Raw genomic sequence first — 57671 nt, 5'->3', positions numbered from 1 at the left:
GGAGTCGCTGCGGAGAGCGGCCTCCCCAGTCTGAGGTCAGCCGCCCGCTCGCACACGGATCAGGGCACCCCCCGTTCAGCACCGCGGAGATGCCGATCAGCCGACATCCCGGCATCCCCTCACCGACGGCCTGCCCGCGCCTCGACGACGTGCCGGCACCCGACCCCGCCGCGCTCCAGCTCCTCGCGCTCGCGGCGGAGCCCGACGCGGACCCGCCGCGCCTCGGCCAGCGGCAGCACCGCCTCCGGATCGACGGTCGCCAGCAGGAGCGCCGCCCGCGACCTCGCCGCCACCCGCACGTCCAGGCACGGCGTCTCCTCGGCGAGCCCGAGCAGCGCGGCCACCAGCAGCTCCAGCTCGACCGCGGTCGCGTGGAGCACCAGCACCCGCGAGGCCGGGCTCGACGGGCGGCGGACGAGGAGCGTCGCTCCGGTCATCGTCGCCGCCCTCCCCCGCTCGGGACCGGTCCGGGACGTCCGCCCCGCCTCGGCCCTCGGCGACCGCCCGCGCGACGTCGGCGTGCACGCATGGGGTTCCTTCTCTCGTCCTGCTGCGGCGCGATCTGCATCGCACCTCCATCCCACGACGCGGGCACCCGGGCCGGGGAGAGGGTTGCCACGCGCGCGTCGGCGGGTCAGGAGGCGCCGGGGCCGCCGGGGATGAGAGGGTTGCGCGATGTCCACTGCGAGCGTGCCGTCGCCGCGCGCCGGGGTCCGGACCCGGCGCTTCCGGCGCCTCGCCCGCACGGGCTTCGCCGTCAACGGACTGATCCACCTCCTGATCGGCGGCCTCGCCCTGCGCGTCGCGGTCAGCGACGAGACCTCGCGGGAGGCGGACGCGTCCGGAGCGATCGGGCGCATGGCCGACTCCCCCGTCGGGCTCGTGGTGGTCTGGGCCGCGCTGGTCGGGCTCGTCGCGCTCGGCCTCTGGCAGCTCTCCCTCGGCGGGCGCTCCTCCGCACCCGGCCTCGCCGCCCGCCTGGGCCGCCGGATCGTCGAGTCGGGCAAGGGCTTCGCCTCGCTCACGCTCGCGGGCACCACGCTCGTCTTCGCGCTCGGCGGCTCGACGAGCTCCTCGGCCACGATCCGCCGCATCAACACCGAGCTGCTGACGAGCACGGTCGGCGTCGTGATCCTCGTGATCGTCGGCGGGATCGTGCTGGGCAGCGGGATCGGCTTCGTCGCGATCGGGATCCGGCGCGGCTTCCGCAAGCTCGTCCGCATCCCCGAGGGCCCGACGGGGACGGCAGTGCTGATCCTCGGCGCGACCGGCTACATCACGAAGGGGCTCGCTCTGGGCCTGGCCGGCGGGATCTTCGTGGTCGCGGCGCTGACCGGCGACGCCCGCCAGGCGACCGGGCTCGACGGGGCCATCCACTTCCTCGACGTCCCTCCGTACGGCACGATCGCCCTGACCCTCGTCAGCGCGGGACTGGTCATGTACGGGCTGTTCCTCGTCGCCCGGGCGAAGCTCGCGAAGCTCTGAGCCGACGCGGCAGTCGTTCACAGTCGCCACCCATATCGCTGAGTATCGTTCGGAGAAACAGGAGGTCATCATGAACGGATCGTCATCGACCGGCGCGTTCGGCACCGGCACGCCCATCGAGAGCATCTGGCGCGCGATGGAGCAGGCCCGCTCCCGCATGGAGAAGCGCGTCGGCTCCCGGGTCGGCCGCGGGGACGTGCGCACCGCGGTGCTCGCGCTCCTCGCCGAGCAGCCCATGCACGGCTACCAGATCATCCGCGAGATCGAGGAGCGCAGCGGAGGCGACTGGAAGCCGAGCCCCGGCTCCGTCTACCCGACCCTCCAGCTCCTCGCGGACGAGGGCCTCATCACGGCCGACGAGCAGAACGGCCGCAAGACCTACACGCTGACCGACGCCGGCCGCGCGACGGTCGCCGAGCACGGCACCTCGACCCCGTGGAACGACTCCGACCACGTCGACTTCGGCGCCCTGCCCAAGGCGGGCCTCGAGCTCGCCCAGGCCGCGGCCCAGGTCGGACGCTCGGGCACCCCCGAGCAGATCCGCAAGGCCGTCGCCGAACTCGAGGACGTGCGCCGCCGCCTGTACGCGATCCTCGCGCAGGACTGACCCGGGTGGCCTCGGTCAGCCCGGGTCCTGCCGCCCCGGGCCACCGAGAGCGGGAGGACCGGCGGCGCTACCGCCGGATCCTCCGCTTCGCCGCGTGGCATCTCGCGGTCACCTGGTTCTTCGACCTGCTCCTGCCGCGGGTGGGGCTCACGCGCGTCGCGCTCCGCACCCGGCCCGGCCGGATGCGCCGCTTCGCCCGCAGCTTCCACGTGCTCGCGGTCGACCTCGGCGGCCTGATGATCAAGGTCGGCCAGTTCATGTCGTCGCGCCTGGACGTGCTGCCGCCCGAGATCACCCGGGAGCTGGAGGGGCTGCAGGACGAGGTCCCGCCCGTCCCGTTCCCGCGGATCCGGGCGCTGGCCGAGTCCGAGCTCGGGCTGCCGCTCGAGCGCGCGTACGCCGGAGTCGACGAGTCGCCCGTCGCCGCCGCCTCTCTCGGGCAGGCTCACCGCGCCCGGCTCTCCCCCGTCGACGCCGAGGACACCGGCTACTCCGCCGCCATCATGAAGGTGCAGCGGCCGGGGATCGACCAGATCGTCGAGGTCGACCTCGCGGCTCTGCGCCGCGTCGGCGGCTGGCTCAGCCACGTGCGCCTCGTCTCGGACCGCGTCGACGCCCCGGCCCTCGTCGAGGAGTTCGCGGTCACCAGCCTCGAGGAGATCGACTACCTGCAGGAGGCGGCCAACTCCGTCCGCTTCGCCGCCGACTTCGCGGGCGACGCCCGGGTGGCCGTCCCGGACGTGGTCTGGGAGCGCTCGACCCGCAAGGTCCTCACGCTCGAGGACGTCACCGCGATCAAGATCACCGACCACGCCGCGCTGCTGGCCGCCGGGATCGACCCGCGGGAGGTCGCTCCGGTCTTCGCGGCCGTGATGTTCGACCAGCTCTTCACCAACGGCTACTTCCACGCGGATCCGCACCCCGGCAACGTCTTCGTCACGCCGACCCCCGGGGGCGAGCTGCCCTGGCGCCTCACCTTCATCGACTTCGGGATGATGGGCGAGGTGCCGCCGAGCACCCGCGCGGGCCTGCGCCGGATGCTGATCGCCGCCGCCTCCCGCGACGGCAAGGGGCTCGTCGACGCGGCCCGAGCGGTCGGCGTCCTCCTCCCCTCGGCCGACTCCCGCGAGCTGGAGCGGGCGCTCACGCAGCTCTTCGCCCGCTTCGGCGGCATGGGCTTCGCCGAGCTGCGGGAGGTGGATCCGCGCGAGTTCCGCGACTTCGCCGTGCAGTTCGGCGACGTCGTGCGCGCGCTGCCGTTCCAGCTCCCCGAGAACTTCCTGCTCGTCATCCGCGCGATGTCGCTGACCTCGGGCGTCTGCAGCGCGCTCGACCCGGCCTTCAACCTGTGGGACTCGGTCGAGCCCTACGCGCAGCAGCTGATCCGCGAGGAGCGCGGCTCCGTCGTGCAGGACGTCGGCAAGCAGGCCGTCGACACGCTCGGCCTGATCTGGCGCCTGCCGCGCCGGCTCGACGAGCTCGTCACGACCCTCGACGACGGCGAGCTCGCGGTCACCGTCCCCACCATCGAGCGCCGGCTGAACCGGCTCGAGGGCACCGTCCGCCGCGTGATCTCGGCCGTGCTGTTCGCGGGCCTGCTGATCGCGGGCGCCGTCGTGCGCCCGGACGACAGCGGCTTCGGGACCGTGCTGATGACCGCGTCGGCGCTGCCGCTGCTGCACGCCCTGCTGGCCCGCGGCCCGCGCGGCTGAGAGCCGCCGTCAGGCCGCGGCGGCCGCGTCGCATCCGTCACCTCCTCCGCCCACCTCACCGGCGGCGCGGTCGACATCGGCTACACGGACGCGGACAGCTGGCTCGCGCAGCACGGCACCGACTACGGGCTCTGCCAGACCTACGCGAACGAGATCTGGCACTTCGAGCTCGCCACCGAGCCGGGCGGCGACTGCCCGGAGCAGCTGCCCGACGCGAGCGCGACCTGAGCCGCTCTCCCGCGCTCCCGGGATCCGATGCGTCGCGAACGGTCGTCATCGGAGCCGCGTGGGAGCCGTTCGCGACGCATCGATCGCGCAGGCGGCCGGGCGACCGGGCTCAGCGGCTGGTGAGCAGCTCGACGAACTCGTCGGCCATCGCGAGCTGGGCGCTCAGCGCCTCGCGGCGCTCGCGGGCCTGCGCGACGAAGGCGTCGAGCTGCGCGCGGACCTCGGCCGGCGCGTCGTCGCCCTCGGCCTCGAGGGTGTCGATCACGCGGAGCAGCGCGGCCATCTCCTCCAGCGAGAAGCCGAGCGGCTTCATGCGGCGGATGAGGATCAGGCGGTCGTAGTCGGTGGACGTGTAGAGGCGGAAGCCGCCCTCGGTGCGGCCGGACGCCTTCACGAGGCCGATCTCGTCGTAGTGGCGCAGGGTCCGGAGCGAGAGGCCGGTCCGCTCGGCGAGCTCGCCGATGTGCATGGTGCCGATCCTGCTCACCCCTTCAGATCTACCCTTACGTGAGGGTAGGGTTGCACGTGCTGCTGACACGCCTCTGCAAGCTTGGCATCCCCGCCCGCTTCCGCCGACCCGATGCCGCAGCCCTCCGCGCTCCTCGTCGAGCACCCCTCCCACTCCCTGGAGCCGCCGCGATGGCCCTCGCCTCGAAGACCCCTGCCCGCCCGCACGCCGAGCCCACCGTGATGACGGCGCTGCGCACCCCCCGCATCCTGACCCGCGAGGTCCTCGCCGGCCTCGTGGTCGCGCTCGCGCTCATCCCCGAGGCGATCTCGTTCTCGATCATCGCGGGCGTGGATCCGCGGGTCGGCCTCTTCTCGTCGTTCGTGATGGCCGTGTCGATCGCGTTCCTCGGCGGACGCCCCGCGATGATCACCGCCGCCACGGGCGCCGTCGCCCTCGTGATCGCCCCCGTCGCCCGCGACTACGGGATGGACTACTTCATCGCGACGGTGATCCTCGCGGGCGTGTTCCAGATCGTGCTCGGGCTGCTCGGAGTGGCGAAGCTCATGCGCTTCATCCCCCGCAGCGTGATGGTCGGATTCGTGAACGCGCTGGCGATCCTGATCTTCTCGGCGCAGATCCCCAACCTGATCGGCGTGCCCTGGCTGGTCTACCCGCTGGTCGCCGTCGGCATCGTGATCATGGTCGTGATGCCGCGCCTGACGAAGGCCGTTCCGGCGCCTCTCGTCGCCATCGTCCTGATCACCGCGGCGGTCGTCGTCACGGCGGTCGCCGTCCCGACCGTGGGCGATCAGGGCGAGCTGCCCCGCAGCCTCCCCGAGCTGTTCGTGCCGAACGTGCCGCTGACCTGGGAGACCTTCACGACCATCGCACCGTACGCCGTCGCGATGGCGCTCGTCGGGCTCCTCGAGTCGCTGATGACCGCGAAGCTCGTCGACGACATCACCGACACCCCCTCCCGCAAGACCCGCGAGTCGCTCGGGCAGGGCGCCGCGAACGTGCTCTCCGGCCTGTTCGGCGGCATGGGCGGCTGCGCGATGATCGGCCAGACGATGATCAACGTGAAGGCGTCCGGCGCCCGCACCCGCATCTCGACCTTCCTCGCCGGCGTGTTCCTCCTGATCCTCGTCGTCGCGCTCGGCGACCTCGTCGCGATCATCCCGATGGCCGCGCTGGTCGCGGTGATGGTGATGGTCTCGGTGGCGACCTTCGACTGGCACAGCATCCGCCCGTCGACCCTGAAGCGGATGCCCGTGGGCGAGACGGTCGTCATGATCGCCACGGTCGTCGTGGTCGTCCTCACCCACAACCTGGCGATCGGAGTCGTCATCGGCGTCCTGGCCGCCATGGTCGTCTTCGCCCGCCGGGTCGCCCACTTCGCCACCGTCGAGCGCACCCTCTCGGCCGACGGATCGACGGCCCACTACACGGTCACCGGCGAGCTGTTCTTCGCCTCCAGCAACGACCTCACCACGCAGTTCTCCTACGCGGAGGACCCTGCGCACGTCGTGATCGACCTCTCCGGCTCCCACATCTGGGACGCCTCGACCGTCGCCGCGCTGGACGCCGTCACGACCAAGTACGAGCGCCACGGCACCCGCGCCGTGATCGCGGGCATGAACGACGCCTCCACCCGGATGCACGGCCGCCTCGCCGGGAATCTCGGCGCGGGGCACTGAGGGTCGGGGCTGCGGGACCGCACGCGCAGCCCCTCAGAGCGGCGCGAGCACCAGCGACCAGAGCCAGCGCCCGCCGACGACCCGGTGCACGACCACGAACAGGGCGGTGATCGCGAGTCCGACCGGCAGCAGCACGGCGCCGGCCGCGAGGCGGTCGGGGGGCACGGCGAGCAGCAGGCCGAGCGGCACCGACGCGCAGGCTGCGACCAGCGCCGCGACGAGAGCGGCGCGGCGGTCCCGGGTCGGCTGCGGCACGACGCCGATCCGGCGCCGGACCAGCCAGTGGGCGAGGGCCCACGCGGCCGTGGTCCCGAGGGCGGTGCCGCCCGCGATCGCCGGCACGACGAGTTCGGCAGGCAGGAGGAGCCCGCCGACGAGCGCCCCCGCCGCGACGCCGACGGCCGAGACGACCTGGGTCGCCAGCGAGTCGCGGGCCCGACCCAGCGCGAACATCGCCCGGTTGAGGACGTAGGTCTGGCTGAAGCCGACCAGGCTCAGGGCGAGCAGCTGCAGGACTCCGCCGATCACCGGTGTGCCGAAGACGAGCTGCGTGAGCAGTGGCGCCGCCGCGACGAACAGGAGCGTCGCGAGCAGAGTGACGGCGAGCACCGCGTCCTCGGTCCGTCGGAGGTTCACCGCCGCGGCCGCCCGATCGCCGCGGTGCAGGTCCCGGCTGAGCGGCGTGAACATCGCCGTGGCGACGGAGACGACCAGGATGCCGTGCGGCAGCAGGAGCAGCAGCTGCGCGCTCGAGAAGGAGTTGAGGCTCGGCCCGTCGACGCCGGCGCGGTTCATGGCCTGGCCGGCCGCCGTCGCCGCGTTCGAGACGACGATGTACGACACCTCTGCGACGAGGGCGCCGAGGAACACCCAGACCGCGTCCCGCGACACTCCGCCGAGCCCGGCGACGCCGAAGCGCGGCCGCAGGCGGACGCCGACGGACCGCGAGAACGCGACCGCGATCACCCCCTGCACCACGATCGCCGCAGTGGCAGTGCCGCACAGGAGCGCCACCATCTCCGGCGTCCACTCGTCGGCGGGTGTCGACGCCGCCTCGGGGTGGATCAGGAGGAACACCGCGATCCCGAGCACCGAGATCACGTTCGCGCAGGCGGGCGCCCACGCGCCCGGCCCGTACTTCTCGGCGGAGTTGAGCAGCTGCGAGAAGACGGCGAAGACGATGTAGAAGAAGATCTGCGGCAGGCACCAGTAGGCCATCTGGGTGGCGAGCAGAGCCCAGTCGGCCGACCAGCCCCCGGCGTAGAGCCCGACGATCAGCGGCGCCGCGAGCGTGCAGGCGGCCGTGAGGAGCGCCGCTCCGCCGAGGCACACGGTGAGCAGCCGCTCGAGGGTCCGCACGCCCTCCGGTCCGTCGGCCCGCGCCCGGACCATCTGCGGCACGAGCACCGCGCCGAGCACCCCGCCCGCGATGAGCCCGTACAGGTAGGTGGGCGCGGAGTTCGCGACCTCGAACACCTGCCCGCCGACCGACGCGCTCGTGCCGCCGACCGCCACGACCAGGAGCGCCAGCCGGACGAACCCGAGGATCCGCGAGACGAACGACGCGACCACCATCCCCCCGGTCGCGCTGCGCATCCGGGCAGCATAGGCGGTGCGACCCGGGTCGCCACCGACCGCGGCGCCCGCCGGGGTCGATGCGTCACGAACGGTCGTCACGGGCGCGGGAGAGGGGCCGATCGTGACGCATCGATCTCGGGGAGGGCGGGAGGCGGGAGGGCCCGCGGGCGGCGCTAGACGCGCACGGGTGCGACGGAGGCGCGGCGGATCAGCCGCGTCTCCAGCTCCATGCGGGTGGCCGAGGCTCCCGAGGCGAGCGGGGTCGCCGACCGGTGCGCCTGGTGCAGCATCCGGAAGGCGATGGCGCCCATCTCGCCGATGGGCTGCTGGATCGTGGTCATCGGCGGGGTCGCCCAGGCCGACTCCTCGACGTCGTCGAAGCCGATGACGCTGAGGTCGCGGGGGATGCGGAGGCCGGCGTCGTCGGCGGCCTCGTAGACGCCGAGCGCCATCACGTCGGAGCAGGCGAAGAAGGCGGTCGGCGCGTCGGGCTCGGCGAGCATCAGCCCGGCGGCCTCGCGGGCCAGCTCGCGGTCCCAGTCGCAGTAGGCGACGCGCGGATCCTCGACTCCGGCGGCGCGGAGCGCGGTGGTGAAGCCGTCGATCCGGGCGCTGCTGTAGAGCTGGGTGCGGGTGCCGCCGAGGACGCCGAAGCGGGTGTGGCCGGCGTCGAGGAGGTGCTCGGCGGCCATGCGGCCCCCGTCCCAGTTGGTCGCGCCGACGCTCGCGACGTCGGCCGGCGGCCGCGTGCTGGGGTCGACGACGACGACGGGCAGCTCGGCGGTGGTCAGCAGGTGCAGCTGCGCGGCCGAGACGTTGACCAGCACCACGATGGCGCCGAGCGAGGGGCGGCGGAGGAGGCGGCTGATCCAGGCGCCGTCGTCGCGGGCGCGGGTGAGCACCAGGTCGACCCCGGCGGCGGAGGCCTCGGCCTCGATCCCCTCGAGGACCGGTCCGATCCAGGTGCCGCCGATGTGGCCGACGACGACGTCGACGATCTGGGCGGAGTGCGGATCCTCGACCGGCGGGCGCAGGCGCGGGCGGCGGCGGTAGCCGAGCGCGTGCGCCGCCTCCATCACGCGCAGGCGGGTCGCCTCCGAGACGTCGGTGCCGCCGTTGAGCACCTTCGAGACGGTGGGGACGCTCGTCCCGGCGCGCTCGGCGATCAGCGCCATGGTCGGGCGGGTAGTCGCTCCGGAGACGTCGTCGTGGTCGGGCATGTGCTCACCGTAGCGGATACCGACTTTCGCAACTAGCCCTGCGCCAGGACGGCTTGCTCCGCCGGGAACCGCGGTGCATGATGGTCGGACGCCGGGGCTCCCGCACAGAAGTTGCGCAAGTCCTGTTCGATGACGAACCGCGGAGCGATCCGCCCGCACGTGAGGACGACGATGACCGACCACTCCCCGACCACTCCCGGCAAGACGGCCCTCGTCGTCCGAGGGGGCTGGGACGGCCACCAACCGGTCGAGGCGACCGAGCTGTTCCTGCCGTTCCTCCGCGACAACGGCTACGACGTGCGCGTCGAGGAGTCGACCGCCGTGTACGCCGATGAGGCGTACATGCGGACCGTCGACCTGATCGTGCAGTCGAACACGATGACCTCCATCCAGTGGGAGGAGTTCCTGGGCCTCCGCGCGGCGGTCGAGCGCGGCACGGGCCTCGCCGGCTGGCACGGCGGGATCGCCGACTCCTACCGCGACAACTCCGACTACCTGCAGCTGATCGGCGGCCAGTTCGCCTCGCACCCCGGCAAGCACCCGGACGAGCGCACCGGCGAGCAGTCGGACAACTACATGCCGCACACGATCGAGATGACGGCCCTCGCCGCCGACCACCCGATCACGGAGGGCATCACCGACTTCGAGCTGGTCACGGAGCAGTACTGGGTGCTGCACGACGACTACAACGACGTGCTCGCCACGACCACGCAGGCCGTCCGCCCGTGGGACCCGTGGAAGCGCCCCATCACCTCCCCCGCGATCTGGACCCGCCTCTGGGGCGAGGGCCGCATCTTCGTCTCGACGCCGGGCCACCGCGTCGAGATCCTCCAGGACGACAACGTCCGCACGATCATCGAGAGGGGAATGCTGTGGGCGTCCCGCTGAGAGTCGGCATCATCGGCGTCGGGAAGATCAGCGAGCAGTACCTCGCGAACCTCCCGACCTTCCCCGGCCTCCGCCTCGTCGCGGTCGCCGACCTGAACCAGGAGCGGGCGCAGCAGGTCGCCGACGAGCAGGGCGTCCGAGCCCTCACCGTCGACGCGCTGATCGACGACCCGGAGATCGACGCGGTGCTGAACCTCACGATTCCGGCGGCGCACGTCGAGATCGGCACCCGCGCCCTGAAGGCGGGCAAGCACGTCTTCGCCGAGAAGCCGCTCGGGCTGAACCCGGCCGAGGCCGCGCCGATGCTCGACCTCGCGGACGAGCTGGGCCTGCGCTTCGCGAGCGCCCCGGACACGGTGCTCGGGACCGGGGTGCAGACCGCGCGCCTCACCCTCGACTCCGGCGCGATCGGCACCCCGATCGCCGCGCAGGTGCACTGGGCCGCGCCCGGCCACGAGCGCTGGCACCCGGCGCCCGAGTTCTACTACCAGCCCGGCGGCGGCCCGCTGCTGGACATGGGCCCGTACTACCTGACGGCGCTCGTGCACTTCTTCGGGCCGGTCGTCCGCGTCACGGGCCTGGCCACCCGCTCCGACCGCCCGCGCACGATCGAGACCGGGCCGAAGGCGGGCACGCCGATCGAGGTGACGATCGACACGCACATCACCGCGCTGCTCGAGCACGCCAGCGGAGTCGCCACCACCGTCACCGTGAGCTTCGAGGTCTGGCGCAGCCGGGCCCCGAAGTTCGAGGTCTACGGCACCGAGGGCACCATCTCGGTCCCGGATCCGAACATGTTCTCGGACCCGGTCGAGGTCGCCGTCCGCGACGAGGACTGGCGGGTCGTCCCCGACTCCGCCGGCGTGATCGACACCGGTCGCGGAGTGGGACTGGCCGACCTCGCGGAGGCGATCGCGGAGGACCGCCCGCACCGCGCCTCCGGCCGCGTGGCCCTGCACGTGCTCGAGATCATGGACGCCGTGCTCCGCTCGAACGAGGAGAAGGCGGTCGTGACGATCGCGAGCACCGCCGAGAAGCCCGACGTGATGCCGCTGCGCACGGCGGGCTCGATCGGCGCCTGACAGCGCCGGGGGGCGACGACGGGAGGCGGGGGATCGCCGCCAGCGCGTCGCTCCCCGTTCGGGGGTGACGGCGGGGGGCGACGCCGTAGACTCGGCGGATCGACGGTCCTCAGCCGCCGCCGCACGCGGAGGGGGATCGGCCGTGGCAGTCGGCTTCCGGCGGAGCGGTGAGCTCCGTGCCCTCGCGCGCCCCCGGCTCCGGGCGGCCGGCGACCCGCTCTCCCCCGAGGACCACCGCTCCCGGCTGTCCGGTTGGCTCAGCATGCCCGGCGGGCCGGGTCTCGTGCGCCCCTCCGCCCTCGCTCCGGCGTGGGAGGCGCCTCTGCTCCGGCTCGTGCGCGCCGGGGCGCCGGCGGAGGACCTGCACGAGGCGACCACCGGCTCCCCCGAGTGCTCGCGCCTCGCGGCCGTCGTCGAGCTCGTCCGCGACGCCCTGCACTCCGCAGACGACGACCGCGCTCTGCGGCTCACCGGCTGGCTGGTGCGCATCCGCTACGACCCGTCGGCCGACTCCTTCCTCCGCCGCTACGGGATCGCGCTGACCGTCCGCCTGCCGCTGAGCGGCGGCCTCGACGTGGAGGTGCCGCTCGACGCCCCGGCGCTGCGCCTGCTCTACGCCGAGCTCGCAGCACCGATGGATCCGGCTGCAGCGGTCGTGGCGGTCGAGACCCTGGAGCCGTCGACCTCGCGGCGTCGACCCTCGCCTCCCTCTACTCCGCCCGCCGACGCTGGAGCGACGTGGCCGAGTTCTCGGCGCCCGTCGAGAACGTGGACGCCGCCTCCGCCGCGGTGCTCATCCGCCGCGGCGTCGCTCTTCGCGAGCTCGGCCTGATCGAGGGCGCCCTCGAGGCGTTCGACCGGGTGGTGCGCCCGACCGTCACCAGTGCGCGGCCCGTGGAGCTGCGGGCGGAGGCGCTGCTCGAGCGCGCGAGCACGCTCCTCTCGGACGGGCGCACGGCTCCGGCTCGGCGCGATCTGGAGCGCGTGCTCTCCCGCTACCCGGACAGCGCCGCGGCGCACGAGCTGCTGGCGGTCACCGGGCGCTGACGCGACGGAGGGGCGCACCCTCTGCAGGATTCGCCCCTCCGGGGAGTGCGTCGGCTCAGTGCGTCGGCTCAGCCCTCGGCCTTCGAGGGCTTGCCCTCGGCGGGCAGGACCTCGTGCGGGGTGTCGCGCTCGTCCTCGCCCTCGGCCTGCGACGGCTTGTCGGACTGGTCGTCCGGGTCCTCGACGGGGCTCGGGGTCTGGTCGCTCATCGGAGTCCCTCCGGCTCGTCGGACGTGGCGGACGGCTCGGGGTGCGCCTCGAACTCCATCCAGGCGCGGTCCAGATCGGCCTGCGCCGACTCGGGCTCGCTGGCGAAGTAGCCGTCGTAGATCGCGCGGCCGCCGTGCTCGGGCAGGTCGTCGCGACCGCCGAAGGCCTGCGCGAAGCGGCCGACCTCGTCGTCCCTCTTCTGCTGATCCCGCAACCAGGCGGGGAAGGTCTGCGTCATGGTGACACCTCTCTCTCCTGCCCTCCAGCCAATCGCCCGCCGCGGATCCGGGCAAGCCCTTCCGCCGCGGGCCCCGAGGGGCCAGGCTCCGCCCTGGAGGAGCGGCGCTCCGCCCTCTAGAGGACATGTCCGCTACAGGGCGCCCCCGCCCCCGCCGCGGAGGAGAGCCGGCCCCTAGCGTGAGCCCGTGACCGACCCCGCTTCTCCGCGCCCCGCCCGCACCGCCGCGGGCCTGCGTTGCACTCTGCTCGCTCTGACCGCGACCGTCGCGCTGCTCGCCGGCACTGCGGCCCCCCTCGCCTCCGCCGAGCCGGACCCGGTGCCGGTCGGGAACGACCACCTCGCCAACGGCGTCGCCGCCTGGGGGCGCTACCTCAACGGGGAGTGGGACGTGCCGGCGGGCATGTCCGACCTCACGGACGTCGCGAGCAGCTACAGCCACACCCTCGCGCTCCACACCGACGGCACCGTCGAGGCCTGGGGAGCGGATCTGGAGGGCGAGCGGGACGTGCCGGCCGGGCTCCGCGAGGTGACCGCGATCTCGACCGGGTACCTCCACAGCATCGCCCTCACGATGGAGGGGACGGTCGTCGCGTGGGGCGACGACCGTCAGGGCCAGACCGACGTCCCGGCCGGACTCGGCGGCGTGACCGCCGTCGCCGCGGGCAGCTACCACACCCTCGCTCTGCGGGGCGACGGGACCGTGGCGGCCTGGGGCTCGGATCAGTTCGGAGCGACCGACGTGCCGGCGGGTCTCTCCGGAGTGGTCGCGATCGCCGCGGGCGGCTGGAACAGCCTCGCGCTGCGCGCCGACGGGACGGTCGTGGCGTGGGGCGGCGACGACAGGGGCGCGTACACCGCCCCGGCGGGCCTCCGGGACGTCGTCGCCGTCTCGGTCAGCTACTCCCACAGCCTCGCCCTGGAGCGGGACGGCACCGTCGTCACCTGGGGCGACCCCGTCGACTCCGGCTTGCCGCGGGTCCCCGCCGATCTCGGCGGCATCACCGCGATCGCCGCCGGCATCGGCTTCAGCGTCCTGCTGACGTCCGACGGCACCGTCGTCTCCCTGCACCCCGACGGCGACACGGAGCTGGACGTCCCGGCCGGGATCACCGGCGCCACCGGCATCGCGGTCGGCTTCAACCACGCCTTCGCGATCGGCCCGCTGCCGACCCTCACCGCCGACACCGCCGAGACGCTCGTCAAGACCGGGACCCGCTGCTCCGCGACCTTCACGGCGTCCGGCCCGGCTGCGACCTTCGAGGTCTCGTCCGGCGCCCTTCCCGCGGGGGTGGCCCTCTCGCCGGAGGGCGTCGTCTCGGGCAGGCCGACCACCGCAGGCGACTCCACCTTCACGGTGAGCGCGCGGAACGCGTACGGCACCACGGCCGGCGTGCCGCACACGGTCAGCGTGGTCCCCGCGAACACCCCGCCCGTCGTGACGGTCGCCTCCGCCACCGACGGCGCCTCCTACGAGAAGGGCTCGGAGCCGAGGGCCGCCTGCGCGATCACGGATGCGGAGAGCGGAACGTTCAGCGAGGAGGCCGTCGTCACCGGCACGCTCGTGAACGGCCTCGGCACCCGCACGGCGACCTGCACCTGGACCGACCCCGGAGGACTGACCACGACCGCCGCCGCGACCTACCGGATCGTCGACACCGGAGTCCCCACCATCGCCGCGACGACCACGCCGACGGCTCCGAACGCGGCGGGCTGGTTCCGCTCCCCCGTCTCCGTCGGCTTCTCCTGCGCCGACGGCAGCGGCTCCGGGATCCGCAGCTGCACCCCCGCCCGGATCCTGCGCGAGGGCCCCGGCCAGAGCGTCACCGGCACCGCCGTCGACAACGCGGGCAACCGCGCCACGACGACCCGCAGCGGCATCGCCATCGACACCACGAAGCCGCAGCTCTCGTTCACGTCGAGGCCCGAGGGGTCCTACCCCTTCGGCACCGTGCTCCCGGAGGCGCGCTGCCTCGCGGACGACGCACTCTCGGGACTCACCGGCGACTGCGTGATCACGGGCGGCGGCCGCTCCGTCGGACCGCACGTGTACCGGGCGACCGCGACCGACCGGGCGGGCAACGTCTCGACCCTCACCGCGTCCTACACCGTGACCCCGTGGACGATCGGCGGGCTCAGCGCCTCGGTGAAGAGCGTGGCCGCCGGCGCCGCGACCGGCATGACGTTCCAGGTGACCTCGACGTCCTCCGCGGGAACGTTCCGCCACTCCGCCCTCGCCGACGTGCGCAGCGTCACGCAGAAGCAGACCTCCTGCACCGCCGGCGCCGTCCTCACCGGAGCGCCGACGACCACCCTGACCGGACGCCTCCGCTACGACACCGCGACGAACCGCTACGTGAAGGCGTGGACGGTGCCCGCGAAGCGGGGCACCTGCTGGACGCTGACGGTCACGACGGCGGACGGCAGCACGGGGAGCGCCCGGTACTCGGTGAAGTAGCGGCGCCGGACGGCCGCCGCGGTCCGGTCAGGCTCCCACCGCGGCGTACCGCTCCGCGAGCACGCGGAACGCGGCGGCCAGCTCGGGCGGCTCGGCCCCGGCCATCGGAGCGTCGAACCGGCCGAACGACGCGGCGAGCGCCTCCCACGACCAGGCGCCGAGGGCGAGTCGGCAGCCCGCGTCGCCGAGGTCCTCCACCTCCCCGTCGCCCGCGTAGGGCAAGACCTCGGCGGCGGGCGCCTCCAGCACCACCGAGCCTCGGCACGGCCACCCCTCCCCGGGCGCTCCGCCGCGGAACCGCGCCTCCAGGAACTCGGCGGGACTCCGGACCGGCAGCGCCCGGCGGCGGAAGCGGGCACCGCGGGGTGAGCGCGGCTCGAGCCGGTCGACGCGGAACACCCGCCAGTCGTCGCGGTCGAGGTCGAAGCCGATGAGGTACCAGCGGCCCTGACGCGCGACCAGGTGGTGGGGCTCGACGCGGCGCACCGCCTCCGCGTACGCGAAGCGGAGCACCTCCGAGGCCCGGACGGCCGCCGCGACCGCGACCAGCCGCTCCGGAGGGACTGCGGGGGCCGGCGCCGCCGCGACCGTGAAGCGCAGCGCATCAGCTCGGGGCCGGAGCCGGGCGGGCAGGACCTGCCGCACCGTCGCCAGCGCACGGGCCGACGCCTCCTCGAGCCCCGCGATCGGCGCGCGCAGGGCGGCGGTGAGGGCGAGCACCTGCTCGTCGTCGAAGAGCAGCGGCGGGAGCTCGGCGCCGGCCTCGAGCCGGTACCCGCCGCCGGGGCCCTTCGCCGCGTCGATCCGGTAGCCCATCGTGCGGAGTCGGTCGACGTCGCGACGCACCGTACGCGGCGCGATCCCCAGGCGCTCGGCGAGCACTCCGCCCGGCCAGTCGCGGCGGGTCTGCAGGAGGGAGAGGAGCAGGAGGAGCCGCTCGGTCGTCGTGGGCACGTCCCGAGGGTATTCCGAGAAGAGGACCGTCACCGTCCTCTTCTCCTGGGAGCGTCGGGGCACCGGGTGATCGACCCGGCACGACTGCGAGGAGCGCACCATGAGCATCACCACGACGACCCACCTCAACTTCCGCGGACAGGCCCGCGAGGCGCTGGAGTTCTACGCCTCGGTCACGGGAGGCCGGGTCGACGCGATGTCCTACGCGGACGCGAACGCTGTCACCGCGCCCGACGAGGCCGACCAGCTGATGTGGGGCCAGGTCGTCTCCGAGGCCGGCTTCCGCGTCATGGCGTACGACGTCCCCGCGCACACGGCTTACGACCCGGGCACCATCCCGGTGTTCGTGTCGCTGCGCGGCTCCGACGCCGACGAGCTGCACCGCCTCTGGGACGGCCTCTCGGAGGGGGCGGCGGTCGTCGTGCCCCTGGCCCCGGCGGCCTGGTCACCCCTCTACGGGATGCTGCGCGACCGCTTCGGAGTGACGTTCGTCGTCGACCTCGAGGTCGCCTGGGGCTGAGGCCCTCGGGCTCGGCGGCGGGGCGCGTCCCACTGCGGACGCGCCGGCCGCCGACTCGGTACGCTCAGCACCGGATCCGGTCGGAGGGACGCTGCATGCTGGAGACGATCTCCGAGGCCCTCTCGCTTGTCACCCTCCCCCTCGGCGTGCTGTTCCTGCTCGCCGCGTTCGTCGCGGCGCTGATCGACGGACGCTGGCTGACGACGACCGCCTACCTCGAGGAGGGTCCGCCCCTCGCGCTGCACTGGGTGACCCGGGCCGGCGAGGTGCGATCGCGTCCGCTGTCCGCCGGGGACCCGCTGACGCCGACACGATCGGACCAGCGGGAGGTGCACTACCGCGAGGAGGATCCGCACCGCATCCGCCTACACCGGTGGAGCGACGCGGTGCGGGCGCTGCGCCTGACCGGCCTGATCCTGCTCGGGGCGGGCGTCGTCCTCGGGATCCTGTCGACGGCGCTGGCGGTCCTCGCCTAGGCGGCGCCCCGTGCGCGAGGATCGGACCCGTGGATGCGGAACGGGTTCTCGGTGACGGTCGGGCCGACGGGGTGTGGTGCCGGCTCGGGGAGCCGCTGACGGTCGCGCAGATCGCTCGCGGCGGGCCCGCGTGGCTGTGCCTGGACGCGCAGCACGGCGCGTTCGACGACGCCGCGGTCCTCGCCCCCCTTCGCGCGCTCGGCGTCGTGAGCGGGAGGCCGCCCGTCGGCGTCCGGGTCGCCGGGCTCTCCGACGCGCTGATCGGGAGGGCGCTCGACGCCGGAGCGGACGTCGTCGTCGTCCCGATGATCGAGACGGTCGAGGAGGCGCTCGCGGCCGTCCGCGCCGCGCACTACCCGCCGCTCGGTCGCCGCAGCTGGGGGCCGATGTCCGATCTCTGGGGCGCCGCTCCCCCGTCGGCCGCCGAGGCGCGCACCGCGCTCTGGGTCATGATCGAGACGCAGGCCGGTCTCGACGCCGTCGATCGGATCCTCGCGGTGCCGGGCGTGAGCGGAGTCTTCGTCGGCCCGTTCGACCTCGCGATCGGCCTCGGACGGGACCTGTCCGACCTGCTCGCCGCCGACGGTCCGGACGACCCGCTGCCGAGGATCGCCGCGGCGGCCCGGCGCGCGGGCAAGGGCGCCGGGGCCTACGCGGGCGACCGCGAGCGCGCCGGGCTGCTGCGATCGCTCGGCTTCCCGAGGGTCGCGGTCGCGACGGATCAGTCGCTGATCGCGCTCGGCACCGCGGCGGCGCTCGGCACGGACGCCGCCGACTCCGGCTGCTGAGCCCGAGGCCGGGAACGGGGCCGGCCGCCGGTCACCGGCGAGCGCTCCCGCCGGGGGGACGCACGGGCTCCGGCGGCTCGGGGACGAAGCGGAGGCCGCCGGCGGAGTTCGCGAGATCGGTGAGCGCCGAGATCCAGGCGGGGTTGATGCGGGGCATGCGGCCGCCGGCGTAGGTGTAGCGGAGCGTGTGCGAGGGGTGCAGCCAGATCGCGCTGCGGCCGTCGCTCATCCCGTTCTCGTCGCGCCAGGTGAGCAGGCACGACTCCCCCCGGCGCAGCTTCGCGGTGAGGACGATCTGCAGGTGGGCGAGCACCCGGTCCTCGACGTCGATCTCGACCGATCCGTCGTAGTGCAGCTTCCCCATCGGCGTCTCCCGGCCTCGTCCTCGGAGGACGGGCGCGCCTCCGGCCCGCCATCCTCGGGTGTCGTCCAGTGACCAGTTCGGGGCGACGACAACCGGCGGATCAGCTGGTATCGGCGGATCCGCTGGTCTCGACGGGGCCGGGCTCAGGCCGGCGGGTTCGCCGCCATGAAGTCGCGCATCGGCAGCAGGTTCTGGAGGGGCGCGAAGTACCCGAATCGGGGCAGGTCGAAGACCACTCCCGCGACTCCGGAGGATCCCATCGCCGCGATCCACTCGAGCGCGGCCGGCATCGGCACCTTCAGCACGCGCGACGCGTCCTCGTCGGAGAGGCCGGCGTGCAGCGCCCCGGCGCGGGCGCGCTCCCCCGTGGTGAAGGCGAAGACCATCGGCCCCGACTCCAGGCCGCCGACGAAGGGGGTGGGCGCGTCGTCCGGCCCCCGCGCGATGAAGCACCACATCGGCAGGGCGTAGACGCTGCGCCAGAGCGCGTCCATCGCGGCGAAGCTCTCGGGGTCGGCGCGCAGGGCCTCCGCCCGGGCGTCGATCTCCTCGGTCTGGTCCATGGGGCTCCCCTCGGCGCCGGCGATCGGCGCGGACCTCCACGCTAACGAGGCTCCCGCGCGACCGCACCCGCGATGGATCCGTCAGCAGCGGCCCGTCCCCGCGGCGGGCACGGGCCGCAGGCGACGGATGGACGCGGCGGCGGCCCGCTCAGGCCGTCGCGTGCAGCGCGGCGTACGCGCCGCCCGTCGCGAGCAGCTCATCGTGCGTCCCCTGCTCCACGACGCGCCCCTCGCTGAGCACCACGATCCGGTCGGCCGTGCGGACGGTGCTCAGGCGGTGGGCGACGATCAGCGTCGTGCGCCCCTCGCGCAGCCGGTCGAGGGCGAGCCGGACCTCGCGCTCGGTGCGCGGATCGAGTGCGGCGGTCGCCTCGTCGAGCACGAGCAGACGGGGGTCGCGGATCAGGGCCCGCGCGATCGCGAGGCGCTGGCGCTGGCCTCCCGACAGCAGGGCGCCCCGCTCCCCCACGACCGTGTCCCAGCCGTCGGGCAGCTCGAGGACGAACTCCGCGTTCGCCACCCGCAGCGCCGCCTCGAGCCGGTGGTCGTCGGCGTCCGCTGTCCCGTAGAGCACGTTGTCGCGGATGCTGCCGCGGAAGAGCACCGACTCCTGCGGCACGACCGAGACGAAGCGGCGGGCCGTGCGCATGTCGAGGGCGGCGATGTCACGGCCGTCGAGCAGCACGCGGCCCTGCGAGGGGCGGACGAATCCGAGGACCACCCGGGTCAGCGTCGACTTCCCCGAGCCGGAGGGGCCGACGAAGGCCACGGTCTCCCCCGGGGCGATCCGGAGCGACACGTCGTGCAGCACGCGCCGGTCGCCGTAGTCGACGCTCACCCGGTCGAGCTCGACTCCTCCGGCGAGGGCGTCGACGACCGGCTCGCCCTCGTTGTGCTCCACGTCGGGATCTGCCAGGACCTCGGCGATCGAGCGGCGCGACTCGAGGCCGCGGGTGACCAGCGGAGCAGTCTGGAACGCCGCCGTGATCGTCCCGGTGAGCAGCGCGAAGTAGGAGCTCAGCAGCACGACCTCGCCGACCGTCACCGGCAGGACGCCCGTCATCGCGATGACGGCTGCGCCGAAGAGCGAGCCGAGCGTGATGAGCTGGTAGCTGCTCCACGACAGCGCCCCGAAGCGCCCGTTCAGGCGGTCGAGGGCGACGCCCGCCCGCTCGACGCGGCGGGCGGCCTCCACCACCCGCTGGACCGAGACCTTCTCGAGGCCGTGGGCGCGGGTGACCTCGAGGAGCGCGGACATCTCGCCGACGGTGCCGGACATCGTCTCGACGTGGCGCCGGAACGCCTCGTTGCCGGCCGCTGTCCGCCGACGGAGCCAGAGCACGAGTGCGGCCGCGAGCGGGACGGTCAGCGCGAACACCAGCAGGAACTGCGGCACCCTCGTGCCCGTCGCCACTCCGGCTCCGACGAGCACCACCAGCGCTGTCAGCACCGGCCCGAAGGCCTGCTGCAGCATCAGCTCGAGGTTCTCGACGTCGCGCACCACCTTCGTCTGGGCGATGGAGGCGCTGCCTCGCGAGTGGTAGTCGAGCGAGAGGCTCTGCAGCCGCTCGGCGAGCGCCTCCCGCAGCCGCAGGCCCAGCGCGCGGACGGCGGACGAGGAGAGCCGCACGTAGACCGCGTTCGCCCCGATGTTCGCGAGGATCGTCGCCGCGGCGGCCGCGGCCGGCACGACGAGCGCCGATGGCGACCGGCCGTCGACGAGGGCGTCGACCACGGCGGCGGTGACGAGCGGCAGGATCCACAGCGGGCTGTCCTTGACGACGTAGGCGAGCGCCGCCCCGACGACCCGGTGCCGCGACGGGCGCAGGGCCGAGCGGAGCGGATGCTCGGAGGAGATGCCGCTCACGGCACGAGGGCGGGCTCGCGCGCCGCCGCCGTCGATCGGAGGATCAGGGCGGCCGCGCCGATCAGAGGCCCCTCCCCGCCGAGCCCGGACGGGCGGACGTCGAGACCGCGGGCGTAGTCCAGGACAGCGTGCTCTCGGGCGCTCGCCTGCACGAGGTGGAGGTAGTCGCGGGTCACGCCCGCGAAACCGCCGCCGACGGCGAAGTCGTGCACGTCGAGCAGGGTCGCCGCGCCCGCGATCGCCGTGCCGACGGCCTCGGCGGAGCGGCGGACCGCGGACAGGGCCACGGCGTCGCCGTCCGCGGCCGCGCGCCCGAGCTCCTCCCCGGTGCTCCCGGCGAAGCCCCGGCGCCGGGCCCAGGCGACGGTGCTCGGTCCGGAGGCGATGCTCTCGAGCGTCCCGTCGCTCCCCTCCTCGGGGTCGGCGTCGGCGACGTGCACCTGGCCCAGGTGGCCGGCGTTGCCGGAGCGGCCCGCCAGCACCCGGCCGTCGAGGACGATCCCGCCGCCGATCCCGGTCGACACGACGAGGCTCACCGAGGAGACGGCGCCCCGGTTGGCCCCGTACCAGTGCTCGGCGAGGGCGATGCAGGTCCCGTCGAGGCGCAGCTCGACCGGCCGACCGGGCACGAGCCGCTCGAGCGCCTCCCGGAGCGGGACGCCGTGGAGCAGCGGGAGGTTCTTCGGTCGGATCCGGCCGCCGTCGAGGTCGATCGGCCCCGCGGATCCGGCGCCGACGCCGACGACGTCCGCCCCGGCCGTCGAGGCGGCGACGCACTCCGCGAGCGCCCGCTCGAACTCCTCAGGAGTCAGGGCGGGGCCGGTCGCGCGCCGGTGCCGCGTGCCGGGCACGAGCCCGCCCCCGGCGTCGACGAGGGCGGTCTCGATCTTCGTGCCGCCGACGTCGACGGCCAGGGCGGGCTGCGTGCTCACCGCGGATCAGGCCCAGTCGGCGACGAGCTGGTTGGCCGTGCGCAGCACGCTCGGCGACACCAGCGCCTCGGTGTCGAGACCGGAGCCGCGCACCGTGAAGACGACGCTCTCGCCCGGCAGCAGCGTGACCAGCTGGTCGTCGACGACGGCGGACGGGTCCACCTTGTCGACCAGGAGGGTGACGTCGCGCACGAGGTTCTCGGCGGTGACGGTCACCTGCACTCCGCCCTCGACGGGGGCGGCGCTCGTGCGCAGGCGCGCGGCCTCCAGGGCGGAGTCGCGGTACTCGGCGAAGAACCAGAACGCGCGCGTCCCGGCGAAGTCGACGACGAGCAGCTCGGCGGCGGCGTCCTCGGGCGTCGCCACGCCGGACCCGATCGGCAGGGTGCGCACCGAGCGCGCCCCGACCGCGAGCTCCTGCCGCTCCTCCGCCAGCACCGTCCCGTCGAACGCCAGGCGGCGCACGACGCACTCGCCGGCCCACTCCTCGGGGGAGTCGCCCACGGCGACCACGGCGAGCCCCTCCCCGCGCGGCTGCACGGTGAGCAGACGGTCCTCGAAGACGTGCTTGAGCGCGTAGAGGAGCGGCTTGGCGGTGCCGTCGCCGTCCACCGCGGCCCACGAGGTGACCGGCCAGCAGTCGTTGAGCTGCCAGACGATCGAGCCCATGCAGCGCGGGCTCTCGGAGCGCTGGTGCTCGATCGCGAGCGTCACCGCGAGCGCCTGGTTGAGCGACATCGCCCAGTGCCAGTCCTCCGTGTCGTCGGGCAGCGGGAGGTGAGCGACGAGACCGTCGGTCAGCTTGTCGTTGCCGTCGGTCGCCTTCTGGTGGTGGATCATCCCGGGCGACTCGGGAGTCAGCGGCGAGTCCGAGATCGAGCGCTGGATGGTCGACCACGACGCCGGCCCCTGCCAGCCGAACTCGGCGACGAATCGCGCGTGGGCGTCCCGGTAGGCGGGGTAGTCGACGCGGTTCCACAGCTCCCAGAGGTGCACGGAGCCGTGGTCGAGGTCGTTCGCGAAGATCTGCGGGTCGCCCGACCAGGGGCTCCCGGGCGTGTACGAGCGCGCCGGGTCGAGCTCGGCGACCAGGCGCGGGAGCAGATCGAGGTAGTAGCCCAGGCCCCAGGTGCGGCCCTGGAGGCGCTTCTCCCAGCCCCACTCCTCGAAGCCCCAGATGTTCTCGTTGTTGCCGTTCCAAAGCGCGAGGCTCGGGTGCGGCATGATCCGCGTGACGTTGTCGCGGACCTCCGCCTCGACCTCGCTGCGGAGCGGCTCCTCCTCCGCGTAGGCCGCGCAGGCGAAGAGGAAGTCCTGCCAGACGAGGATGCCGCGCTCGTCGCAGAGGTCGTAGAAGTCGTCGGACTCGAAGTAGCCGCCGCCCCAGATGCGGAGGAGGTTGAGGTTCGCGGACTCGGCCTGGTCCATCCTGCGGGCGAGGCGCTCGCGGTCGACCCGGGTGATGAAGGCGTCGTCCGGGATCCAGTTGGCTCCGCGGATCCAGACGGGCTCGCCGTTGACGACGAAGCGGAACGAGGTGCCCTCGTCGTCGCGGTCGAGCTGCACCTCCAGGGTCCGGAAGCCGATCCGCTGGGAGCGCTCGTCGATGACGGCTCCGCCCTGCAGGAGCGCGACCTCGAGGTCGTGGAGCGGCTGCCCGCCGAAGCCCCGCGGCCACCACAGGGCCACCTCGGCCGCCTCGAGGTGGAGGACCGCGGTGCGCTCGCCACCGGGGACGCTCGCCACGGCCTCCGCGCCGGCGACGGAGGCGCGCACCTCCACCTCGGCGTCCGAGGCCCGGTCGAGCCCCACGTGCAGCTCGACGCGGCCGGTCGTCCCGTCGACCGTGACCACGGGGCGCACCGAGGCGAGGCGCGCACCGCTCCAGGCATGGAGGGTCACCGGCTTCCAGATGCCGGCGGAGGCGGCGTCCAGCCCCCAGTCCCAGCCGAAGTTGCAGGCGGCCTTCCGCAGGGCGTTGAAGGGGTGGGAGTAGGTGTGCGGCCGGTAGCCGATCTCGAGGCTCGCTCGGTCGGTCTCGGCGACGGGCGAGGCGAAGGCGACGACCAGCTCGTTCGCGCCCTCCTGCAGAGCCTCGTCGACGCGGATCCGGTAGGTGCGGTGCTGGTTGCGGGTGCGGGCGATCTCGCGCCCGTTCAGCGTGACGACGGCCACCGTGTCCAGGCCCTCGAAGACGAGCTCGTGCACGTCGCGGCCGTCGGGGGCCCAGTCGAACGAGGAGGAGTACTCCCAGTCCGTCTCGCCGATCCAGGTGACCTTCTTCTCGTTCTGGTCGAGATAGGGGTCGGGGATCAGCCCGGCCGCGAGCAGATCGGTGTGGACGAGGCCGGGGACCACCGCGGGGACGACGGCCGAGACCAGCTCGGCGGGGATCGGCCCGCGGGTCGCGCGGACACTCCAGCCGTCGTGCAGCGGACGGCTGGTGGCCGCCGCGGTGCGAGGAGTGGTGTCGAGGGTGTGGGTCACTTCGTAGCTCCTGATGTCAGTCCGTTGTAGATGAAGCGCTGGAGGAAGAGGAACGCGATCAACGTCGGGACGATCACGAGGATCGTGCCGGCGGCGATGACCTCCCACTGCGCCCCGAAGGGCCCCATGAAGCGGAAGAGGGAGGTCGAGATCACGCCGAGGTCGCGCGAGGGCATGTAGAGGAAGGGGATGTAGAACTCGTTGTAGACCGCGATGCCCTTGATGATCACCACGGTCGCGATCGCGGGCTTCAGCAGCGGAAGCACGATCCGCCAGTACACGGTGAAGCGGCTCGCTCCGTCGAGCATCGCGGCCTCGTCCAGCGAGACCGGGATCGACTGCATGAACTGCAGGAAGATGTAGATCGCGACGATGTCGGTGCCCGTGAACAGCAGGATCGCCGACCAGCGGGTGTTGAAGAGGTCGAGGGCGTTGATCACCTGGAACGTCGCCACCTGCGTGGTGACGGACGGGACCAGCGTCGCGAGCAGGAAGAGCCCGGTCACCAGGCTCCGCCCGCGGAAGCGGAACCGGTCGATCGCGTAGGCAGCCATCGTGCCGATCAGCACGGTGCCCACGATCGAGACGACGAGGATGATCCCGGTGTTGAGGAACCCGGTGACCATCCCGCCCTGCGTGAAGGCGATGGCGAAGTTCTCGAGGTTGAACCAGTTCGAGGGCGGCGTGAGCGGTCCGGTGCCCCGGTACTCCGCCGAGGTCTTGAACGCGAGCATCACGATCGTGACGATCGGCACGAGAGCGAAGAGGCAGGCCACGATCAGCGAGCCGTACTTCCCGATCGAGCCGAGGACGGATCCCGCCGACCGGCGGGTGCGCCGCTCCTTCACGGCCGCCTGCCGCGTCACCGGGAGACCGGTGACCGCCGGGGGGCGCTGCTGGGTGCTGGTCATTCCTGGCTCGCCTTCTCGTCGGGGAACACGCGCCGCTGCACGGCCGTGATGATCAGCACGATCGCCAGCAGCACCACGGCCATCGCCGACGCGAGGCCGACCTTGGAGTAGCGGAAGGCGGTGTCGACGGTCTGGATCACGAAGGTCTCGGACCCGTTCGCGCCGCCGGTCATGATGTAGGGCATCTCGAAGGCCGAGAGCGCCCCGGCGATCGCGAGGATGAAGGACAGCCCGAGGATGCGCCGGATGCTCGGCACGATGATGTAGCGGAACTTGTCGAACGCGCTCGCGCCGTCGAGATCCGCCGCCTCGTACTGCTCCTCCGGGACCGACTGGATCGCACCGAGGAACAGCACGAAATTCAGCCCCATGTAGCGCCAGACCGAGGTGGCCGCGAGGGACACGTTGACGACGGAGGGGTCGCCGAGCCACTGCGGGGTGTCCTGCACGCCGAAGACGCCGAGCACCGCGTCGAGCGTGCCGTCCGGACGGAAGAAGTAGAGGAACATCAGCCCGATGGCGACGCCGTTGATCAGGTAGGGGAAGAAGATGACGCCCTTGAAGAAGTTGCGGAACCGGGTGCGGAAGCTCAGCAGCGTCGCGAAGAAGAGGGCGAGGCCGAGCTGCGCGATCGCGCCGGCGAGGTAGAACAGGCTGACGAAGAAGACGCGGAAGATCTCGGGCCGGGTGAAGATCTCGACGTAGTTCTCGAGGCCGACGAAGGTCTTGTCGGGGTCCAGGCCGTCCCAGTCGGTGACGCTGTACCAGAACATGTTCGCGACCGGGATGTACGTCAGCACGACCAGGAACGCCAGCGGGACCGCCAGGAAGAGCCAGGGGGTGATGCGCCTGCCGGTGAGGCGCTGCCGGCGGCGGGGCCGGATCCGCTTGCTCGCTCCGACCTCGATGGGCGGAGCGTCGGTGATCGCCATGGTCGATCCTTCCGTCGTTCGGGGGTGCAGGAGCGGTGGGGCTCCGGAGGGAGGGGGCGGGCGGCCGCGGGAGGCGGCCGCCCGCGGGGACTACTCGGCGACGTCGGCGCGGGCCGCGGCCCAGCGCGAGTTGAGGTCGGCGAACAGCGACTCCTTGTCGCCGGCGCCCGCACCGCGCGCGGCGTCGATCAGCTCCTGGCGGTAGGCGTTGCCGAACAGGTCGATCTCGGCCTCGTTGGCGATGTCGTTGATGACCGCCTCCTTGCCGACCGGGTCCGGGGCGAGTTCGAGGTACTGCACGCCGAGCGCGTCGAAGTCCGCGAGGGTGTCGGGAGCGGGGTCGCTGATCACGGGGCTGATCGCGCCCTGGCTCTCGGCGTAGCCGGACTCGTTCGTGAACCAGTCGATCCACGCGCGGGCGGTGGCCTTGTTGTCCGAGTTCTTGTTGATCGCGAGGAACTTGTCCGAGGCGGTCACCGAGGTGAAGGTCCCGTCCTGCGCCCACGGCATCGGCCAGAAGCCGATGACGTCGCGGGACTTCCCGGCCTTCTCTGCCGCGTCCTGCATCTGCGAGACGGCCCAGGAGCCGAGCACCATCGAGCCGATCTCCCCGCTCGCGAGGAGGTCCTTCGACTCCTCCCAGTTCGTGGTGGTCGGGTCCGCCTCGCTGAGGCCCTGCGCGACCGTGTCGTAGAGCAGGCCGTCGATGTTGTACTGGTCGTTGCCCTCGGTCCAGGGCGCGTCGTCCGCGATCATCTCGGTGCGGACGTCCGCCCCCTGCACCGTGCCGAGGTTGCCCTCGATCGTCGCGAGGGGCCACCCGTCCTTGTAGTTCGTGTAATAGGGGACGACGCCGTCGGCCTTGATCTTCTCGAGGTCGGCGAGGTACTCCTCCTCCGTGGCGGGCGGGTCGGTGATGCCCGCCGCGGTCCAGACGTCGCGGTTGAACACGTAGCCCATGGCCGAGCCGAAGGTCGAGACTCCGTAGGCGGTGCCGTCGAACGAGCCCTCGTTGGTGAAGCGGTAGGTCTTCGACAGCTCCTCCGTCGAGCCCAGCGGCTCGAAGTAGTCGGAGTAGTCGTCCTTGGTGACGTTGGAGCTCGGGATGAGCAGCACGTCGCCGTAGTCCTTCGAGTTCAGGCGGATCTTGGTGTCGCCCTCGTAGTCGGTCAGGGCCTCGAACTTCACTGTCGTCCCGGGGTACTTCCCCTCGAACGTCGTCGCGTAGTCGGCGAAGGTCGTGTCGACCAGGTCGGTGCGGTTGGTCAGCACAGTGATCTCGCCGGCCGGCTCGCCGGAGTCGTTCCCCGCCGATCCGCCGGAGCAGCCGGCGAGCGCGAGGGAGGACGTGACGGCGACGGCGACGATGCCGATCAGCGTGGTCCTGCGGTTTCTGGTGGGTCGTTGCACGGGTGTTCTCCTCGGTAGGGCGTCGCGGTGCGACGGTGAGTGCAGTGGGTGCGGGACGGAGGTCAGTGACGGGCCTGCCACCAGTGCCGGATCGTCGGGAGGTACTGGCGCACCAGCGACTCCAGCCACGACGGCACGTGAGGGTGGGGCGAGGGTCCGGCCGTCGGCGGCGCGGTGGGAGTCGTCGGCGGTGCGGTGGGCGTCGTCGTCGGCGGGGTGGTCGGCGTCGTCGTGGGCGGAGCGGTCGGCGTCGGCGTCGGGGCGGGCCCGGCGGCGACCACCGTCGCCACGTCGTCGACGGTGAGGACTCCGGTCCCCGATCCGTTCACGTAGAGGGCGTACTGGGTCACCGAGGTCAGGTCGAGATCGGCCTCCGGGGCCCACGACGGCGGAGCGAAGGCTGAGAAGGGGACGACGGTCGGCCCCTCCGTTGCCGGGGTGACGGAGGCCTCCCAGTAGGCGCCGTTCGCGACGAACTGCACCGAGAACGGGGCCGCGGCGTCCACGTCGAGGGTCAGCCCGGAGTAGCCCCACCAGTTCTGCGGAGCATCGAACGTCTTCACGACGCCCGCGTAGCCGGCCGTGCCCGTGTCGTAGTCGAAGCGCGCGGCGCTGCCGGCGCCGGAGGGCACCAGCGTCGGCGCGATGGTGCCGCCCCCGCTGTTCCGGACGTAGGCCTCGCGGACCGCCGCGTCGTCGGCGTAGCCCTCGAAGTCGTCGACCACGACGGGCTCCGTCGGCACGGCCGAGGTCTCGAACGAGCGGACCTCGGACACGGTGGAGCCGACGCCGTTCACGGCGGTCACCCGCCAGGAGTAGCGCGTCTCGGGGGCGAGGTCGACGTCCGGGCGGACGGTGGTCGCGGTGAGCCCGGTCGTCTCCACGATCGGGTCGGAGAGGTCCTCCGATGCCGAGAGGGTGAAGCGGTAGAACGCGGCGTCGGCGGCGGGCTCCCACGAGAACGCGGGGGTCGCGGTGATCCCGTCGGCGCCGGCGGCCGGCGCGACGAGCGCGGGGGCGGCCGGGGCGCCGAGCGGAGCGGCGTTCGGCGAGAAGAGGTTCACGGAGCCGATCTGCGGCGTCCACGCCTCGCCCGGGCCCTGCGGCCACGAGACGCGCAGCTGGTTCACGCCGGAGAGGCCGCGCACCGACAGCGTGTACTGCTTCCAGTTCCCGGTGCCGCCGCGGGTGTCGACCGCGATCGGCGCCCACGTCGCACCGTCGGCCGAGCCCTCCACGGTGAGCGGGGCGACCGGCTGGTCGGGCCAGTACCAGGCCGTCACGTCGGCGCCGCTGATGTCGTCGAAGCTCCAGGTGAGGCTCGCCGGATCGGTGCTCTCGCGCTTCACGCGGGAGACGTCTCCGCCGAACTGCGCGGGCGAGCCGGAGTCGATCGCGAGGCTGCCCGTGCGGGCCGACACCTTCGAGAAGTCGTCGAGCGGGTCGGCGAGGGCCACCGCCTCCGCCGCGCTCGTGACGGTGGCGCGCTCGAGGGTGGCGCTGCCGCTCCAGGAGAGGCGGACGGCGTCGCCGTCGAGGCCGTCCGCTCGGAGGGCGCCGCCGTCGACCGTGGTCGCGGCCGGAGTCCAGGTCGTCCCGTCGGTGCTCGTCGAGACGGTCGCGGCCGAGGGGTCCGAGAGGAGGAACTCGGCGGCGGTCACGCCGTCACGCTGCCAGGTGATGCTCGCAGCGCCCGTCGCGGCGACGACTCCGCCGGCCGGCGTCGGCTCGAGCCGCGCGTTCTCGTGTGCCGAGCTGAGGGTCCAGGTCTGCAGCGGATCGACGAGCACCGTGCCGGCCTCGGGCGCGGCCACGGGGTCGGAGGCGGGGCCGGGGCGATCGCCCTCGCCGACCGCGACCACGCGGTAGCGCGCTCCGTCGGGCGAGTCGTAGTCGGTGACCGGGGAGGCGGAGGCGGAGACGGCGCCGTCGGTCACGTCGCTCCAGGCACCGCCGTCGACCGAGCGCTGCACGAGATAGCCCTGCGCTCCCGCGGTCCCGCGCCACGAGACGGTGGTGATGCCGTACACCTGGTCGAGGGCCGTGACGAGCGGGGCGCCGAGCTCGTGCCGGCCGGGCGTGCTGCCGACGGCCGCGCTGTAGCGCTCGACCGCTTCCACGCTCTCCCGCTCCCGCGCCGAATCGCCCGGGTAGTGGAGGGTGAAGCCGTCGTCGTGCGGGACGAAGCCCCCGCGGTCGTTGTTCCCGAACAGCGACCAGAAGAACATGCCCGAGACGTTCCGGTCGGCCGCGGCCGCGTCGAGCAGCGTGGCGGAGGCGGCCGTCGAGGCGTACTCCCCCGCGATGTAGACCTTGCCCGCGTCCGCGACGGTCCGCGCGTCGGCCGAGACCCGCTCGGCGGTCGGCGGGTAGTAGTGGACGTCGACGATGTCGAGGTCCGGCGACGCGAGGGTGTCGGGATCGATGTCGAAGCGGCGGCCGGCGGCGACGAGCTGCTCCGGGGCCTTCTCCTTCAGGTGCGCGACCTGGGCGTCGATCCACTCGCGGGTCATGCCCTCGAGCTCGTTGCCCAGCTCCCACGCCATGATCGTCGGGTCGTCGATGAAGCGCGTCCCGGTGATCGTGTTCGTGTGGTCGAGCACGTGGTCGACGTAGTCCTGGTATGCCGCGATCGCGGCCGGATCGGTGTAGAAGTCGTCCGACTCGAGGCCGAGCGGAGTCGTGAAGTCGCGGTGACCGCCGTGGTAGTACTCCCACTGGTCGGTGAGCGGCAGCACCAGGCGGATGCCGAGAGTGCCCGCGTAGGCGACCGCGAAGTCGATGGTGCGGAACGCCTCCTCGTTGTACTCGCCGAGCCGCGGCATCAGCGCGAGCGGGTCGGCGTCGTCCTGGCTGGTCGACGTCATCATGTGCGAGCGCACGACGGTGACCCCGAGCCCGGCCGCCGTGTCGAGGGCGTCCTTGATGCGGAAGTAGGTCGGGTAGTCGATCCCGCCGACGTTCTCGTCGAGGCCGAGCCAGTAGATGTTCGTCCCGCTGGCACGGAAGCGCTCGCCGTCGAGGGTGAGGGCGCTGCCGTCGCGCTGGACGAACGCGGTGTTGGCGCTGGTCCAGTCGGCCGGCGCGGCCTGGGCGGCCTGGGCGGAGGACGCGGTCGCGACGAGGGTCGAGGCGACGACGGCGGCGATCGCTCCGCCGGCGAGGGCCGAGCGGAGGCGGGAGCGCCTCGAGGCGGGCGGTGCTGCGGCACGGGTCATGTGTGTTCCAGGGCTCCTTCGACCGGGGTGGAGGACCGGCTCGCGTCGTTCCGCTCTCGGGAGCGGGGCTCGTCGCCCCGCCCTCGTCGGCCGGTCCTCGGACAGACTCCCCTGTCCTCCCCGTCGAGGTCAATATCAAAAGTAAATAATTTATGTAACGAATGGAGACGGCAGTGCGAGCACGCGGGGCGTGGCGACGGCCGTCGACCGGCGGTCGGAGATGCTCAGGCCGCCGGCGCGCCCGTGGATCCGCGCGGGACGATCACGACGGCGGGGCTGCTGATCGCACGGCTCTCGCCACCCGCGATGCCGGCCAGGAGCTCCCGGCCGGCGAGCATCCCGATGACCTGCACGTCGTGCGAGACCGCCGAGAGCGGGGGCTCGCTGAGCTGGCACTGCGCGGAGTCGTCCCAGGCGAGGAGCGAGAGCTCGCCCGGGACGGCGAGACCGCGATCGCGGGCCTCGTCGAGTCCGCCGAGCGCCATCAGGTCGCTGTCGAAGACGACCGCCGTCGGCCGCTCGTCGCCGTCGAGCAGGGCCGCCAGAGCTCGGGCCCCGGAGGCCCGCGAGTAGTCGCCCCCGGCCGTCGGTCCGGACACTCCGTGCCGCGCGCACTCCTGCGCGAACGTCTCCTCGCGGATGCGCGTGTGCAGCAACTCCGCGGGTCCGGCGACGCGGCCGAGCCGGGAGTGGCCCTGACCGGCGAGGAAGTCGACGGCCGCGCGCATCGCGTTGTCGTCGTCCGTCCACACCGCGCGGAAGCCGACGGCGGCGCTCGGCGGGCCGATCACGACGGCGGGGAGGCCGAGGCCGCGCACGAACTCCGGCCGCGGATCCCCGTCCTCGAGGTCGACCAGGATCACGCCGCTCACCTCGCCGTCCTCGCTCCACCGCCGATAGGTCGCGAGCTCGGCGTCGGCGTCGGGCAGGACGTTGAGGAGCACCGAGTAGCCCGAGGGGCGGACCGCCCGCTCGACACCGGCGATGAACTCGTGGAAGTACGGCTCCGCGCCCATGATCTCGGTCGCCCGCACCAGGGCCAGGCCGATCGGTCTCGTCCGCGTCATCGCCACCGCCCTTCGTCGCCCGTCCAGAGTAGGGGGCCGATCGGCGCCGGAGCCGTCCCGTACGCTGACGAGCGGAACGGGAGGTGACGGCATGGCACGGCGCGAATCGACACCCGCGGCCCCCGGGAGCCGCGCCCTCGTCGTGGACCTGATCCGCTCCTCCGGGCCGATCAGCCGCGTCGAGCTGACCGCCGCGACCGGCCTCACCCAGCCCGCCATCTCGATGATCGTGCGCAAGCTCCTCACCGACGGCATCGTCCGCCAGACCGGCTCCACCTCGACCGGGGGCAAGCCGCGGCAGCTGCTCGAGATCAACGCGCGGGCGAGGATCGCCATCGGCCTGCAGCTCGGCTTCGAGTCGATCACCCTGGTCGCGACCGACACGGGCGGAGGCGTGATCGCACGCCAGCAGATCGACGGCGCCGCGCTCGCCTCCCCGGAGGAGGTCACCGCGCGCCTGGTCCGGGCCTACGACGACTTCATCCGCGGGACCGGGATCGACCGCGGCTCGATCGCGGGCGTGGCGGTCGTCGCTCCCGGCCCGATCGACCAGGCCGCGGGCCGCGTCCTCGGCCCGCCGACGCTGCACCACTGGCGCGACCACCCGCTCCGCCAGGAGCTCGGCGCCGGTCTGGGCGCGCCGATCCTGCTCGACAACGACGCCGCCGCCGCCGCGATCGGCGAGTTCTGGAGCCGCGGCGTCTCGCGGCACCGCACCTTCGGGAGCATCTACGTCGGCACCGGCATCGGGGCCGGGGTCGTCCTCGACGGCGCACTGCTGCGCGGGGCGAGCTCGAACGCGGTCGAGATCGGCCACGTCACGATCGTGCCGGGCGGGCGCGAGTGCTTCTGCGGCAACGTCGGCTGCCTCGAGCGGTACGCCTCGCCGACGGTGGTCGTGGAGGAGGCGCGCTCCGACCGCGCCGCGTTCGCCGACCTCGACCTCGCCTTCCGCGCCGAGGAGCACGCCCGCGACTTCGACGTGCTCAGCCTGGCGGCGATCAACGGCCATCCGGCGGCCCTCGCCCTGATCGAGCGCGCGGCCGGGCACCTGGCCGACGGCGCTCTGATCCTGGCCAACCTGTTCGACCTCGACGAGCTGGTCCTCACCGGCCCCGGAGTCGCCATCGCCGGATCGATCCACACCCGCGCGATCCGCGCCCGCCTCGACGAGCGCCGCTTCGCCCGCCGGGCCCACCCGATCGAGGTCGAGCTCTCGAGCAACCCGCGCGACGCGGCCGCCGTCGGAGCGTCCTCCCTCGTGCTGCAGAGCACCCTCTCGCCCGGGCACGGGCCGGTGCTCCTGCAGCCCGGAGGGCGCGATGGCTGAGGCCGTCGTCTCCGCCGGCCGGCTGCTCGGGCGGACCGTCGAGACGCCGGACGGAGCGGCGCACGCGTTCCTCGGGGTGCCCTACGCGGGCGACCCCCGGCGCTTCCTCCCGGCTCCGCCGCTCGAGGCCTGGAGCGGACGGCGCGAGGCGCTGGAGCCCGGACCGCGCGCTCCGCAGACGTCGGGTGGAAGCGAGATCGGCTGCCTGACCGTGAACGTCTGGACGCCGGAGGCAGCCGAGGCCTGCCCGGTGATCGTCTGGATCCACGGAGGGCTGCACGTCGCCGGCTCCCCCTCCGAGCCCTTCTGCGACGGAGCACGGCTCGCCGCCCGGACCGGCACCGTCGTCGTGGCGCTCGGCCACCGGCTCGGCGCGCTCGGATTCCTCACCGTGGACCACCTCCTCGGCCACGAGTACCGCGACTCCGCGAACGCGGGCCTGCACGACACCGTCGCCGCGCTCGAGTGGGTCCGCGACGAGATCGCGGAGTTCGGAGGAGACCCCGGTCGGATCACGCTGGCCGGCCAGTCCGCCGGCGCGACGTCGGCCGCGATGCTGCTCGCAGCGCCCCGCGCCGAGGGCCTCTTCGCGCGAGCAGTGCTGCAGAGCGCGAACCCCGAGCGCGTCGGGTCGCGCGAGTACGGCAAGGAGGCCACGGCGGAGCTGCTCGACCTGCTCGGCGCGCCGCCGGAGCGGCTCCTCGACCTGCCCTGGCCTCGCCTGATCGAGGCGCAGGACCGCCTGCTCGCCCGTCGCTCGGCCGCGGGTCCGAACACCGTCGCCGTGTTCCGGGCGGGCCTCGACGGCCGCCTGCTGACCCGCGACCCGGTGTCCGCCGTCGCGGCGGGAGCCTCGAGCGGAGTGGATCTCGTCGTGACGACGAACGTCAACGAGGGCTCGGGCTCCGTCGACCTCCGGGCTCCCGACTCCGTCGAGCTGCGCGCACAGCTCGACCGGCACATCGCCGACCTGCTTCCGGGAGGGGACGCGGGGGCCTATCGAGAGGCTCTGGCGGCCGACCTGGGCCGCACCCCCTCGGACGCCGAGGCCCTGGAGGCGTGCCTCGCCGACGAGATCTACCGGCAGCCGAGTCTGCGGCTGCTCGACGCCCGGGCCGCAGCGACCGGATCGACGCGCGCCGCCCTGTTCGCCTGGCGCGCCGACGACTCCCGCGGCGCGACCCACTCCCTCGAGCTGCCCTTCCTCTTCCGCAGCCTCGACGACGCCCGTGGCACGATCGGGCCCGCCCCGCAGCGCCTCAGCGACGAGGTCTCGTCGCGCTGGGCCGCCTTCGCGGCGACGGGCGACGCCGGCTGGCCCGAGTACGGATCCGAGCGCACGACGCTCGTGCTCGACGACCCCGTCCGGATCGTCGACGCTCCCCGCGAGCACCTGCGCCGCCTGGTCGCGTCCCACCGCCGCTGATCCCGCCGGCCACTGGCCCCGTCCAGGCGGTTAGGTTAGGTTAACCTTCGCAACCCCCACCACCCCCTTCGAAGGATCGCCGTGCCCGCCACTCGCACCCCCCTCCGCCTGACCGCCGTCGCCTCGCTCGGCCTCGCCGCGCTGCTGCTCACCGCCTGCTCGGGAGGAGCCGACGCCGGCTCCGAGGGCACGTCCGAGAGCAGCGCCGCCGAGAGCAGCGAGGGCTTCCCCGTCACCGTCGACCACGCCTTCGGCAGCACCACCGTCGAGTCGGCCGACCGCGTCGTCGCGACGAGCTGGACCAACCAGGACGTGGCGCTCGCGCTGGGCGTGACCCCGGTCGGCTTCACCCGCGCCTCCTACGGCGACGAGGACGGCGACGGCCTGCTGGTGTGGACGAAGGAGGCGCTCGACGCCTCCGGCGCCGAGACCCCGACCCTGTTCGACGAGACCGACGGCGTGCCCTTCGAGGCGATCTCGGACCTCAGCCCGACCGTGATCCTCTCGGCCTACTCCGGCATCACCCGGCAGGACTACGACACCCTCAGCCAGATCGCCCCCACCGTCGCCTACCCGGGCCTGCCCTGGGGCACGACCTGGCAGGACTCCGCGAAGCTCGACGGCGCCGCGCTGGGCCTCGAGGACGAGGCCGTCGCGAAGGTCGGCGAGATCGAGAGCGACATCACGCAGACCACCGCGTCCTACCCGCAGCTCGCGGGCACCACGTTCATGTACGGCTGGTACGACCCGACCGACGCGAGCACCTTCACCTACTACACGCCGAACGACGCGCGCGTGAAGTTCGTCGAGGACCTCGGACTCGACGTCGCCCCGAGCGTCGCCGAGCTCTCCGGCGACTCGGAGGCGTTCAGCGGCACGATCAGCTCCGAGAACGCCGACCAGCTCGACGCCGACGTGCTCGTCGTCTACGGCGACGACACGACCCTCGCCGCACTGCAGGCCGACCCGCTGCTCTCCAAGATCCCGGCCGTCGAGCGCGGCTCCGTCTACGTGCTGGAGGACGGCTCCTCCGCCGCCATGGCCACCTCGTCGCCGAACCTGCTCAGCATCCCGTGGGTGCTCGACGAGTACACCGCAGGCCTCGCCGCGGCCGCCGACAAGGTGTCGTGACCCGCACCGCACCCACCCGGAAGACGAGGGCGACCGCGCTGGCGGTCGCCCTCGTCGCGCTGGCCGTCGCGTCGGTCCTCTCGCTCGTGTACGGCTCCCGCGAGATCCCGCTCGGCGAGGTCTGGCCGGCGCTGACCTTGCCCGATCCGGCGTCCATCGTCGACGCGGCGGTGCAGGGGCGGGTGCCGCGGACGGTCCTCGCGATCCTGGTCGGCGCCGCGCTCGGGCTCGCCGGAGCCGTGATGCAGGGCCTGACCCGCAACCCGCTCGCCGATCCGGGCATCCTCGGCCTCAACTCCGGCGCCTCGCTCGCGGTCGTGCTCGGGATCGCCGGGGTCGGCGCGACGAGCCTGCCGCAGTTCATCTGGCTCGCGTTCCTCGGAGCCGCCGTCGCCGGGGCGTTCGTCTACGCGGTCGCCTCGCTCGGCCGCGAGGGCGCCACTCCGCTGAAGCTCGCCCTCGCCGGAGCCGCCACCGCCGCCGCGCTCACCTCCCTCATCAGCGCGGTCCTGCTCACCCAGGAGACCACGCTGAACCGCTTCCGCTTCTGGCAGGTCGGCGGAGTCGGCGGCGCCGAGACCGCGAGCATCCTGCAGGTCCTCCCGTTCCTCGCGGTCGGCGCGGTGCTGGCCCTGTCCAGCGCGCGGGGGCTCGACGCCCTGGCGCTCGGCGACGACCTGGCGACCGGCCTCGGCCGGCGCGTGGGGCGGATCCGCCTGGTCGCGGGGCTCGCGGCCGTGCTGCTCTGCGGCGCCGCGACCGCGATCGCCGGACCGATCGGATTCATCGGCCTGGTCGTCCCGCACCTCGCCCGCCGCGTCACCGGCCCCGCGCACGCCTGGCTGCTGCCCTCCTCCGCTCTGCTCGGCGCCCTGCTGCTGCTCGTCGCCGACGTGGTCGGCCGCGTGGTCGCCCGGCCGAGCGACGTCGAGGTGGGCATCGTGACCGCGCTGATCGGCGCCCCGGTGCTCATCGCGATCGTGCGCCGCTCGAAGGTGCGGGCGCTGTGAGGACCGCGGAGGCGCCCGCCGCGGTCGGCATCGCGGCCGGCCGCACGCTGCGCCGTCGGCGCACGGTCATCGGCTGCGCGGTCCTCGCGGTGCTCGCTCTGGTGCTCGTCGTCGTCTCGCTCACGGTCGGCAGCACGGTCTACTCGGTGCCGGAGGTCGTCCGCGTGATCCTCGGCGAGACCGTGCCGGGCGCCTCCTTCACCGTGGGCACGCTGCGGCTGCCGCGCACCATCACGGCCGTCCTGGTGGGCGTGGGCTTCGGGATGGGCGGCGTGATCTTCCAGACGATGCTGCGCAACGCCCTCGCCAGCCCCGACATCATCGGCATCACGTCGGGGGCGAGCGCGGCGGCCGTCGTCGCGATCGCGTTCTTCGGGCTCTCGGGCGGCGCGGTCTCGGTGATCGCGGTCGCGGCCGGGCTCGCGACGGCCCTGATCATCGCCGGGCTGGCCGAGGGCGGCGGAGTGATCGGGGCGCGGCTGATCCTCATCGGCATCGGCGTCGCGGCGATGTTCCAGAGCGTGATCGCCTACGTGCAGACCCGCGCCGACTTCGAGGACGTCCAGGAGTCGCTGCGCTGGCTGACCGGCAGCCTCAACTCGGCCGCCTGGCCCTCCGTCCCGCCGCTCGCGCTGACGATGCTCGTGCTGGTGCCGCTGGCGCTGCTGCTCTCGGGCCGGCTCGGCGTGCTGCAGCTCGGCGACGAGTCGGCGACCGCGCTCGGGCTCGACGTGCGGCGCAGCCGGCTGGCCCTGCTCGCGGTCGGAGTCGGCCTCGTGGCCGTCGCGACCGCCGCCACCGGCCCGATCGCGTTCGTCGCCTTCGTCTCGGGGCCGATCGCGCGGCGGATCCTGCCGAGCGCGCGCACGCTGCTGATCCCCTCCGCCCTGGTCGGCGCGGTCGTGGTGCTCGCCGCCGACCTGCTCGCCCAGTACGTCGTCGGCGCGCTGTTCTCGGGCGCGCGCTTCCCGGTCGGCGTCGTCACCGGTGCCCTCGGCGCGCCCTTCCTGCTCTGGCTCCTCGCCCGCCGCAACCGCTCCGGAGGCTCCCTGTGACCGACGCCCCGCCCACCCTCGCCGCCGACGCGGTCACCCTCGCCTACGACGAGCGCGTGGTGGTCGACGGGCTCTCGCTCGCCGTGCCGCCCGGCCGGATCACGGTGATCGTCGGCGCGAACGCCTGCGGCAAGTCGACGCTCCTGCGCGCGATGGCGCGGCTGATCACCCCGCGCTCGGGGAGCGTCCTGCTCGACGGGCGCGCGATCCACCGGCTCCCGACGCGCCAGGTCGCGCAGCAGGTGGGGCTGCTGCCGCAGACCCCGATCGCGCCGGAGGGGATCGCCGTCTCGGACCTGGTCGCCCGGGGCCGCTACCCGCACCGGGGCCTTTTCGGCCGCGGCTCCGGATCGGACGACGACGCGATCGTCGAGGAGGCGCTGCGCGACACCGGCACGCTCGAGCTCGCCGACCGCCCCGTGGACGAGCTCTCGGGCGGGCAGCGCCAGCGGGTGTGGATCGCGATGGCCCTCGCCCAGCGGACCGACGTGCTCCTCCTGGACGAGCCGACGACCTACCTCGACGTGTCGCACCAGGTCGAGGTGCTCGACCTGCTCACCGACCTCAACCGCTCGCGCGGGACGACGATCGTGATCGTGCTGCACGACCTCAACCTCGCCGCCCGCTACGCCGACCACCTCGTCGCCGTGCGCGACGGAGCCCTGTACGCCTCGGGCACGCCCGCCGAGGTGGTGACGCCGGAGACGGTGCGCGCGGTGTTCGGGATGGAGTCGCGCGTGATCGAGGACCCGGTCTCGCGGACGCCGCTGGTGCTGCCGATCGGGCGCCACCACTCGGGCTGAGCCCGGCCGGTCAGACTGAGCGGTCAGGCCGGGGCCGCGGCCAGGGAGGCGCCGTCGACGAGCGTGCAGCGGAGGAGCTGCTGCTCCCGTCGCGCGGGGTCGCCCTCGATGAGGATCTGCACGGCGCGGCGGCCCATGTCGCGCCGGGGCAGCTCGAAGCCGGCCTGCCAGCCGGTGCGGTCGGCCGATCCGGAGAGCGACACCAGCGACAGGTCGCCCGGCACCGCCACCCCCTCGGCCTCGGCGGCCTCCTGCAGGAGGACGAACTGCTCCTCCTGCTCGGCGAGGACGACCGTGACGCCCTCGGCGGCTATCCGGCGGATCCACTCCTGCGGCGACGCCTCCGGCCCCGGGACGAGGTGGAGGAAGCCGTCGCCGAGCTCGGCCCGCGCGCCGGCCATGCGGTCGGTGTACGACTCGACGCCCTCGCCGTGGCCGGCGTAGGCGAAGCGGGTGTGGCCGAGGGCGCGCGCGCAGGAGATCAGCTCGCGGACGATCGACGCGTAGTCGGCGGCCACGTAGGGCACGGGCCCGCCGGCGTCGTCGCGGCGGCCGATGCTGACGAAGGAGAAGCCGCTCGCGTTGAGGAACTCGAGCTCCTCGCGGGGCATGCGCTGCCCGAGGAGGATGCAGGAGTCGGCCAGGCGCAGCCGGGTGGTGCCGCCGCTCAGGCCGCCGCGGCGGCCGCCGACGCGGCCGCTGGTCAGCAGGAGGAGGTCGATGTCGCGGTTCTGCGCCTCCTCCTCGATGCCGGCGAGGAACGGGTGGAAGAAGTCCTCGCGGTCGAGCGGGAACAGGCTCTCGTAGGTGTAGACGCCGATCATGCCGGTGCCGACCTGCTTGAGGCGGCGCGCGATGGGGTCGGCGACGTACCCCGTCTCCTGGATCGCCTTGAGGATCCGCGCCCGCGTCGCCTCCGGGACCCGGGCGAGCTGCTCGCCCTTGTCGTTGAGCACGAACGACACCGTCGTCTGGCTGACTCCGGCGAGACGCGCGATGTCCTTCTGTGTGATCCGCGGCACCCGGACACCCCCGCTTCATCCTGGTAATAGGTATTACGTCTTGACCTCAGGCTACCGATGACAAAGGATCGCCGTACGCCCAACCGGGGCGAGAGAGGGCGGAACGTCGACGATGATGAATCCCGCAGACCCAGACAACCAGACCACGGCCTCCCCGAGGCCCGATCGGCAGCACAAGCCCGATCAGCAGCCCGAGCACGATCCGCAGCGCAGGCCCGACAACTCGCGCCGCCTCTTCCTCGCCGGGGGCGCCGCCGCCCTCGCCGGCGCGGCAGGGGCCGTCGGCGCCGCCACTCCGGCCGCCGCCGCGCCCCCGGCCGACGCTCCCGGGCAGAAGAAGCGCCTGAGCGTCACCGAGGGGCCGATCTCGCCGCTCGACAAGGAGTTCCGCTGGGACGACCGCGCCGGCGCCGACAACACCCGCGCGGTGCAGGCGGCCATCGACAAGGCGATGACCGCTCCGGGCGGCGGGGTGTCGCTGCCCGCCGGCGAGATCCGGGTGACGGGCCTCGCGGTCGACTACCGCGGCTACCCGGTGCAGCCCGAGAACGGGCCGCCCTACGGCTACGCCGGGCCGAAGATCGTCGGCGCCGGCATGCGCCAGACGAGGATCGTCCAGATCGAGGGCTCGACCCGCGACATCTTCACCGTCTCCGGCCAGACCGGCGACGCGGCCGGCCCCGCCAACAACAACAAGGCCACCGGCGTCGTCCTCGCCGACTTCGAGATGACGGGCACGCCCTCCGGCGGCCACGGGATGTCGCTGCGTTCGCTGGTCAACTGCGAGTTCCGCAACCTGTGGATCCAGAAGACCGGCAAGTCGGGCATCTTCCGCGAGCGCGCCACCTTCGTCTCGGGCGTCGACGACGAGTACTCGTACGCCAACTCCTGGAACAAGATCAAGATCGTCGCCCCCGCCGGCTGGGGCGTGGAGGACTCGGGCAAGGCCTCCATCGGCGGCTCGATGACCAACGTCGAGGCGATCAGCCCCGGCCTCGGCGGCTTCCTCCTCGCACCGACGAACATGACGATGCTCGACTGCCAGGCCATCGGCGGCACGGTCGGCCTCCGGTCGATCCGCAACGAGAACCGGCGCTCGGTCAACTCCGGCCTGACCCTGATCAACTTCCGCTCGGAGGGCTCCCGCGACGGCTGGGAGGTGCTGATCGAGGCCGGCACGAGCCACATGATCGTGAACCCGAACTTCTTCCCGACCTCGGGCGCGAACTGCCTCGGCGTCGGCCTGACGAACGGCGGAGCGGACTTCGAGGTGCGCAACCTCACCGTCCTCGGCGGCTTCTACGGGCTCAGCCTCGGCCGCTTCCCGCAGCAGAAGGCGATCGTGCTGGGCAGCGACTCCTCCCAGACGCGCCTCGTGAACCCGTTCATCGAGCGCGGCGCCGCGGGAGTGGACGAGGGCTCGCTGATCGTCGACGAGGGACGCCTGACCTCGTTCGAGCTCGGCCGCGGCCGGGTGGAGCGCGCGGCCGGCTACACCACGGTCGCCCGCGCCCCCGAGACCATCCCGACCCCTCCGGCCGGACAGGTCAACGAGGGCTGGGAGCGCTCCGGCGACACCTGGCGGAAGGTGGCCGTCTTCCCCGACGGGCACCGCGTCGTCATCGCCTCCTGACCCCGGGCGACGGCGCCCTCCGCGCCGCCGCCCTCCCCCACCGCACACGGAACGAGCACCAGAACGCATGCATGACGACAGCACCCGCATCGAAGCCCGCATCGCCCGCTTCCGCGCCGAGAGCCTCCGGCCGGCGATCCACCGGGCGGTCGAGCCGCTCGGGATCGAGTCGTGGACCGCTCCGGGCGAGCCGGTCCCCTTCGACCAGGCGCGGGCCGCGTCCTACGCGCCCGCCCGCATCGGGGAGCCGTGGGGCGCCCCCTGGGGCACCGTGTGGTTCCACGTGCGCGGCGAGATCCCCGCCTCCTGGGTCGGCGTCGACGGCTGCGAGCCCGAGCTCGTCGTCGACCTCGGCTACACCGGCGCCCAGTCCGGCTTCGAGGCGGAGGGGCTCGTCTTCACCGCGACCGGCACGGTCGTGAAGGCTGTCGAGCCGTTCAACCAGTCGGTCCCGCTCGACCGTCTGCCCGGCCGCGAGGCGGGCGACCGCACGGTCGAGCTCTACATCGAGGCCGCCGCCAACCCGAACATCACCGGCGACTGGTCCTTCACCCCCACGGCGCTCGGCGGCCGCCCCGCCGACGGCGCCCTTCCGTCCGACCCGCTCTACCGCCTCCGCCGCCTCGAGCTCGGGCTGCTCGACCGGGAGGTCTGGGAGCTGGAGCAGGACATGGCCGTGCTCGTCGGGCTGATCGGGCAGCTGCCCGAGTCCTCCCAGCGCCGCGCCGAGATCGTCCGCGCCCTCGACCGCGCCGTCGACGTCCTCGATCCGGACGACGTGTCCGGCACCGCCGCCGCGGGCCGGGAGGCGCTGCGGACGGTCCTCGAGCGCCCCGCCTCGGCCAGCGCGCACCACCTGCACGCCGTCGGCCACGCCCACATCGACTCCGCCTGGCTCTGGCCCGCCCGCGAGACCGCCCGCAAGGTGGCCCGCACCTTCTCGAACGTCTGCGACCTGATCGAGCGCGAAGAGGGCTTCGTCTTCGCCGCCTCCTCCGCGCAGCAGTACGCGTGGCTGAAGCGCGACCACCCGGAGCTGTTCGAGCGCGTCCGCGGCCACGTGCTCGCGGGCCGCTTCGTGCCGGTCGGCGGGATGTGGGTCGAGTCGGACACGAACATGCCCGGCGGCGAGGCGCTCGTGCGCCAGCTGCTCGAGGGCAAGCGCTTCTTCCTCGACGAGTTCGGGATCGACACGGAGGAGGTCTGGCTCCCGGACTCCTTCGGCTACTCCGCCGCGCTGCCGCAGATCATCGCCGGAGCGGGCGGGCGCTGGTTCCTCACGCAGAAGATCTCGTGGAACGAGACCAACACGATGCCCCACCACACCTTCTGGTGGGAGGGCATCGACGGCACCCGCGTGTTCACGCACTTCCCGCCCGTCGACCTCTACAACTCCGACCTCTCCGGCGAGGACCTCGCCCGCGCCGAGCGCCAGTACGCCGAGAAGGGCAGCGGCACCATGTCGCTCGTGCCCTTCGGCTACGGCGACGGCGGAGGAGGCCCCAACCGCGAGATGATCGCGGCCGCCCGCCGCACGCGCAGCCTCGAGGGCTCGCCGACTGTCGAGCTGTCCACGCCCCGCCGCTTCTTCGAGGAGGCGCAGGCCGAGTACCCGGACGCGCCCACCTGGTCGGGCGAGCTCTACCTCGAGTTCCACCGCGGCACCTACACGTCGCAGGCGCGCACCAAGCAGGGCAACCGCCGCAGCGAGCACCTGCTCCGCGAGATCGAGCTGTGGGCGACCACGGCCCTCGTCCGCGCCGGGGTCCCGTACCCGGCCGACGAGCTGCGCGAGATGTGGCGGACGGTCCTCCTGCAGCAGTTCCACGACATCCTGCCCGGCACCTCCATCGCCTGGGTGCACCGCGAGGCGGAGGAGAACTACGCCCGCATCGCGCAGCGGATCGAGGAGATGATCGCCGAGACCGTCCGGGCCCTCGCCGGCGAGGGCTCCGCGGAGCTGCTGGTGAACTCCTCCCCCTTCCCCGTCGGGGGCGTGCCGGCGCTCGGCGCGGCCGCGGCCGACCCCGCCGCGGAGCACTCGGCCCCGACGCTCCGCTCCGACGGCGACGCCCACGTCCTCGACAACGGGCTCGTCCGGGTGCGGATCGGCGCCTCCGGGCTCCTCGAGTCGGTCGTGGACCTCGCGAGCGGCCGGGAGGTCGTGCCCGCCGGCGCCGCCGCGGGGCTCCTCCAGCTCCACCGCGACACCCCGAACAAGTGGGACGCCTGGGACCTCGACGACAACTACCGCCGCACGGTGGAGGACCTCGTCGGCGTCGACTCGGTCCGCGCCGGCACCGTGAGCGACCCGCTCGGCCGCGAGGTGCCGGCGGTCGTGATCATCCGCTCGTTCGGCGGCTCCACGGTCGTGCAGACCGTCTCGCTGCAGATCGGCCGGGCGGCCGTCGACCTCGGCCTCGACATCGACTGGCACGAGCGCCGCAAGCTGCTCAAGCTCGCCTTCCCGCTCGACCTGCTCTCGGACCGGGCGACGTCCGAGATCCAGTTCGGCCACGTGCACCGCCCGACCCACGTGAACACGACGTGGGACGCCGCCCGCTTCGAGACCGTCGCGCACCGCTGGGTGCACGTCGGCGAGCCGGGCTTCGGCGTCGCGGTCGTCAACGACTCCACCTACGGGCACGACATCACCCGCGACCGGGCCGCGGCCGGCACCCCGACGACCACGGTCCGGCTCTCGCTCCTGCGCGCGCCGCTGTTCCCCGACCCGGACGCCGACCAGGGCCGTCACCGCCTCGCCGTCTCGCTCGTGGTCGGCGCCGATCTGCCCGACGCCGTCGAGGCCGGCTACGCGCTGAACACCCCGGTCCGCAGGCTCACCGGCGCCGCGCCCGTCGCTCCCCTGGTGTCGATCGACGACCCCTCGGTCATCGTCGAGGCCGTGAAGGCGGCGGACGACGGGAGCGGCGACGTGATCGTGCGGCTCTACGAGTCGCTCGGCCGCCGCGCCGCAGCGACCCTCCGCGCCGCCTTCGCCGTCCGGGCGGTCACCCGCACCGACCTGATGGAGCGCCCCACCGAGCAGGTCCGCATCGAGAGCTCCGTCGAGGCGGAGTCGGCCGACGTACGGCTCGAGCTGCGCCCGTTCGAGATCGCGACGGTGCGCCTGGCGCGCTGAGCGCGAGGGGACGCGGGGCGGGAGCAGGCCGGGCCGGCTTGCTCCTGCCCCTGCGTCATGTGGTCTGCTCGGTGCACACCGTCCCGATCGGAGAGGTCCCCCATGCAGTCGTTCCCCGCCCCGCCCCGCCAGGTGCAGATCGGCGACGCCGCCGCGTTCGCCGGCGTCACTCCGCGGGCGATCCGCCACTACCACCGGCTCGGCCTGCTTCCCGAGCGCGAGCGGGGCGGAGACGGTCGTCGGCGCTACGGCTACGACGACATCATCCGGCTGCTCTGGATCCGCCGCCTGGCCGACGCCGGGGTCGCGCTCGAGGACATCCGGGACGCCTTCGCCGTCGCAGCCCCGGCCGGCGCCGAGGACAGCGCCGACCGCGAGGACGAGGTCGCGGGCGTCCTCGCGCGGCTGGACGACGCGCTCGCCGCGCAGGAGGAGGAGCTGCAGCGGAAGCGGGCCTCGGTCCGGCGCATGCGGACCCTCGGCGGCCGGCTGGGGCTGCTCGACGACATCGTCTCGCGCCGCCTCGAGGGTGCGCCCGAGGGCTCGCTGCGCCAGGCCGACCTCGACACCCTGCTGGTCACCGAGCGGATGTTCGGCCCGCTGGGCGCCGTCTCCCAGGCCGGCCGCTTCGTCGTCCTGGCCGCCGATCCGGCGCTGCGGGCGGAGGCCGACCGCGTCGACGCCGCCGAGGAGGCCCTCGACGACACGGTCGCCGAGGACGACCCCCGGGTGGAGCAGGTGGCGCGGGAGCGGCACGCCTTCGAGGCCCGGCTGATGCGCGTCGTCGAGGAGTCCGGTCAGCTCGAGGAGGACGAGGCGATCTTCGACGCGTGGGACGAGGCGCACCCGCCCGAGGACCCCGCGCCGGCCCCCGATCCCGCACAGGGCTCCCGCGCCCGGAGCGCCGGCGAGATCATCCGGAGCCTGCCCCACGACGTCTCGCCGGCCCGCCTGCGCGCCATGGACCTGGCGATGCGGCTCGGGATGGAGGAGGCGCCGACGTCCTGAGACGCGGGGTCACGCCCGCGCGGTCACCCGAGGACCTCCCGCAGCACCTCCAGCGCCCGCTCGCGGTCGCCGACCCCGCCGCCCTCGTGCCCGCTGTACGGCCACACGTCGATCGACGTCTCGCCGCCCGAGACGTTGTGGGAGGCGAAGACCGTCGAGGGCGGGCAGATCGGGTCCATCAGGCCGACCGAGCGGTGCACCCGGCAGCGCAGGCGCCGCGAGAAGTGGACGCCGTCGACGTAGGAGAGGGTCCGCTCGACGGCGTCGAGGTCCTCGGGGCGGGTCGCCAGGTAGCGGGCGACCTCCACGTAGGGCGCCTCGTTCGTGACGGTCGTCGCGCGCAGGACGTCGGAGAGGAAGGGCACGAGGGCGATCGCGGCGCGCACCCGGGGGCGCAGCGCCGCCGCGGCGGTCGCGAGCGCTCCGCCCTGGCTGCCGCCGAAGACCGACACGCGGTCCGGGTCCAGCCCGGGGAGCGCCTCCACGGCGTCGACGGCGAGCGCCGCGTCCGCGATCAGGCGCCGGTAGTAGTACGTCTCGGGCGACTCGATGCCGCGGGTCGTGACCCCGGGGTACGCGGGTCCGCTGCCGTGGGGGTCGGGGGTGGCTCCGGAGCGGGCGAGGCGTCCGGCTCCCTGGCCTCGCGCGTCGACGACCAGGTGCGCGTACCCGGCGGCGGCGATCCAGAGGTGCTCGATCGGACGGCCCCGTCCGCTGCCGTACCCGGGGTACTCGATCACCACGGGGAGCGGGGCGCCCGGGTCGACCGCGGGGGTCACCAGCCAGGCGGCGATCGGCTCGCCCGCGAAGCCGGGGAACCGCACGTCCCGCACCCGCACCAGCGGGAGGCCCGCGTCGACCGGCGCGGCGCTGACGCCGGGGCCGCCCTCCCGCCCGAGCGCGAGGGTGGCCCGCCAGAAGGCGTCGAAGTCGTCGGGCTCCGCGACCTCCGCACGGAACTCGCGGAGGGCGGCGAGGGGGCGATCCGTGAACACCGGGTCAGCCTTTCAGACCGGAGTGCGCGAGCCCTTCCACGAACTGCCGCTGAGCGAGGAGGAACACGGCCAGCACGGGCACGACCGTCATCGTCGCCGCGGCGAGCTGCACGTCCCACATCTCCCCGCCGTAGGCGTCGGTGAAGCGGGTGAGCGCCTGGGGCAGGGTGAAGAGCTCGGGCGAGGTCAGGTAGACCGTCGGCTCGAGGTACATGTTCCAGGACCCGAGGAAGGTCAGGATCGCGACGGCCGACAGCGCGGGCTTGGACAGCGGCAGGAAGATGCGCCGCCAGATCCCGAAGCGGCCGAGGCCGTCCAGGCGCGCGGCCTCCTCGAGCTCGCCGGGCATCGCGATGAAGTACTGCCGCATGATGAACGTGCCCAGCACCGCCGGCGCTCCGACCATCGGCACCAGCAGCAGCGGCACGTGGGTGTCGATGAAGCCGAGCTGCCGGAAGATCTGGAACAGCGGGATGATCGTCACCTCCGTCGGCACCAGCAGGCCGGTCAGGACGACGAGGAACACCGCGTTGCGTCCCGGGAACGGGATCCGGGCGAAGGCGTAGCCGGCCAGGCTCGAGACCAGCAGCGTCACCACGGTGACCGTGACCGCGATGTAGAGGCTGTTCCAGTACTGGAGCGCGAACGGCTGGAACCGGAACGCCTCGGCGTAGCCCGCCAGGCTCGGCGAGTCCGGCAGCAGGGTCGGCGGGTTCGAGAAGATCTCGTTCACCGGCTTGAACGACGAGGCGATCATCCAGAACGTCGGCACCGCGAACGGCAGCACGAGCAGGATCAGCGTCACGACGAGCAGGGCGGTCATGAGCGGGCTGCGGCCGCGGCGGCGCTTGACGGGCGGCTCCGGGACGGCTTCGAGGCGTGGCGTGAGCGGGGTCCCCTGCTCGACGACGGCGTCAGTTCTCATAGAAGACCCATTTCCTGCGCAGCTGCCACTGCACGACCGTGAGGATCAGGACGAAGAGGAGCAGCATCAGCGAGAGCGTCGCGCCGTAGCCGATGTCGCTGAACTCGAAGGCCTGTTGGAACACGTAGTAGACGAGCACTGTCGTCGACAGTTCCGGCCCGCCCTCGGTCAGGACGGCGACCTGCGCGAACGCCTGCAGCGAGCCGACGATCGTGAGGATGCCGGTGAGGAGCAGGGTGGGCGAGATGAGCGGGAGCGTGATCCGGAAGAAGATCGCGCGGGGGCTCGCGCCGTCCAGCCGGGCCGCCTCGTAGAGGTCGCCCGGCACCCCCTGCAGCGCGGCGAGGAAGAGCACCATGTTGACGCCGACGCTGCGGATGACCTGCGTGACGATGACGCTCGCCATCGCGGTGGGTCCCTCCTGGAGCCAGTTCGGCCCGTCGAGGCCGACCAGCGAGAGCAGGCCGTTGATCGCGCCGTTGTCCTGGAGGAGGAAGCCCCAGACGAGGGTCCAGGCGACCACCGAGATGACGACGGGCGAGAAGAAGAGCGTGCGGAACAGGGCGCCGCCCGGGATCCTCCGGTTCAGCAGCACGGCCAGGCCCAGCCCGAGGGCGAGGTTCAGGACGACCACTCCCCCGGAGAAGACCGCGGTCGTGCCGAGCACCGCGCCGATGCTCGGGTCGTTGATCGCCCGCTCGTAGTTCTCGCCGCCCACGAAGGTCATGGAGCCGGTGAAGACGTTCCACTCGTTGAGGCTGAACCAGACCGCGAGCCCGACGGGCAGCAGCACGAACACGATCACACCGAGCAGCTGGGGCGCTATGAAGAGCCAGCCGGCGAGCGCGTCGCGGCGCCGGAGGTTCCAGTAGGCGCCGGCGGGAGCGGATCGGCGGCTGTCCGTCGAGGTCGCGGTCACGGGATCACTTCCCCTGGAGGACGGGCGCGATGGCGTCGCAGACGCCTCCGAGCACCTCGGCGACGTCGGCGTCGGCCGACCACATGCGGTCCAGCGCCGTCTTGCCGACCGAGGTGATCTCGGCGGGGCTCGTCACCGGAGGGGTGGCGGACACGTCGGCGAGCTCGTCGACCACGACGCGGTCGAGCTGCTCGGCGCTGAGGCGCGTGTTGACCTTCGCCAGCTCCTCACCGGACAGCAGCGACTCGCGGGGCGGCGGGAAGAACTGCGCGAGCTTGGCGGAGTTCTCCGGGTTGGTCATGAACGAGAGGAAGCCGGTCGCCTCCTCCACGTGGTCGCCGCCCGCGAGCGCCGCCATGCCGGCCTGGCCGATGTTGCCGTACTCGCCGGCGGGGCCGACGGGCAGCGGGTAGATCTCGAACGGGAACGAGCCGTCGAGCAGGCTCGCGCGCGAGACCTGCGCGGTCGTGAACGCGGCGTCGCCGGCGAAGAAGTCCGCCGTCACGCCGGGTCCGGGGGTCGCGCCGCTGACGTAGACCGAGTCGTGGAAGAACTGGAACGCCTCCACCATCTCGGGCGAGTCCATCGTGCACTGGGTCCCGTCGTCGCTCCACGGCTGGGCTCCCCAGCCCGCCCAGAGGTTCGCGAGGCTCAGCCAGCCCGAGAAGTCGAAGTCGCGGATGATGTAGCCGGCCTTGCCGGTCGACTCGTTGACGGCCGCGCCGATGCGGTCGACGTCCTCCCAGCTGAGCGTCGCGGGGTCGACGGTCTGCCCGGCCTGCGCGATGAGGTCCTGGTTCACGTACAGCGCGAACGGCGAGTTGGAGAACGGGTACGCGTAGAGCTCGCCGTCCTGGCTGAACGACTGCGCCACGCTGGGCAGGATGTCGTCGTACTCGTAGCCCTCGGTCCCCTCGAAGGTCTCGGTCAGCGGAGCGAGCGCTCCGGCGTCGATCAGGTCCTTCGCGATGTCGCCCACCCAGGCGAGGTCGGGGGCGTTGCCGCCCGCGGCCTGCGTGGTCAGGGTCGAGTTGTAGTCCGCGAACGGGAGGGACTCGAAGGTCACGGACTCGATCTCGGGGTGGTCGGCGATGTACTCGTCGGCCATCGAGTCGAACAGGGCGAGCTGCTTCTCGTCGGAGGTCCAGACGGACATCCTCAGAGCGACGGGTGCTGAGTCGTCCCCGCCGCCGGCGGCGCCGCAGCCCGAGAGGGCGGCGATCACTCCGACTGCGGCGAGCGAGGCCATCAGCTTCTTCGCTGGTCTCATCGTCTCTCTTTCTCCAATGGTCTTCTCGGTGTTCCCGGTCAGTACCCGACGACGTCGGGCCAGTGGGTCTCTACGCCGCGCGACTCGAGCCTCGCCTGCAGGCGGGCGACGAGGGCGGGGTCGGCGGCGATCTCGTGGGGCGACAGGTCCTCGGCGAGGGCGAGGGCCGCCAGCTCGCCGACGGCCTCGCCGATGTTCCACTCCACGGGGTGGAGGCGGTACGCGCCGTTGGTGATGTGCGTCGTCCCGATGTTCTTGCCCCCGGGCAGCAGATTCGTCGGGGTGCGCGGCACGAGGGCGCCGAGCGGGATCTCGAACGGCGAGCACTCCACGTCGAGGTAGTTGTCGCCTCCGGTGGTCGGGTGCAGGTCGATCCGGTACATGCCCACGCCGACGGAGTCGTCGAAGCGCGCGGGGCTCCCCGTCCCGCGGGCGGCGACGGAGACGTCCTGCTCGCGCACCGTGGTGAGCGCGCGGATCCGGCGGGACTCGCGGATGTAGGGGGCCTGCGCGAGGCCGTCGGCGGTGCCCATCACGTCGCCGCGGAGCCGGAGCCCGGGCCAGCCGCGGCCGCCGTCGGGCCGGGGCGCCTCGGTCTGGAGCCAGTAGAAGTACGACAGCGAGAGCGCGCGGGCGCCGGCGAGGTGCTTCTCCGGCTCCGGCACGTCGAGGATCGAGCTGTCGAGGTAGTCGAGCATCGGCCAGTTCGCGAGCACGATGTCGCTGTCGAGCGCGCCCGGTCGGAGGGTCTCGGTCGCGAGGATCCGGCGGAACATCCAGAGGTCGGTGTCCCCGCCCTGCGCGCGCTGGTCGGCGGTGCGGGTGTCGCCCACGGCGTTGACGTGCATCGTGCGGGTCTCGGGGCGCAGCGTCCTCGGGTTCGGCGCGGTGAAGGAGAGGAGCTTCCCGCCCCAGAACGGCACCTCGTACTCGTGCCAGTAGTCGTAGTCGGCCGGGCGTTCGATGGTGTGGTCGCCGTCCGCGCTGTCGAAGCCGAAGCACCAGGTGACGGCCTGCACGTTCATCGGGTCGGCGACGGCGGGAGCGCTGGGCTCGCCGTGCTCGTCGCGCGACTCGGAGCCCGTGACGTAGTCGACCTCCGCGAGGGGGAGCAGCTCCCCCGTCTCGGTCGCGTCGACCACGTACCGTCCGGAGACGGCGAGCTCCTCGCCCGAGACCGGGTCGCGCAGCAGGACGCGCTCGATCCGGCCCGGGCCGCCGTCGACGGCGAAGGGGACGACGCCGGTGACGACGCGGATCGCTCCGCTCGAGCGGTAGGGGGCGAGCATCTCGTCGAGCACGGCGACGGCGACGCGGGGCTCGGCGCAGAGCCTGCTCACGAGTCCGCGGCCGGGGTTCAGGCGGTCGTCGCGCATCGCCTCGGCGGTGAGGGGGTAGTTGCGGCGGTAGTAGCCGCGGATGCCGTCCCGGAGGCGCCGGTAGTCGGCGGTGACGCCGAACTGCTCGACCCAGGTGTGCTCGTCCGGCGGGACGCCCTGCGAGGTGAGCTGGCCGCCCAGCCACGGGTACTGCTCGGTCAGCACGACCGAGAGGCCGTTGCGGGCGAGGGCGATCGCCGCCGCCACTCCTCCGAGGCCGCCGCCGATCACGGCGACATCTGCTTGCATCGGGGTCACGCGTCCGCCTCGTCCTCGTCGACAGTCTGGGTCATCGGCCTACTACCCGCGGGTAATACGTATTGCCGATTGATTAGACCGTAACGCACGAGTGTCCGGTTGGCAACGGTCTCCGCCGTTCCGAGCGATGCCGCGGCGCCCCGCGGGCGTCCTCAGCCGGAAGCGGGCCGGATGTCAGGGCTCGGTGGCATGCTCGACCCCGAGCGCGGCCGGCGGGCGGCGGCGCGGAGCGGAGCAGCATGATCGGGTTGGATCTCACCGGGCGCACGGCCCTCGTCACGGGGTCGGGGCAGGGCATCGGGCTGGCCATCGCGACGACGCTCGCGGAGGCGGGCGCCGAGGTGATCGTGAACGCCCGCTCCGAGCGGTCGATCCGCCGGGCGATCGAGGCCGTCGGCGCGGCGGTGCCGGAGGCGCGGGTGCGCGGAGTCGCGGCCGACGTGTCGACGGAGAAGGGCACGGCCTCCCTCCTGCGCGCGGCCGCGGAGGTGGACGTGCTCGTCAACAACCTCGGGATCTTCGGCTCCGCCGATGCGCTCTCCATCGACGACGACGAGTGGCGCCGCTACTCCGAGGTCAACGTGCTCACCGGCGTGCGCCTGACCCGCGCCTACCTCCCCGGGATGATGGAGCGCGAGTGGGGCCGCGTCCTCTACATCGGCAGCGACTCCGCCGTCGTCACGCCCGCCGAGATGATCCACTACGGAGTGTCGAAGACCGCGCTGCTGGGCGTCTCGCGAGGCTTCGCCAAGGCCGCCGCCGGCACCGGGGTGACGGTGAACAGCGTGCTCGCCGGGCCGACCCACACGGGCGGCGTCGAGGACTTCGTCTACGAGCTGGTCGACCGCGAGCTCCCGTGGGAGGAGGCGCAGCGCGAGTTCATGCGCCTGCACCGGCCGCAGTCTCTGCTGAAGCGCCTCATCGAGCCGGAGGAGATCGCCCACATGGTGGCGTACCTCGCCTCCCCGCTCGCCTCGGCCACCACGGGCGCCGCCGTGCGCGTCGACGGCGGCTACATCGACTCGATCGTGCCGTAGCGCGCGCTCCCGGGGCTTCCCGGGGCGCCCGTCAGTGCGGAGGGGCGACCGAGCCGCCGGGGCGCCACGGGCCGCCGATGCGCTCCTGGAGGAGCGGCGCCGCCGGGTCGGCGAGGCGGGCGAGCAGCGCCTCCACTCCGCGGCGGCCGAGCTCGCGGCCGGGCGCGACGAGCAGGTCGAGCGCCGGGTCGGCCAGGTCGGCGACGTCGGGGTCGGAGGCGAGCAGGACGATCGAGAGGTCCTCGGGCACGCGCAGCCCGCGGTGCCGCACCTCGTGCGCGAACCCGACGGCGGCGCCCCCGTTGACGATCACCACGGCGGTCGCGGAGGCGGGGTCGAACGAGCGGGCGAGGGCGCGGCCGCCGGCGGGCGACTCCTCGCAGCGCAGCAGCACGCCCTCGACGCCGCGGGCCGCGCAGGCGAGTGCGAACGCCTCCTGGGTGCGCGCGTAGGGACCGAAGTCGGCCGCGGCGTCGCGGTCCGGGCCGAGCACGAGCGCCACCCGCGCGTGCCCCAGGCCGGCGAGCCGGCCGAGCGCCTCCTCGACCATGCCCTCGAAGTCGATGTCGACCCAGTCGAGGGCGGACGGGTCGCGGGTGCGCCCGATGAGGGCGAAGGGCGTGCCGGAGTCCCGCAGGACCGGCACGCGCTCGTCCTCGCTGGTGACCTGCATCAGCACGACGCCGTCGATCAGGCCGTCGGCGCGCAGGTCGGCGAGGCGGTCGGAGCCGCCGACCGTCGGCCACAGGACGATCGAGTGGTCCTGCTCCGCCGCGGCCTCGGCGGCTCCGAGCAGGAACGAGGTGGCGGTGTTGAGCGGCCGGCTCGACACGAGCGGATAGACGACCGCGACGATCCCGGAGCGGCGCCGCGCGAGGGCGCGGGCCAGGGCGTGCGGCCGGAAGCCGAGCTCGCGCATCGCCGCCCGCACCCGCTCGCGGGTCTCGGGCGAGACGGGCTTGGTGTCGTTGACCACGAACGAGACCGTCGCGATCGAGACCCCCGCGAGGCGCGCGACGTCCCTCATCGTGGCCACCGCGCCTCCTCCGCTCGCGCCGCCCGGCCGTGGTTGACGTGGGGCGGACGTCTCCCGCATCCTAGGAGACGCGGCCGGTAAAGCGGTTAACCCCGTGTCGGGCCGCCCACTGCCGCACCGTCTCCACCGTCGAAGAAGGAACACCGTGACCACACCCTCCTCCCCCGTCCGCGTCCTCGTCTGGGGCGAGAACCGCCATGAGCAGATCGAGGAGAAGGTCCGCGCGATCTACCCCGACGGCATGCACAGCACGATCGCCGACGGCATCCGCGAGAACCTCGGCGAGCGCGCCTCCGTCTCCACCACCACGCTCGACGAGCCCGAGCACGGCCTCACCGAGGACGTCCTCGACGCCACCGACGTGCTCGTCTGGTGGGGCCACATGGCCCACGGCGACGTCTCCGACGAGATCGTCGAGCGCGTCCAGCGCCACGTCCTCTCGGGCATGGGCCTCGTCGTCCTGCACTCCGGCCACTGGTCGAAGATCTTCGGCAAGCTCATGGGCACCACCTGCACGCTGCGCTGGCGCTCGGAGCAGGACCGCGAGCTGGTCTGGACCGTCGATCCCACGCACCCCATCGCCCAGGGGATCCCGCACCCCTTCGTGATCCCCCGGCAGGAGATGTACGGCGAGTTCTTCGACGTCCCGGCGCCCGACGAGCTCGTGTTCCTCTCGACCTTCACGGGCGGCGAGGTCTTCCGCTCCGGCATGACCTGGAAGCGCGGCCACGGGCGCATCTTCTTCTTCTCCCCCGGCGACCAGGACTACCCCGTCTACCACCAGGCCGAGGTGCGCCGCGTGATCGCGAACGGCGTCGAGTGGGTGCGCTCCTCGCGCCCCGAGCGCCGCCTCCCGGTGCTGCAGCGCTACGAGACCGAGGACTTCCACAACGGCCAGGACTACGAGGGAGCGCTCGTCCGATGACGGTCCGCCTCGTCCAGGTCGGCGCCGGCGCGATGGGCCGCGCCTGGATCCGCACCATCCGCGACTCCCCGGACGCCGAGCTCGTCGGCCTCGTCGACCTCGACGTCGACCTCGCCACGGCTGCCGCGGAGGAGGAGGGGGTCGGGCCGGTCGCGGTCGGCACCTCCGTCGCCGAGGTCGCCGCGCGCTCCGGCGCCGACGCCGTGGTCAACGTGACCGTGCCGCGGGCGCATCTGCCCGTCAGCTCGGAGGCGCTGTTCGCCGGGCTGCCCGTGCTCTCCGAGAAGCCGATCGCGCCGACCATCGCCGAGGCGCTGGTGCTCGCGGCGACGGCCGAGGCCTCGGGCCGGCTCCTGATGACCAGCCAGTCGCGCCGCTACTACGCGGCGATCACCGCCTTCCGCGAGCAGATCGCCGGGCTCGGGCAGCTGGGCACCGCCTCCGTGCACTTCGCGAAGGCGCCCCGCTTCGGCGGCTTCCGCGACGAGATGGACCACGTGCTCCTGGTCGACATGGCGATCCACGCCTTCGACGCGGCGCGGTACCTGCTCGACAGCGACCCGGTCGCGGTCTACTGCGAGGAGTACAACCCGGCCTGGAGCTGGTACGCCGACGGAGCCGCGGCGAGCGCCGTGTTCGAGTTCGCCGGCGGAGTGCGCTTCAGCTACACCGGCAGCTGGTGCGCCGACGGCCTCGAGACCTCGTGGAACGGCGACTGGCGCGTGAACGGGGCCGGCGGCACCGCGCACTGGGACGGCGACGGCGCTCCGGAGTGGCAGTCGCGCGAGTCGGAGGCGGTGCGGACCGCCACGCTCGAGCCCGTGCCCGAGGAGATCGCGGGCTCGCTCGCGGAGTTCGTGCGGGTGCTGGGCTCGGGGGCGGTCCCCTCGGGCGAGGTGCACTCGAACGTGCGGAGCCTCGCGATGGTGGAGGCGGCGGTCCGCTCCTCCGAGACGGGTGCGCGGGTGCGGCTCGACGACGTGCTGGAGGAGGGGTACGCGGAGGCGCTGACGCTAGCGCGCGACGAGCGCGTCCGCGCGGCCCTCGGCTCCTGGGGCTCGGCCGCGGAGGGCCTCGCGCGCTGACCACGCCGCCTGGCGGATCTCGAGGCGTCCGTGCCGGCGTCTCGAGACCCCCGCCCGGTCGCGGCTCCGCCACCGCGCGTTCGCCGGGCGTACACCTGCGGGCGGCGGTGCGTTCACCGGGGGCGGCCAGCGTGGGCGGGTTCCTTCGAAGCCGCTCAGGAGACCCGTGTCCTCTCGTCATACCCGCACCCGCACCGCCGCCCTCGCCCTCACCGTCTCCCTCGCCGGCTGCACCCTCGGAGCCGCGGCCCTGCCCGCCTCCGCCGCGGGCGACTCCTTCTTCACCCGCATCGCCACGGTGCCGGCCTACCTGAACGCAGCCGACCCGTCCGCCGACTCCGCCGTCGCCGAGATCTCGAGCGCGTCGCCCGACGGCCGCCTGGTCTACTCGACGGACTCCGCCGGGCAGCGCATCGACGTCCTCGACATCTCGGACCCCGACGCCCCCGAGCCGCGCGGCGGCGTCGGCGTGGGCGGCGAGCCGACGTCGGTCTACGCGACCGGCGAGTACGTCCTCGCGGTGGTCGACACGAGCGACGGCGACTTCGCGAACCCCTCCGGCCACGTCAGCGTGCTGCACGCCGACGACCTCGCGCCCGTCGCGAGCATCGAGCTCGGCGGCCAGCCCGACTCCATCGACGTCACCACCGACGGCTCGACCGCGGTCATCGCGATCGAGAACCAGCGCGACGAGGACCTCGCCCCCGAGGGCGGCGAGGAGGGCGACCTCCCGCAGGCGCCCGCCGGGGAGCTCGTGGTGATGGACCTCGCGGGCGACCCCTCCGCCTGGGTGCCGGAGCGCGTCGACCTCACCGGTCTCGCCGGCCTCGACACCCCGTCGGACCCGGAGCCCGAGTACGTCTCGATCAACCCGGCCGACACGGCCGTCGCCGTGACGCTGCAGGAGAACAACGCCGTCGCGATCGTCGACCTGGCCACCCGCTCCGTCACCGCCTCGTACACCGCGGGCACCGCCTCCGTCGGCGGCATCGACACGCTCGACGACGACTCGATCTCGCTGACCGGCTCGATCACCGACGTCCCGCGCGAGCCCGACGCGATCGGCTGGGTCGGCGACGACCACGTCGCGATCGCGAACGAGGGCGACTGGAAGGGCGGCACGCGCGGCTGGTCGATCCTCGACGCCGCGACCGGGGCCGTGCAGTGGGACGCCGGGAACTCGTTCGACCACCTCGCGGTGCGCCTCGGGCTCTACCCGGACAAGCGCTCCGACGCGAAGGGCTCCGAGCCCGAGGGCCTGCTCTCGGCCACCTTCGACGGCGTCCCCTACGTGTTCGTCGGCGCCGAGCGGGCCAACTTCGTGGCCGTCTACGACGTGTCGGAGCCGACCGCGCCGCGCTTCGTGCAGGCGCTGCCGTCGACGCCCGGCCCGGAGGGGCTGCTCGCCCTGCCCGAGCGCGACCTGCTGGTCGTCTCGAGCGAGACCGACGACGCCGAGGCCGCCGTCCGCGCGAGCGTGCAGCTCTACGCGCTCGGCGCCTCCGCCCCCGCGTTCCCGACCGTGCTGTCGGCCGACGTCGACGGATCGCCGCTGCCCTGGGGCGCGCTCTCGGGCCTCTCGACCGATCCGGCGGCGCCCGACCGCCTGTACGCGGTGAGCGACAGCGCCTACGCGCCGAGCACACTCCACTCGATCGACACCTCCGTCTCGCCGGCGCTGCTCGACACGACCCTCACGGTGACCGAGGGCGGCGAGCCCGCCGCTCTGGATCTGGAGGGGATCGCCGCCCGCGTCGACGGCGGCTTCTGGGCCGTGACGGAGGGCGGGACAGGCGACGGCAACGCGCTCCTGCGGCTCGACGCCGACGCCGCGGTGACCGAGCGGATCGCCCTGCCCGCGGAGCTCGCCTCCGCGCTGGGCAAGCAGGGCTTCGAGGGAGTGACCGTCGAGGACAGTGCCGCCGGTGAGATCGTCTGGACGGCGCTGCAGCGCGAGGCCTCGATCGACGCCGACGGAGTGGTCCGGATCGGGCGCTACGACGTCGCCGCCGACAGCTGGAGCTTCTTCGGCTACCCGCTGGAGGCCGTCTCCGGGGTGGACGGCGACTGGAACGGGCTCTCGGAGATCACGCTGACCCCCGCGGGCACGCTCGCGGTGATCGAGCGCGACAAGCTCAACGGGCCGGACGCCGCGCTGAAGGCCGTGTACTCGGTGCCGCTGCCGACGGAGGCCGGCGCGGCGGTCGGCGAGACGCTGCCGATGCTCGAGAAGACCCTCGCGGTCGACGTGCTGCCCGCGCTGCAGGCCGGGAACGGCTGGACCCAGGAGAAGCTCGAGGGCCTCGGGATCACCGGCTCCGGCGAGGTGTTCGCGGTGACCGACAACGACGGCGTGGACGACGCGAACGGCGAGACGGTGCTCGCATCGCTCGGCTCCGCGGCGTCCGTGTTCGGGACGGGGACGGTACCGACTCCGGGGCCGACGGCTGAGCCGACAACGGCGCCGACCGCGCAGCCCACGGTCGCGCCGACGGCTGAGCCGACCGCGCCGCCCACGGCCGAGCCGACCCGCACGCCGGCTCCTGCTCCGGCCGGCGCCGTTCCTCCGCGGACCGGCTCGGGACTCGCGAGCACCGGCGTCGAGACGGGCTGGACCGCCGCGGCGGCCCTCGCCCTGCTCGCCGGCGGAGCGCTCGCGCTCGGAGTGACGCGCCGCCGCCGCGACGCGCGCTGACCGACGCCGACGGCCCGGGGGACAGTGTCCTCCGGGCCGTCGGCGTTCCCCCGCGCGAGCGGGGCTGGTGGTCGGGTGTCAGCTTCCGGTGGGGGCGTCCTCGGTGTCGGGAGAGGTGCTCTCGGAGGGCGCCTGCGGGGCGACGGGCGCGGCAGGGCCGGAGCCGTCGGCGGGGGCCGGCGGCTCCGGCCCTGCCG

General features: G+C 73.4%; 49 protein-coding genes. 25 read left to right on the top strand and 24 right to left on the bottom strand.

The features are described from left to right. Positions 1-119: 119 nt before the first annotated feature. Entirely contained in the window at positions 120-437 is a 318-nt protein-coding gene (locus tag C5C44_RS11920; protein ID WP_104261209.1) for a hypothetical protein, read from the bottom strand. A 238-nt stretch (positions 438-675) separates the two neighbouring features. On the opposite strand from C5C44_RS11920, the gene C5C44_RS11915 reads away from it, so the two are divergent. The 3 genes from C5C44_RS11915 to C5C44_RS11905 all read left to right on the top strand — a co-directional run bounded on the left by C5C44_RS11915 (position 676) and on the right by C5C44_RS11905 (position 3804). Further along, positions 676-1485, top strand: coding sequence for a DUF1206 domain-containing protein (locus C5C44_RS11915; protein ID WP_104335920.1), 810 nt, complete (start codon positions 676-678; stop codon positions 1483-1485). 70 nt (positions 1486-1555) lie between these two features. Further along, positions 1556-2092, top strand: a complete 537-nt coding sequence (locus C5C44_RS11910) for a PadR family transcriptional regulator (protein WP_104224292.1) — start codon at positions 1556-1558, stop codon at positions 2090-2092. Between the two features lie 5 nt (positions 2093-2097). Next, positions 2098-3804, top strand: coding sequence for an AarF/ABC1/UbiB kinase family protein (locus tag C5C44_RS11905; protein WP_104333942.1), 1707 nt, complete (start codon positions 2098-2100; stop codon positions 3802-3804). 337 nt (positions 3805-4141) lie between these two features. Here the strand turns inward: C5C44_RS11905 and C5C44_RS11895 are convergent, their stop codons facing one another. After that, complete coding sequence (locus tag C5C44_RS11895; RefSeq protein WP_104227142.1) at positions 4142-4501, bottom strand: MerR family DNA-binding transcriptional regulator; 360 nt, start codon at positions 4499-4501, stop codon at positions 4142-4144. Positions 4502-4671: 170 nt separating this feature from the next. Between C5C44_RS11895 and C5C44_RS11890 the strand changes: the two genes are divergently transcribed. Next, positions 4672-6180 carry a SulP family inorganic anion transporter gene (locus tag C5C44_RS11890; protein ID WP_104288667.1) on the top strand — a complete coding sequence of 503 codons (1509 nt, stop codon included), beginning with the start codon at positions 4672-4674 and terminating at the stop codon, positions 6178-6180. Between the two features lie 33 nt (positions 6181-6213). Here the strand turns inward: C5C44_RS11890 and murJ are convergent, their stop codons facing one another. Together murJ and C5C44_RS11880 are read right to left on the bottom strand one after the other, a co-directional pair. After that, a complete protein-coding gene (gene murJ, locus C5C44_RS11885; RefSeq protein WP_104250998.1) occupies positions 6214-7776 on the bottom strand; it encodes a murein biosynthesis integral membrane protein MurJ in 1563 nt (520 codons plus the stop codon). 155 nt (positions 7777-7931) lie between these two features. Beyond that, the gene (locus C5C44_RS11880; RefSeq protein ID WP_104224297.1) at positions 7932-8978 is read right to left on the bottom strand and encodes a LacI family DNA-binding transcriptional regulator; all 1047 of its coding nucleotides are present in this window, start codon (positions 8976-8978) and stop codon (positions 7932-7934) included. Between the two features lie 171 nt (positions 8979-9149). Here C5C44_RS11880 and C5C44_RS11875 point away from each other — a divergent pair, with 171 nt between their 5' ends. The 4 genes from C5C44_RS11875 (at position 9150) to C5C44_RS11860 (ending at position 11995) form a co-directional block, all read left to right on the top strand. Next, on the top strand, positions 9150-9866 hold the full coding sequence (locus C5C44_RS11875) for a ThuA domain-containing protein (protein WP_104335928.1): 717 nt from the start codon (positions 9150-9152) through the stop codon (positions 9864-9866). Next, complete coding sequence (locus C5C44_RS11870) at positions 9851-10948, top strand: Gfo/Idh/MocA family protein (RefSeq protein WP_104255953.1); 1098 nt, start codon at positions 9851-9853, stop codon at positions 10946-10948. Before C5C44_RS11875 ends, C5C44_RS11870 begins: the two co-directional genes overlap by 16 nt. 142 nt (positions 10949-11090) lie before the next feature. Beyond that, a complete protein-coding gene (locus C5C44_RS11865) occupies positions 11091-11780 on the top strand; it encodes a hypothetical protein (protein WP_104335919.1) in 690 nt (229 codons plus the stop codon). Next, on the top strand, positions 11717-11995 hold the full coding sequence (locus C5C44_RS11860) for a tol-pal system YbgF family protein (RefSeq protein ID WP_181027209.1): 279 nt from the start codon (positions 11717-11719) through the stop codon (positions 11993-11995). Before C5C44_RS11865 ends, C5C44_RS11860 begins: the two co-directional genes overlap by 64 nt. A gap of 68 nt (positions 11996-12063) precedes the next feature. Here the strand turns inward: C5C44_RS11860 and C5C44_RS17075 are convergent, their stop codons facing one another. Together C5C44_RS17075 and C5C44_RS11855 are read right to left on the bottom strand one after the other, a co-directional pair. Then, positions 12064-12204: a hypothetical protein gene (locus C5C44_RS17075; RefSeq protein ID WP_159940045.1), complete on the bottom strand. Its 141-nt coding sequence runs from the start codon at positions 12202-12204 to the stop codon at positions 12064-12066. After that, entirely contained in the window at positions 12201-12443 is a 243-nt protein-coding gene (locus C5C44_RS11855; RefSeq protein ID WP_104227148.1) for a hypothetical protein, read from the bottom strand. Before C5C44_RS11855 ends, C5C44_RS17075 begins: the two co-directional genes overlap by 4 nt. A 187-nt stretch (positions 12444-12630) precedes the next feature. On the opposite strand from C5C44_RS11855, the gene C5C44_RS11850 reads away from it, so the two are divergent. After that, the gene (locus C5C44_RS11850; protein WP_104335918.1) at positions 12631-14901 is read left to right on the top strand and encodes a PxKF domain-containing protein; all 2271 of its coding nucleotides are present in this window, start codon (positions 12631-12633) and stop codon (positions 14899-14901) included. Between the two features lie 27 nt (positions 14902-14928). On the opposite strand, the gene C5C44_RS11845 is transcribed toward C5C44_RS11850, so the two are convergent. Continuing rightward, positions 14929-15855 (bottom strand): YafY family protein, encoded by a 927-nt coding sequence (locus C5C44_RS11845; protein ID WP_258066730.1) that lies wholly within the window; start codon positions 15853-15855, stop codon positions 14929-14931. Positions 15856-15955: 100 nt separating this feature from the next. On the opposite strand from C5C44_RS11845, the gene C5C44_RS11840 reads away from it, so the two are divergent. The 3 genes from C5C44_RS11840 to C5C44_RS17065 all read left to right on the top strand — a co-directional run bounded on the left by C5C44_RS11840 (position 15956) and on the right by C5C44_RS17065 (position 17639). Continuing rightward, positions 15956-16375, top strand: coding sequence for a VOC family protein (locus C5C44_RS11840; protein WP_104224302.1), 420 nt, complete (start codon positions 15956-15958; stop codon positions 16373-16375). 95 nt (positions 16376-16470) lie between these two features. Beyond that, positions 16471-16851: a hypothetical protein gene (locus C5C44_RS17070; protein ID WP_104267914.1), complete on the top strand. Its 381-nt coding sequence runs from the start codon at positions 16471-16473 to the stop codon at positions 16849-16851. 29 nt (positions 16852-16880) lie between these two features. Further along, positions 16881-17639: an HpcH/HpaI aldolase/citrate lyase family protein gene (locus C5C44_RS17065; RefSeq protein ID WP_181132833.1), complete on the top strand. Its 759-nt coding sequence runs from the start codon at positions 16881-16883 to the stop codon at positions 17637-17639. A gap of 31 nt (positions 17640-17670) precedes the next feature. Here C5C44_RS17065 and C5C44_RS11830 read toward each other — a convergent pair whose 3' ends face one another. From C5C44_RS11830 to C5C44_RS11785, 10 genes are all read right to left on the bottom strand, one after another. Next, the gene (locus C5C44_RS11830; RefSeq protein ID WP_104258024.1) at positions 17671-18003 is read right to left on the bottom strand and encodes an ATP-dependent DNA ligase; all 333 of its coding nucleotides are present in this window, start codon (positions 18001-18003) and stop codon (positions 17671-17673) included. Between the two features lie 143 nt (positions 18004-18146). After that, positions 18147-18566, bottom strand: coding sequence for a hypothetical protein (locus C5C44_RS11825; protein ID WP_104238485.1), 420 nt, complete (start codon positions 18564-18566; stop codon positions 18147-18149). Between the two features lie 148 nt (positions 18567-18714). Beyond that, a complete protein-coding gene (locus C5C44_RS11820; protein WP_104247749.1) occupies positions 18715-20433 on the bottom strand; it encodes an ABC transporter ATP-binding protein in 1719 nt (572 codons plus the stop codon). Beyond that, positions 20430-21365: an ROK family protein gene (locus tag C5C44_RS11815; protein WP_104238483.1), complete on the bottom strand. Its 936-nt coding sequence runs from the start codon at positions 21363-21365 to the stop codon at positions 20430-20432. Before C5C44_RS11815 ends, C5C44_RS11820 begins: the two co-directional genes overlap by 4 nt. Before the next feature lie 6 nt (positions 21366-21371). After that, positions 21372-23852 (bottom strand): glycoside hydrolase family 2 protein, encoded by a 2481-nt coding sequence (locus C5C44_RS11810; RefSeq protein WP_181027212.1) that lies wholly within the window; start codon positions 23850-23852, stop codon positions 21372-21374. Further along, positions 23849-24763 carry a carbohydrate ABC transporter permease gene (locus C5C44_RS11805; RefSeq protein ID WP_104238482.1) on the bottom strand — a complete coding sequence of 305 codons (915 nt, stop codon included), beginning with the start codon at positions 24761-24763 and terminating at the stop codon, positions 23849-23851. The genes C5C44_RS11810 and C5C44_RS11805 overlap by 4 nt, the downstream gene beginning before the upstream one ends. Continuing rightward, positions 24760-25695, bottom strand: coding sequence for a carbohydrate ABC transporter permease (locus tag C5C44_RS11800; protein WP_104234025.1), 936 nt, complete (start codon positions 25693-25695; stop codon positions 24760-24762). The genes C5C44_RS11805 and C5C44_RS11800 overlap by 4 nt, the downstream gene beginning before the upstream one ends. Before the next feature lie 90 nt (positions 25696-25785). After that, positions 25786-27105, bottom strand: coding sequence for an ABC transporter substrate-binding protein (locus tag C5C44_RS11795; protein WP_104234024.1), 1320 nt, complete (start codon positions 27103-27105; stop codon positions 25786-25788). 62 nt (positions 27106-27167) lie between these two features. Further along, a complete protein-coding gene (locus C5C44_RS11790; protein WP_104335916.1) occupies positions 27168-30323 on the bottom strand; it encodes a carbohydrate binding domain-containing protein in 3156 nt (1051 codons plus the stop codon). A 224-nt stretch (positions 30324-30547) separates the two neighbouring features. Continuing rightward, entirely contained in the window at positions 30548-31390 is an 843-nt protein-coding gene (locus tag C5C44_RS11785; RefSeq protein ID WP_208543581.1) for a LacI family DNA-binding transcriptional regulator, read from the bottom strand. Positions 31391-31481: 91 nt separating this feature from the next. Here C5C44_RS11785 and C5C44_RS11780 point away from each other — a divergent pair, with 91 nt between their 5' ends. The 6 genes from C5C44_RS11780 (at position 31482) to C5C44_RS11755 (ending at position 38145) form a co-directional block, all read left to right on the top strand. Beyond that, positions 31482-32720 (top strand): ROK family transcriptional regulator, encoded by a 1239-nt coding sequence (locus tag C5C44_RS11780; RefSeq protein WP_104234022.1) that lies wholly within the window; start codon positions 31482-31484, stop codon positions 32718-32720. Beyond that, complete coding sequence (locus C5C44_RS11775) at positions 32713-34146, top strand: carboxylesterase/lipase family protein (RefSeq protein ID WP_104335915.1); 1434 nt, start codon at positions 32713-32715, stop codon at positions 34144-34146. The genes C5C44_RS11780 and C5C44_RS11775 overlap by 8 nt, the downstream gene beginning before the upstream one ends. A gap of 81 nt (positions 34147-34227) precedes the next feature. Then, complete coding sequence (locus tag C5C44_RS11770; RefSeq protein WP_181027213.1) at positions 34228-35277, top strand: iron-siderophore ABC transporter substrate-binding protein; 1050 nt, start codon at positions 34228-34230, stop codon at positions 35275-35277. Next, entirely contained in the window at positions 35274-36287 is a 1014-nt protein-coding gene (locus C5C44_RS11765) for an iron ABC transporter permease (RefSeq protein WP_104335914.1), read from the top strand. Before C5C44_RS11770 ends, C5C44_RS11765 begins: the two co-directional genes overlap by 4 nt. Further along, on the top strand, positions 36284-37342 hold the full coding sequence (locus C5C44_RS11760; RefSeq protein ID WP_104335913.1) for an iron chelate uptake ABC transporter family permease subunit: 1059 nt from the start codon (positions 36284-36286) through the stop codon (positions 37340-37342). The genes C5C44_RS11765 and C5C44_RS11760 overlap by 4 nt, the downstream gene beginning before the upstream one ends. Next, positions 37339-38145: an ABC transporter ATP-binding protein gene (locus C5C44_RS11755; protein ID WP_104224308.1), complete on the top strand. Its 807-nt coding sequence runs from the start codon at positions 37339-37341 to the stop codon at positions 38143-38145. The genes C5C44_RS11760 and C5C44_RS11755 overlap by 4 nt, the downstream gene beginning before the upstream one ends. Positions 38146-38168: 23 nt before the next feature. On the opposite strand, the gene C5C44_RS11750 is transcribed toward C5C44_RS11755, so the two are convergent. Continuing rightward, entirely contained in the window at positions 38169-39167 is a 999-nt protein-coding gene (locus C5C44_RS11750; protein WP_104335912.1) for a LacI family DNA-binding transcriptional regulator, read from the bottom strand. A gap of 115 nt (positions 39168-39282) precedes the next feature. On the opposite strand from C5C44_RS11750, the gene C5C44_RS11745 reads away from it, so the two are divergent. The 3 genes from C5C44_RS11745 (at position 39283) to C5C44_RS11735 (ending at position 44950) form a co-directional block, all read left to right on the top strand. Continuing rightward, positions 39283-40800 (top strand): hypothetical protein, encoded by a 1518-nt coding sequence (locus C5C44_RS11745; protein WP_146084338.1) that lies wholly within the window; start codon positions 39283-39285, stop codon positions 40798-40800. Positions 40801-40867: 67 nt separating this feature from the next. After that, a complete protein-coding gene (locus C5C44_RS11740) occupies positions 40868-43942 on the top strand; it encodes a glycoside hydrolase family 38 C-terminal domain-containing protein (RefSeq protein ID WP_104335910.1) in 3075 nt (1024 codons plus the stop codon). A gap of 102 nt (positions 43943-44044) precedes the next feature. Beyond that, positions 44045-44950, top strand: a complete 906-nt coding sequence (locus tag C5C44_RS11735; RefSeq protein WP_219827849.1) for a MerR family transcriptional regulator — start codon at positions 44045-44047, stop codon at positions 44948-44950. Positions 44951-44973: 23 nt separating this feature from the next. On the opposite strand, the gene C5C44_RS11730 is transcribed toward C5C44_RS11735, so the two are convergent. Genes C5C44_RS11730 through C5C44_RS11710 form a run of 5 tightly spaced genes read right to left on the bottom strand, consistent with a single transcriptional unit; the run spans position 44974 to position 50687 of the window. After that, positions 44974-45945, bottom strand: a complete 972-nt coding sequence (locus C5C44_RS11730; RefSeq protein ID WP_104335908.1) for an acetylxylan esterase — start codon at positions 45943-45945, stop codon at positions 44974-44976. Between the two features lie 4 nt (positions 45946-45949). Continuing rightward, a complete protein-coding gene (locus C5C44_RS11725) occupies positions 45950-46870 on the bottom strand; it encodes a carbohydrate ABC transporter permease (RefSeq protein ID WP_244229554.1) in 921 nt (306 codons plus the stop codon). After that, the gene (locus C5C44_RS11720) at positions 46860-47789 is read right to left on the bottom strand and encodes a carbohydrate ABC transporter permease (RefSeq protein WP_104224314.1); all 930 of its coding nucleotides are present in this window, start codon (positions 47787-47789) and stop codon (positions 46860-46862) included. Before C5C44_RS11720 ends, C5C44_RS11725 begins: the two co-directional genes overlap by 11 nt. Before the next feature lie 4 nt (positions 47790-47793). Beyond that, a complete protein-coding gene (locus C5C44_RS11715) occupies positions 47794-49059 on the bottom strand; it encodes a sugar ABC transporter substrate-binding protein (RefSeq protein ID WP_104224315.1) in 1266 nt (421 codons plus the stop codon). A gap of 38 nt (positions 49060-49097) precedes the next feature. Then, entirely contained in the window at positions 49098-50687 is a 1590-nt protein-coding gene (locus tag C5C44_RS11710) for an FAD-dependent oxidoreductase (RefSeq protein WP_104315513.1), read from the bottom strand. Positions 50688-50938: 251 nt separating this feature from the next. Between C5C44_RS11710 and C5C44_RS11705 the strand changes: the two genes are divergently transcribed. Further along, the gene (locus C5C44_RS11705) at positions 50939-51733 is read left to right on the top strand and encodes an SDR family NAD(P)-dependent oxidoreductase (protein ID WP_104335926.1); all 795 of its coding nucleotides are present in this window, start codon (positions 50939-50941) and stop codon (positions 51731-51733) included. Between the two features lie 31 nt (positions 51734-51764). Here C5C44_RS11705 and C5C44_RS11700 read toward each other — a convergent pair whose 3' ends face one another. After that, positions 51765-52760, bottom strand: a complete 996-nt coding sequence (locus C5C44_RS11700; protein ID WP_258066732.1) for a LacI family DNA-binding transcriptional regulator — start codon at positions 52758-52760, stop codon at positions 51765-51767. A 154-nt stretch (positions 52761-52914) separates the two neighbouring features. Between C5C44_RS11700 and C5C44_RS11695 the strand changes: the two genes are divergently transcribed. The 3 genes from C5C44_RS11695 (at position 52915) to C5C44_RS11685 (ending at position 57474) form a co-directional block, all read left to right on the top strand. Beyond that, entirely contained in the window at positions 52915-53694 is a 780-nt protein-coding gene (locus tag C5C44_RS11695; RefSeq protein WP_104234013.1) for a ThuA domain-containing protein, read from the top strand. Further along, entirely contained in the window at positions 53691-54779 is a 1089-nt protein-coding gene (locus C5C44_RS11690; RefSeq protein ID WP_104224318.1) for a Gfo/Idh/MocA family protein, read from the top strand. The genes C5C44_RS11695 and C5C44_RS11690 overlap by 4 nt, the downstream gene beginning before the upstream one ends. Before the next feature lie 166 nt (positions 54780-54945). Then, positions 54946-57474: an esterase-like activity of phytase family protein gene (locus tag C5C44_RS11685; protein WP_104335906.1), complete on the top strand. Its 2529-nt coding sequence runs from the start codon at positions 54946-54948 to the stop codon at positions 57472-57474. The last annotated feature ends 197 nt before the right edge of the window (positions 57475-57671 follow it).

Origin of the sequence: Rathayibacter sp. AY1F6 (genome assembly GCF_002932035.1) — a bacterium.
GTDB lineage: Bacteria > Actinomycetota > Actinomycetes > Actinomycetales > Microbacteriaceae > Rathayibacter.
Note: the sequence above shows the minus strand (reverse complement) of the source record. Positions and strands in the feature narration are given on the sequence as shown.

Coding starts and splice junctions, on each gene's coding strand:
- C5C44_RS11920 (WP_104261209.1), bottom strand. CDS start 437: ATGACCGGAGCGACGCTCCTCGTCCGCCGCCCGTCGAGCCCGGCCTCG.
- C5C44_RS11915 (WP_104335920.1), top strand. CDS start 676: ATGTCCACTGCGAGCGTGCCGTCGCCGCGCGCCGGGGTCCGGACCCGG.
- C5C44_RS11910 (WP_104224292.1), top strand. CDS start 1,556: ATGAACGGATCGTCATCGACCGGCGCGTTCGGCACCGGCACGCCCATC.
- C5C44_RS11895 (WP_104227142.1), bottom strand. CDS start 4,501: ATGCACATCGGCGAGCTCGCCGAGCGGACCGGCCTCTCGCTCCGGACC.
- C5C44_RS11890 (WP_104288667.1), top strand. CDS start 4,672: ATGGCCCTCGCCTCGAAGACCCCTGCCCGCCCGCACGCCGAGCCCACC.
- murJ (WP_104250998.1), bottom strand. CDS start 7,776: ATGCGCAGCGCGACCGGGGGGATGGTGGTCGCGTCGTTCGTCTCGCGG.
- C5C44_RS11880 (WP_104224297.1), bottom strand. CDS start 8,978: ATGCCCGACCACGACGACGTCTCCGGAGCGACTACCCGCCCGACCATG.
- C5C44_RS11875 (WP_104335928.1), top strand. CDS start 9,150: ATGACCGACCACTCCCCGACCACTCCCGGCAAGACGGCCCTCGTCGTC.
- C5C44_RS17075 (WP_159940045.1), bottom strand. CDS start 12,204: ATGAGCGACCAGACCCCGAGCCCCGTCGAGGACCCGGACGACCAGTCC.
- C5C44_RS11855 (WP_104227148.1), bottom strand. CDS start 12,443: ATGACGCAGACCTTCCCCGCCTGGTTGCGGGATCAGCAGAAGAGGGAC.
- C5C44_RS11840 (WP_104224302.1), top strand. CDS start 15,956: ATGAGCATCACCACGACGACCCACCTCAACTTCCGCGGACAGGCCCGC.
- C5C44_RS17070 (WP_104267914.1), top strand. CDS start 16,471: ATGCTGGAGACGATCTCCGAGGCCCTCTCGCTTGTCACCCTCCCCCTC.
- C5C44_RS11830 (WP_104258024.1), bottom strand. CDS start 18,003: ATGGGGAAGCTGCACTACGACGGATCGGTCGAGATCGACGTCGAGGAC.
- C5C44_RS11825 (WP_104238485.1), bottom strand. CDS start 18,566: ATGGACCAGACCGAGGAGATCGACGCCCGGGCGGAGGCCCTGCGCGCC.
- C5C44_RS11805 (WP_104238482.1), bottom strand. CDS start 24,763: ATGACCAGCACCCAGCAGCGCCCCCCGGCGGTCACCGGTCTCCCGGTG.
- C5C44_RS11800 (WP_104234025.1), bottom strand. CDS start 25,695: ATGGCGATCACCGACGCTCCGCCCATCGAGGTCGGAGCGAGCAAGCGG.
- C5C44_RS11790 (WP_104335916.1), bottom strand. CDS start 30,323: ATGACCCGTGCCGCAGCACCGCCCGCCTCGAGGCGCTCCCGCCTCCGC.
- C5C44_RS11785 (WP_208543581.1), bottom strand. CDS start 31,390: ATGACGCGGACGAGACCGATCGGCCTGGCCCTGGTGCGGGCGACCGAG.
- C5C44_RS11780 (WP_104234022.1), top strand. CDS start 31,482: ATGGCACGGCGCGAATCGACACCCGCGGCCCCCGGGAGCCGCGCCCTC.
- C5C44_RS11775 (WP_104335915.1), top strand. CDS start 32,713: ATGGCTGAGGCCGTCGTCTCCGCCGGCCGGCTGCTCGGGCGGACCGTC.
- C5C44_RS11745 (WP_146084338.1), top strand. CDS start 39,283: ATGAATCCCGCAGACCCAGACAACCAGACCACGGCCTCCCCGAGGCCC.
- C5C44_RS11740 (WP_104335910.1), top strand. CDS start 40,868: ATGCATGACGACAGCACCCGCATCGAAGCCCGCATCGCCCGCTTCCGC.
- C5C44_RS11735 (WP_219827849.1), top strand. CDS start 44,045: ATGCAGTCGTTCCCCGCCCCGCCCCGCCAGGTGCAGATCGGCGACGCC.
- C5C44_RS11725 (WP_244229554.1), bottom strand. CDS start 46,870: ATGAGAACTGACGCCGTCGTCGAGCAGGGGACCCCGCTCACGCCACGC.
- C5C44_RS11715 (WP_104224315.1), bottom strand. CDS start 49,059: ATGAGACCAGCGAAGAAGCTGATGGCCTCGCTCGCCGCAGTCGGAGTG.
- C5C44_RS11710 (WP_104315513.1), bottom strand. CDS start 50,687: ATGCAAGCAGATGTCGCCGTGATCGGCGGCGGCCTCGGAGGAGTGGCG.
- C5C44_RS11700 (WP_258066732.1), bottom strand. CDS start 52,760: ATGAGGGACGTCGCGCGCCTCGCGGGGGTCTCGATCGCGACGGTCTCG.
- C5C44_RS11690 (WP_104224318.1), top strand. CDS start 53,691: ATGACGGTCCGCCTCGTCCAGGTCGGCGCCGGCGCGATGGGCCGCGCC.